Raw genomic sequence first — 53,424 nt, 5'->3', positions numbered from 1 at the left:
TACCTTAGCAACGGGGACCAGAGCTTCTTCGACCAGTTCCAGCAATATTTCTATGTCGGCGGCCTTGTGGTCAGCCTTGCCGGGTCGTTCTTCGCGGCCGCGTCGGCCCGCTGGAACCGGCGTCGGTCGGAGGCGGATTGGCGGCCGATCAAGCGGCTGGTCGAGATTGCCGACGCGGCGCCGCGCGCCGACGGGACAGAGATCGCCGCATTGGAGAGCGAGTTCCACCAGCTCGTCTCGGCCGTGCTGGGCCGGTCGCCCGGGGGCGGCGACACCGACCGGATGTCGGCCTTTTCGACGGCCCTGGCGCATGCGCGGCACGCCCTCGACCAGCGACGGGCAAGCCTCGAGCCGGATACGGGATCCCGGCCTGCGCCAACGCTCGTCGTATCGCAGCGGACGCCCCCCGCCTCAGCTGGCCCGGTGCTTCCACCCTAGTCCTGATCCGGCAGGGCTGAGGGCACCCCGACCATTGCCTGTCCTCGTTAAGGTCCCGTTCGATCAAGCACGAGATCGGCCCGTGTGGAGAGTGCCTCTCCTCACGCCCACGAGGTGACGCATGCGCGCGGCAGGGTACGACTTGGGGAACAGTGCCATGATCGCCCATCTGAGCACCCTACCCTCGCAGGTTCATATCAGCCTCAGGCCGCGAACCGGGACTGGGACGCAGTCTGCGGATCGGCGCCATCCCGGAAGGTCCCGCCGGGCTTCAGCATGATCGCCTGCAACCTCGCGTGGCCGAGCACGCGACCGAGCTCGCGGTAAGCGAAATAGGGAACCAGGGCCACCAGCATGATCCAGGCGAGCGAGACCAGGCCGAGCGGGCCACCAGCGATCTCCGGGAGGACCTGCCCCACCGCCTTCCCATGCCATGCCCCCTCCAGCACCGCCTCCAGTACATAGGCCGCGACCAGGACGACGGTGAATGCCAGCGCGCGATAGAGGATCACCATGACGAGCCGTCCCGCCTCCAAGCGGCGCCCGATGAACCTGGAGCCCACGCCTGCCGCCTCGGCGATCAGCATGATCTTGGCAAACACGAGGGCGTTGATCAGGCCGAGCGCGTAGAAGTGGTAGCCCGGGTAGCGCGGGACATCCTGGTCGATGCGGGCGTAGATGTTGAGGCTGAAGAGGATCAACGTCCCCAAGATGACGATGAGGTAGAGGGCAAACCAGAGATAACGCTCGGCCTCATCGATGGCGCGCCGAGCCAATGAATGCCCGGGCCGCCCCGCGATGGGGCCGCTGGGGTCCGTCGGCGGTGCTGTCAGGGACTCAGTTCGCTCCGGCAAGGGGCTCATGGGCTACCTCCTGAGTTAGGATGGGAGCAAGCGCAGCGGGGGGGGGGGCGCTGTCGTGGATCTCGTTTCTCGGCTTCTGGATCTCCGGCTGCCGGCGGCGCGGCCCGGGACCGTCACTCCGGCCGCTTGTGCGAGGCTTCGGCTCTCACTCGGCTGGACAGCGCTGATAGCTCTGGAGACTTTTGAAGTCCGGACCCAGCGAGACCACGTTGTTCTCCCTCGAAACGAGGATCAGGTTCGCTATCGACGGCTGCGGCTGTTCGCCGGTCGAGCATCGCATGTGAGCGGAGTAGATTGGGCCGGCTCGTCCTGCGGTTTCGTCGACCCAGTCTATCGTGCATCGCGAGTCGGCGCGGGTGTAAGCCGACGCGGTGATCGAGAGGGCCGGTTGATCATTTTTGATACACGATTGGTCGGCCAGGACCCACTGGCCCCAAAACGTCTCCGGGACAGCCTTGTGACGCTTGATGTCCGCGGATGCAGTGTGAGGAACGACTAGGAGTGGGACGACCGCAGCAATGCCGATGAAGCGCATGCATGCCTCCTGTCTCTCTTCAATGCGTTCAGGACCATCAGCGCCTGCGCTGGGCACCGGGCCCAAACCGGGAACGGGCGAGTGTTAGGAGAGCCTTCGTCGGACAGGTTGGGAGGAGCGTAGATCGTGCGACACCGCCGTTCGCTGGGACTATCGGCTCACGCTGCTGTTCCGCTTGGCGAGCCAAGTGACGCGAGCTTGGATCTGCCAGCAATCCCCATTGGATATGTGCCGGCCAACCGCCGCTTGATCGCTGGAGACACCGACGGCCCGAACGAGACAATGGCCGGCCATCACGCGCCATTGCTGACGTTCAAGCATGACCGTTGGCGAGCCCCATGCGTGCTCGTCCCGCATCGCTGAGGCCACCTCTTTGTAACCCGGGACGTGTCGTGGGAGCGGCGGCATCCGGTGCTCGAGGGGGCGAAGCGTCAGGGACGGATTTGCCAACACCGACCAGCCCTTTGCCGAACGCTCGAATTGCGCCCTGCGCGGCGCTCCAGTCACCGTGGCCTGTGTGCAGAAACCCAACTGCGAAATAGCAGATGTCCGGAATATGCGCCGGACCGAACATTCAGCACGCGCATTCCGAAGGTCCGGAGCGGGTCAGCTCCGGTCATTGCAGGCGCAGGCGCAGAGGGTTGCTTCCCACCCCTTGCAGCCTCTTCATAGCCAAGCTGATTGGGTTTTGGCCGTGATGCGCCCCGCGCCCAGTACCTGCAAGCCCACCCAGCCCCGCCGCGGCGGGCTTCTTCGTTTCAGCCCTTCTCATCCGGCACGTCCCGCCCGACCACCTTGTGGTGCGCCGGCAGCGGGCCGGACGCCCTCATGCCCCACCCGGTCTCGGCGTGGATCTGAGCAGAGTGGGCGAGCATGTCCCGGCGGACCTCCGGTCGGCGCGCCCCGCAGCGGGAGCAGCGCAGGCGGAAGGCGAAGCGATCCGAGGACAGATCATCCGGGAATCGATCCGTCGCGATGACGGCGCGGTGCCCGCAGCCGATGCGCCGGCAGTAGACCTCGACCGTGGTGATGCCCTCGGCGCGCAACTCGGCCGTAGTGGAGGGCGGACCGCTCTCGTCGCCTCGGCCGCGGCGCATCGGCTACCCGCCCGCGACCATCTCCGCGAAGTCCTCCGGCACCTCGCCGAAGCGCCCGAGGATCACGACGCTCTCCAGCTCGCCGGTCTCGTTGTCGGCCCGGATCTGGAGAGCCGCTGCGCCCGGCTTGCGGGTCGCAATCGCCTCGGCCCGCTTGAGCGCGCCGCTCCCGGTTGGCGCCACATCGCGGGTACCCGGCACGAGGCGCTTCTTCCGGAGTTCGAACGTTTGGATCAGGTAGGTGGTCGCGATCGCCATGGCTTGCCTCGGTACTGCTCCCTCTAGGCAGCGTGCATGTTCTGATTTTGTCCTATCATCGGTGCCCGAGCGAGTCTTGCCCGGATTGAGCGGAGCCGAAGCCGATGCCCAAGCACCGATGCCGCTCCTCAGACCGTGTGCGTGCGATCACAAAGGCGAGGCACGAGCCTGGGCGCTGTCTTACGACGGGCAGTTCGAGGTGGTGAGCCCAAGGCGCTGCTGTTCTCGAAGTAGGATGTCACAGTTATCTTAGCCTTAGTGGGGTGCTTGTTCGCGAGGCGGCCCCTCGGTAAGCCAATTCACGACTGATTCCTGAATGCCTACCTGTGACACATCAAATCCGTCGAAGCGGATGTCCCACGGGTACCGACCCCGGCTGTCCGGGAGCACTACCTGCAGCACACCAACATGACGGCGGTAGTAATCACGGGCCTGAAATACAACGGTATTGTTGGCCTTGCTCTTTGGAAGCTGTCGCAGCATGCAGACATGACCGCCGGCAACCGTCCGAAAGCCATCGATTGGGTTGATAGGTCTTTTTCCACTCTTGTGGTCCTTCAGCAGATGTTCGAGCATATGCCGGGCTAATTTGCGAGTCTGGCCGACTATAAGCAGTTCGGGAAGGCCGAGCTCGGTAAACCCAACCGTATACCGAAAAGATGTGTCCATGATCGGATCGCGCGAAGAGTGATGCGTATTGATCATGATGAAGCCGGACTGCTCGATCGTGTCTTTGATGAACGATCTGAACTTGAGGTTCTTGCGGGCGCACGCCGAAGTGGCGAGCCGCTGATAAAAAAGGGTGCGCGCTTCAGCTTCGGCCAGGATCTTTTCCTCGACGGCTCGGACGGCCTTGATGGCCTGGGCTGTCGCCTTGGCGGCCTTGGTCTGCTCGTCCGCAATTCTGCATGCGTCTTCGAGGAAAGAGGCCGCAAGGCGGGCCTGTTCGGCCTGCTGCTCAACTGCTCGCGCGTGCGCCCGCCGCTGGAAGTAGTCGCGGATCCGCTTGGCAATGTTGAAGCTCGCACTGGGGGTGAGCGCGCCGATCACGGAGGTCTCGGTGACGGGCATCGTGTGCTCCCCACAATTCCGCCCGGCCGCCCAAATGCTCCGGCCAGAGCGCTATTTCTAGCACTCCGACCGCCGCAAGCGGCTCACATTTGGTGGGCGTGGTCGAGGTGAACGTTCGAGTCCATCATGTCGTTCAGCGTTGCCGTCGAAGGATAACTCCCCGGACTATCGTACCCGGCCTTGCGCCGCTTCTTAGGTCAGGTTCTGTCAACAAGCACAAACTGAAAATGTTGAAGATCTGTCGCAAGCTGAGCATACTCATGCTCTGAGGCATCGGGCACCTGCGAACCGCTACGCTGGCCTAGCCTCGGGGGCATTCTGCCGTGCGAACACCTCTCAGGCGTAGGGGTTCGCGAGGATCACGGCCGCAATGTCGATCGCAACGCCTTCCGCGGTCAGCCGCATGCCGGGCGTCGGGTCGGCGAGATAGGCCAAAACGGCTGCCTCCACCTGTTCGCCCGTGACGTGCTTGAGCTTGTACAGCTCGCCCATGTTGGGGTGTCGGGCATGCCGAAGACCTCGCTGGCCCTGCTGCTACGTGTGGACGCAGGTCGCGACTACTGGCTGCCCTCCGCCACTAAGCTGATGAACTTGTGACCGCCTACCAGCATTGTACGAGCTGGAGGGCTGCAAGATGCAGTTCCATGCAGACGTAGACTGCACGCCCCAAAAAGCGCGGATCCTCCTCGGGCTGCCGGATCTCCTACCTCTTCAGGCCACCTTCATGGCGCGAATGCAGGAGCGCATCTTAGAGAACCCTTCAAAAAAGATGCATCGCTACTTTTTTGAAGGGTTCATGAAGCCGTGGATGCCTGCGTCGGTGAAGCCAGCAGAGCAGAAACGCGACACCACACCGCGAGATGGGATAGAACCCGCGGTGCTCGCGCCGGATCGGCACGGATCACGAGGGCCGGCGCTGCCGTTTGCGAGGCTTGGGGTCGTCAGACGCGATCGCTGCACGGCAGGCCGAGCTCAGATTCCTCCTCTTGCTCATGAGGCACGTCTTCACCCGGCCAGCATCCGGGATGTACTCGCTGCAAAGGTTCATCGCGTCCGGTGTGCAAGCTTGTTGCTGCTCTGGCGTGCCTTGCGAGAGCGCCGGGGAGGAGAGCGCGAGGAGGGAGAACCCCAAGCAGGCAACGATCGTCTTGATGTTCATGGCGCCCCTTCGCTCGCAAAGCCTTCGCCGGCTCAGCAGAGGATACGAAGCTTGAGCCTGAAAGCTATGCCGTTCGTGCGAGCGCAGGGAGTTGGCACCAGGCTGCGACCGCAGCGCCACACCTGGTTGCATCCCACGCTCGCCGGGAGCCCCGCGGCGCCTCTGGTCGCTGAAGATCACAACAGACTAGCCGCGCCTCCGCCACGGCCCTCTGGAGGCCGTTCTACTCGGCCTCGACGGGCGCTCCGCCCGGAGCAGCTCGGAATGCTGCCGAGGACTGTCTGGACGCACCATAACGCATCCCATACTCCCGCTCATGCGCATGGGCCGGCCTCACGCGTGCAGGGTCGACCAGCAAAGGTTAAAGCGCCGCGCCGCCAAGCGTGGTTGCCTGACGCTGGTCTGAACAAGTCCACTTCAGCCCGCCCGGCCCCGCCGCAGCGGGCTTTTCGTTTCAGCCCTCCTCATCCGGCCACGGCGCGTCCCGTCCGATCACCTGGTAGTGCGCTGGCAGCGGACCAGCCGCCCCCATATCCCAGCCTTGGCGGGCGTTGATCCGCGCGTAGACCCCCAGCGTGTCGCGGATCACCTGGATGTCCCGCGAGCCGCAGGCGGAGCAGCGCAAGCGCAGCACGATGTCGGGGAAGGGTAGGTGTTGGGCAATGTGCCGCGGTCGTGCCTGTCCTCCGCGAGGCGGGCCGTCATGCAGGACAGGCCCGCCCCTCATACATGAATGTGAAGGGGCGTGGGCCGGGCGCGAAGCCGGTCCGGAGATCCGTGGTCCGGAAGCCTGTCCTGCGGATGAGATCCCCTATGGGGCGGTTGAGATGACATCCGCCGGCGAGCGGCTTCCAGGCGGGCGTGAGCCAGTCCTGCCAACGAGCCACCCACGGATCCGGCGCCTTGCCGTGTTCCACGAACAGAAGCTCTCCACCGGGTTTGAGCACGCGGCGCATCTCCGCGAGCGCCGCCCCGACATCCGGGATCGAGCATAGGGTCCATGTGGTCACGACGGAGTTCACGCTGCCGGCGTCCAGCGGGATGACCTCGGCCGATCCCTGGAGGAAGCACACGGTCCGTTGGGTCGCGCGGGCCCGCTGCCTCGCCTTGTCGATGAGCGCCTGTGAGGGCTCGATGCCGAGGATCTCCGTCACACTGGGGCCGTAGAACGGCAGGTTGTGCCCCGACCCGATGCCGATCTCCAGCACGCGCCCTTGGGCCGCCCTGACGACGCGGCGCCGGTATTCGAGGAGGTCCTCGTTCGCCATGGCCCGGTCGACGAGCCAGGGAACCACGTGATCACCGTAGAAGCCCATGCGTCATGCTCCCGGCAAAGACGCGACGCCGATCGCGCCGTCCACAGGACAGGCGTGCGGCCGTCGTGCTGCAGAGGTCCTAGTGGCAGAAATCTGACGCTTGGTACCCACAACCAGGGACAGCCTCAAGCCATGACGGGCGGCAGCCAACCACCTCGACCGGCTATTTGGCGAGTGCCGCTGCGGAAGGAGCAGCCGCTCGCCCGGTCAGGAGCCAGCGCATGACAAGCATCCCCGCGAGCGCGCCGGCGAGCTGTGCCAGGATGAAGGGGAGGATGTGGTTCGGTGCGATCCCCGCGAAGGTGTCCGTGAGGGCGCGGGCGATCGTCACCGCCGGATTCGCGAAGGACGTCGAGGCCGTAAACCAGTAGGCGGCGGTGATGTAGAGGCCGACCGCGACGGGGACGGCCTCGATCCGGAAGCGCACCACGGACAGGATCGTCACCAGCAGACCGAACGTGGCGACGAACTCCGCGAACCACTGCGCCGGCCCCGTGCGCAGCTTTGCCGCGAGCTGGAAGAGCGGCAGATCGAACATGGCATGCGCCGCGAGCGTGCCGAGACAGCCCCCGAGGACCTGCGCCGGCACGTAGATTCCGACATCGCGCCAGGAAAGGGCGCGCGTCAGGCCCATCACGAGCGAGACCGCCGGGTTGAAATGCGCGCCCGAGATCGGGCCGAGCGCCAGGACCAGCACGACCAGGATGGCCCCGGTCGGGATCGTGTTGCCGAGGAGCGCGATCGCAACGTTCCCGCCGGCCAGGCGCTCGGCCATGATGCCGGAGCCCACGACCGTAGCGACGAGAAACCCGGTGCCGAGGGCTTCGGCGGCAACCCGCTGACTGATCGAGTAGGATGTCGTCATGCAGTGGCAACCCGCCGGCCGTACTCGTCGACGACGCGCTCGCCGTCTTCCTTGACGAACTCGCCCTGCTGTGGGGGGAGGAGGTCGAGCACCGCCTCGGAGGGTCGGCACAGGCGCACGCCCTTCGGGCTCACGACCAGCGGTCGGTTCAGCAGGATCGGGTGCGCCTCGATCGCGTCGAGCAGCTGCTCGTCTATCAGCGTCGGATCGCCCAGGCCGAGCTCGGCATAGGGCGTGCCCTTCTCGCGCAGCACGTCGCGCACGCAGAGGCCCGCGCGAGCCAGCAGCTGCTGGAGCAACGCCCGCGTCGGCGGGGTCTTCAGGTACTCGATGACATGCGGCTCGATGGCGGCGTTGCGGATCATCGCGAGGGTGTTCCGCGAGGTGCCGCAGGCCGGGTTGTGGTAGATGATCACGTCCATCACGCGACCTCCGGCCGGAGCGCGGTGGCGCCCTCCTGCTGGCCGATCTCGCGCAGGCGGCTCGCGATCGCCAACCGGTCCAGGCTCTCGATCGGCATGGCGAGCAGGAGCCTGATGCGGTTGCGCAGGTAATGCAGCGCCGTGACGAAGGCCCGCTCGCGCTCGATCTCGCTGCCCTCGACCCGCGACGGATCCTCGATGCCCCGGTGCGCAGTGATCGGCCGGCCCGGCCAGACCGGGCAGGCTTCGCCAGCGGCCTCGTCGCAGACGGTGATGATCATGTCCATCACGGGCGCGCCGGGCTGGGCGAACACGTCCCAGGGTTTCGAGGCGAGGCCGGCGGTGGGAATGCCCTCGGCCTCAAGCACCTTGAGGGTCATCGGGTTGGGGCCGGGACCGCCCTCGCTGCCGGCTGAGAATGCCCGGAAGCAGCCGCCGCCGAGGTGGTTCAGCAGCGCCTCGGCCAGGATCGAGCGAGCCGAGTTGTGCGTGCAGAGGAACAGCACGTTGTAGACGCGATCAGGCATGGGCGGTGTCTCCTTCAGAGGGGCAGCAGGCCGCGAGCGCCGTGACGGCCGGGGTGCAGACCTCCGGGTGGCCGCCGCAGCAATCCTTCATCAGGAACTGGATCAGGCCGGACAGCGCCGGGTAATCGGCGCTGTAGATGACCGAGCGGCCTTCGCGCCGCGATCCGACCAAGCCAGCGTGAGCCAACTCCTTGAGGTGGAACGACACGTTGGAGAACGGCACGCCGACGACGGCAGCCAGGGCACCGGCTGCCATTCCGTCAGGTCCCGCCGTCACGAGGTGGCGCACGAGACGCAGCCGGTGCTCCTGCGAGAGCGCCGCGAAGGCGGCGAGGGCTTGCCGTTCGTCCATTTTCGATCCAACATTTCGATTATCGTTGAAGCGTAGATGAACGAGGATCCGTGGACAAGCCCCATCAGCCCTTCGCCGACGGCACTCCGAACCTGAGCGAGCCCCACTTCGAGGTGCCAACGCCGGCGCACCTGGAATCGCGCGAGCACCTCACGCACGCGCCCCGCTTCCTGATCCTCTACGGCTCTCTGCGTGAGCGCTCGTTCAGCCGTTTTCTGGCCTATGAGGCGGCCCGGCTCCTGGAGCGCATGAGCGGCGAGGTCCGGATCTATCACGCGCACGGGCTGCCCCTGCCGGACGACGCAACTGCCGACCACCCGAAGGTTCAGGAGCTGCGGAACCTGTCACTCTGGTCGGAGGGTCAGGTCTGGGTCAGCCCCGAGCGCCATGGCAACCTGACCGGCGTGATGAAGAGCCAGATCGACTGGCTGCCGCTCAGCGAGGGCAGCTTGCGCCCGACCCAGATGAACTCGGGGCCGGCGGGCTCTTAGACTCCAGTAAATGGGTGCACCCTCAACTGGCGCGTTGAGCGACACTGTTCCAGTAGTTGCTCACCTGCTCTTCTCGCTCGGGACCAGGCCAGACTCGGTCTTCGCTGTAAAAGGCCGGCGCGCCTTGGACCTGACTTTCCGTGATGTCGGTATGGTAGCCCTCAAGCTCTCTGTCATAAGTCAACATCCCCCACGGGATCGTGAGATGATGGACGCCCAGGCCCATAAAGCCCCCGAACGTCACATCCACATAGAGGACACGCCCGCTCACCTTCTCGATCAACAGCCGCTGGATCGTGCCAATCTGGTGATTGTCCCGGTTGAACACGGCCGTCCCTTCGACGCGATCACTCTCGATAATGGGCTTCAACGAACCGGACTGATCGACGGGACCCCACAGGTAATAGCCACTCTCCAAGATGCCGCCGGCCACCACCGCTCGGCTCACGTCTTGAGTCCACTCCTCATCGGGGCCGATCTGCAGGATGCGGGTCCACGGACCATGTTGGGCGGGCAGTCCCTCGCCTGTGGGATCATAGGTGTACCCGCGTAAGTCAGGGGAGCTTGCAGCTTGGAAGACGTAATACGTTCTCATGAACGCCTCCCTCTCGAACGTTCCTGTGTTCTTGAACTGGATCGTGGTTGGGCCTGTCGGACGATCTCCCGCACTATCTTCCAGGCGCACGGAACCCGATGTCCGGCGCTCCAAGAGCCTGATCTGCCCCCTCGACCGTCAACACCTGCGCCACCTTCTTGCCCCGCTCCAGCGGGGTTTGGTTTTTGACGGCAGAGCGAGCCCAGTCGAGCGACATAGAACCATTGCTGCGAGCCTGCGTTCCTCCGCTGGATGCGGGTCGCAACAGTATAGATGAGATTGGCGGAGAGAAGATCCCTCTCTATGCCGGCGTGTCCCCTCTCTACGCTTGCCGGTGCCGCTCGCGGCGCACAGCATCGTTTTGCGCCCTGAAGCGACCAGGGTGGCAGGCACCGGCCGCGCCCGTGTTCTCCCAAGGTCGCGGTGCTGCGGTCGGTGGCCCCGCCTCCGGGCCGCTTGTTCCCATAATTCGCCTTATGTGAGTCGGTTGCAACAGGTTGCTCTTAAGAACGGGATGCGGAGAACCCCAGCCAAGCGAGGAGAGCGAAAGCGGCAAACGCAATCCAGTTCGGCCAAACCGGGATGGACATCGGACCCCATGCCGTAACCACTGTGACCGGCCAACCGAGAACAGCCCGCATCAACTGGAGAACTGCAGCGACCGCAAAAATCACCGCTGCTAGGCGTGTATAGCTTCGCATCGTCATGGCGATCCTCCAACGCCCTAACCCGCCCGCAGGCCCCGGGTGCGATAGCAAACAGATGGGTCACTTCGGACGGGGCACGTTCTGACTTGTGATCTGATTTATGATCGCGGCGCTTAGCCGCGGCCGCCGGTGACGAGGACGCGCGTCATTTGGCGTGGACCGCTTCGTGGACCGAATGGGCGTCAGATCCGGTCCTCATCCGGTCCATTGAGAAGGAGAAAATCCTGTAAAAACAATGCTCAGCGACTTGCGCACCACGTTCGGGACGTCGGGGTCGCAGGTTCAAATCCTGCCACTCCGACCAAATTTCCCGAGACTTTTCAAAGCAGAGCGTGGGACGGCCCGGCCGAAGGCGGCATCGGGACGCTTATCGGGACTCCAACGCTGATTTTGTGCCTCGCAGCACGGGGTGAGATGGTAGGTTCAACCCATGCCCGACACCCCGACCATCGGCGAGCTGTTCAAACTCAGAGGCGTCGGGTCGGACAGGCCCGCATCGCGCGCAGCGTTCCGGACTCCGGCCCATAATTGTCGGACCGAATATGCGCGGGCACGCCACGCAGGGTGAACAGGTCCGAGAGCACGTCGATCACGTCTGCCGCCTTGAGCGGGCCGCGCGCCCTAGATCAGAGCGGAACCGGAAACCGGATCCCCGATCAGCCGAACTGCGTTTCAGAAGACGCCACGTCACACGCGGTCTGAATGCGGGATCCGTCGGCGTTGCCGGGACGCAATAGCGTAGGAGCGTCGGGGGGATGGACACCTTGGCGTACGCACTACCGGAGTGAGAGGGCGGCTGCCGCAGGCCGGACGGGAGGCGCATCGAGCACGGAGTTCAGCAAACATGCCGACGGCCCTGACCGACGAAACCATCGAGATTGTGAAAGCGACTGTGCCGGCTCTGGAGGCGCACGGCCGAGCCATCACTGACCGGATGTACGAGCGGCTGTTTCGCACGCCCGAGATCCGCAATCTGTTCAACCAGTCGCATCACGGCGAAACCGGATCCCAGTCGAAGGCTCTGGCCGCCGCAATCATCGCCTATGCTCGCAACATCGAGAACCTGGGCGTACTCGCCTCGCGCGTGGAGCGCATCACCCAGAAGCACGTCGGTCTGCAGATCCTGCCGCGCCATTATCCCTTCGTCGCCGACGCACTGCTGGGCGCCATCAAGGACGTGCTCGGCGATGCGGCAACGGACCAGATCCTTGCCGCCTGGGGCGAGGCCTACTGGTTCCTGGCCGACCTGCTGATAGCGCGGGAGGCCGACCTTTATGCTCAAGTTGCCGCCGCGCCAGGCGGCTGGAACGGCTGGCGGGATTTCGCCGTGGCGAGCACGAAACAGGAAAGCGAGATCATCCGCTCCTTCGTCTTGGCGCCCGTGGATGGCGGACCCGTGCTGCGGCACCGACCAGGACAGTATCTGACGTTCACCCTGGATGTACCCGGTGCCGGCGAAATCAAGCGCAACTACTCGATCTCCTCTGGCCCTGAAGACCGCACCTACCGGATCACCGTCAAGCGAGAGGCGTGGCCCGGGGTTCCTCCTGGGCTTGCCTCCAACTGGCTGCATGACCAGGCAGGGGTTGGGACCGTGCTGAAGGTGGCGCCTCCATCGGGCGAGTTCTTCCTGGATGAGGCCAGCACGGGCCCTGTCGTGCTGCTCAGTGGTGGGGTTGGGCTCACCCCCATGGTCAGCATGCTGGAGGCGATCCTGCGCGCCGGCAGTGGACGACCGACCTGGTACGTGCACGGTGCGGAGAATGGTCGCGTCCATGCCATGCGCGACCATGTGCGGACGCTCGCAACGGGAGCGCAGGGCATTACCGTGCGGACCTTCTACAACAAGCCGGAGAGCGCGGATGTGCAGGGCCGCGACTATGACGAGCAGGGGTTCATCACGGCGGACTGGCTGGCACAGAACACTCCCTTGAAGGAGGCGGTCTTTTACCTGTGCGGGCCACGGCCGTTCTTACGGGCGCTGGTGGGCAGTTTGGCGCGAACAGGCGTGCCACTCGGGCGGATCCGCTACGAGTTCTTCGGCCCGGCAGACGAACTGTTGGCCGCCTGAGATCAAGAGGATGCAGAGAGCGCCTCGGGATGTCGAGGAGGAGCGCCAGCTGGAGGCCTTCACGACCGAAGCGAATGGGGTGTTTGCTCCGGTGCATCCAAGGCCATGCCGGTGCTGCTCACGACCAAGGAGGAATGGCGCACCTGGCTCCAGGCGCCGGCCTATGCATTTGGGATATCGGGCATGCCGGCGATGAAGGTCGCGCGCTTGCCTGCAAGCAGCGGGCCGGGTAGGCCCACGCCGCCGGCTCGTTCATTCACGCACGTCAATTCGAGAACCGCCCCTGCCGATCGATCAACGCCGATCGATTGCGCCCTCGCCCTGGTGCCGCGCCGTCCGGTAGACGAGGACCAGCGCTCCCTCCGGTGAACCGGCCCTCGTCCCTGTGCGAGAAGTCTCGCCCGGCGGCGCGGGGGACGTGCGGGCGAGATCCCCGCGCCTGCCGATCGCCATGCTACTCCCAACTCCTCAATGCCCGCTACCGCGTGTCCTGCTGCCTCTGGCGGGCGTCAGGTTGCATCGGATCGCGCGGATGATCTTGCGGGCGGCGGTCACCTCATCGCGCAGCAGCTCCTCCGCCGACCGGCGGAGCTCGGCCGCCTGATGGCTCCAGTCCGCGATCATCTCCTCGACTTGCCGCTGAACCTGGTCGAACGTCGGATGCTTCATGGCCTGTTGGTGCCAATCGTGGAAGCAAGGCTGGCGAGTCGACGTCCAGTCGCTCGTCTGGTTCCATCTCCCCAGCACGCGGGCCTCCTCGATGGAGGAGAACCACAGGAAGGAGCGGCCGTGAGGCGCGCGCGGGATGAAGGACGCTGCGCGCTTCGGCCGAGCTTCGCAACGACGGCAGCATCGATCTGCTCGCCGGTAATGAGGCAGCGCCGGAAAAGCTCGCCGATCGCGAGTTGGTCACAGCCATGGTCCCCCACACCAGCACGCTTCAACACCGTCCCGGCCCGCTCTTTCAGACGGTCCAGACGGTGAGCTCCATCCGAGAAGGCGTGTTCGTGATGCATGGGTAGAGGCCGGCCGGGCGAGAGGCTGGCAAGGCCCCGGGTCCAGGCCAGGACGATGGGCGACAGGAAGGACGGAGCGAGACAAGCGGCTGTCATATGCGCCTGCTACGGCTGCGAGCTGGCAAAGGTTTCAGAACAGAGGCAGGCGATGACCGAGCTGGAGAAGGGGAAGCCGGCAGCAGCAGTGACCGAGGCCGAGACGGCCTTCTTCCAGTTCGCCAATGCTCTCTTCACCGGGGCGGTGTCAGCAGGCAGCCTCCAGGGGCAAGCCTATCTTTCCCCCAAGCCCTGGCAGATCCTGGACCTGAGCTTCCCCCGCCCGGTCGTCCGGATGACCTTCTTCTCGGAGCGGCGGGCCCGCGCCACCTGCGAGACCATGAACGCCAAGGCCCGCCGGGAGCGGTTCAAGGTGGTGTGGATGGGCGCCTGAGGCCTTCCGGAACCATCGCGGGCTGCCGCGCGAAAAGCCTGCGCTTTCGGACATTCCCTTCAACACTGGCCGGGCTTCCCCTTCCCGAGCCGGTGTCACTTTGCTCGCAGCTGTGAACGAGAACGCCCGACAAAGGGTGAGGACCTTGCCGGGTGTTCGTCTCAGACCTCTTGAGGTGAAGGCCCTCGCCCCATTTGAGCATCTCGGCCGCCGCACACGGCGCCCCGCTCCCCTTCACAGTGAGAGGGTGCAATCTGTGGTCAGCCGCTGACATCCACCACGACCGGGCGCGGGCCGCTGCGTGCGGCCGCTCCCGGTCCTGGGACGCTCAGACCACGCCATAGGGTAGGCCGTAGTAGTCGTAGAGGCTCTGGCTGTAGGCGCGGTCGAAGGTCGGCTCCTCGCCCGTCCGATAGCTCGGCGCCCCTTCCAGCTTACGCTTGTCGAGGTCGACCACGTAGCCGCCCTGGCTCGGATCGTAGGTCAGCGCCTTCCAGGGCAGCGGGTGGTAGCTCCCGCCCATCCCGAGAAAGTCGCCAAAGCTCATCACTGCATACTCGACCTGACCCGAGCGCTTATTGACCATGAAGTTGTAGACCTTGCCCAGGTGCTCACCTTGCCGGTTGTAGACAGTCGTGCCCTCGACCTTGTTGGAGGCGATAAGCTCGCTCGTCTCGTCCGTGGCGACGCTGCTGCCCATGCTTGTCGTGTCTGCCATGGTTGTCTCCTCTCGGTAGCATGGTGATATGCAAGTCAACGCGCGAGAGTGTCCACGGTCCCGGTTTGTGCTGGCCAGCCTTCACGAAATGAGCGCATGCAACATGCGGACGGATCGGCCAGCAAAGGTCAAAGCGCCGCGCTGGCAGGCGTGGTTGCCTGACACTCGTCTGAACAAGTCCGCCTCAGCCCGCCCGGTCCTGCCGCGGCGGGCTTTCTTCATCTGCCTCGGGCGATTTGCGCCCGAGGCAAGCCGAGATGGGCTTGCTCACCTGCCGAACAGCATGAGGGCCGGCACCGTCCACTCGACGGTGACCGCGACAACATCGAGAGCCGGCAGCCCAGAGCGCTTCCCGCCGAAATGGACGCCGGTTCGGCGTCAGGGAGCGGCTCTCATGCGCTTGGTCTATCCTCCCGTGAATGTAATAAGAAAGACTGCAAGCGCACCGCCAATAATCGCCATTCCTAACAGGATCATACTGCTAAGCTGATCGGCGGTGTTTATGGTTCGTGGCGATCCAGCCATAACGCCTACCTCCTTGAAGAGAAATTTTGAACGACTTCTTCAGTTCCGAGACTTGGAGTACTGATAGCAACCTTTGCCGCATGGTGCCGACTGGTCCCGCGCCCTCGTTCGAGTTTCGCAAGCCGCGCCGGCCGGTGCTGTCCTGTGCCAGCAGCCTTTGAGGGGTCCGCTGGCCTCTGGACGGCAGCAGTATTCGCTTGAGCCGTGCCCGACCACGCTGGGTCGGATCACGGCTCTAAGATCTTGATTAAATTGGTTGGTAGCGGAAAGGCCTCAGCGCGAAGCTCCGCCGCCATCAAATCCGTGCGCGTGATCGAAAGCGTCACCGCCTTGCTCCCGATCTCTCTCGGCAAGGAGCGAATCACACCTCAACGACCCTGTCAGCCTCCAGAGAGGCACGACTTCTGGCGGCTGGTATGACATGAGGTATGCCTTGCCGTTTCGGCGGCCGCAGCTCAGGTCCCGTGACGGTGCCCGACGCAAAGGTGATGCAAGGTTAGCCCTCGAGCCGTGGCGGTGTGGCCGCTGGCAGGTGCGGTTCAAAACGCGAGTTGCACCTTCATCGATGCCGTGCGGTCGCCAGCGAGCTCGAAGGCTTCGACAGCGCGTTCGAACGGCAGAGTCGCGCTGACGAGCGGCATCAGATCGACCTGGCCGCGGCTCATCAGATCGACGGCGAGCTGAAATTCGGCGTCGAAGCGAAAGGTGCCGTGCAGCTTCAGCTCCTTGGTGACGATGATGTTGACGGGGAGCGTCATCGGCCCGCCGAGCCCGACCTGTACCACCACGCCGCCCGGGCGGATCGCATCGAGGGCTCCGGCCAGCGCCCGCTCGTTGCCCGACGCTTCGAACAGGACGTCGAAGCGACCCTTGTCGGAAGCATAGGGGGCGAGCGCCTCTGGCGTCGCGGCGATGTCGATGGCATGCGTGGCGCCGAGTTGCTGCGCGAGTGACAGCGGAGCCTGTGCGACGTCCGTCACGACGATTTCCCTGGCTCCGCCGAGCCGCGCGACGATGATGCAGAGCGCCCCGATCGGGCCGCAGCCGGTCACGAGCACGCGCTTGCCGAGCAGCGGACCGGCTTGGCGCGCGGCGTGAAGGCAGACCGCCAAAGGCTCGGCCATCGCGGCTTCCGCCATGCTGACGTTCTCGCCGACCGGCACGGCCTGCTCCGCCCGGATCGTAAGACTCTGCCGGAAGCCACCCTGCGCGTGGGGAAAGTGCATCGCGGAGCCGATGAACTGCATGTGCAGGCATTGATGCCGCAGGCCCTCGTGGCAGTAGCGGCAGGCGTTGCAGGGCTGGCTCGGGTTGACCGCGACGCGCAGGCCGGGAACCAGATGCGAGACGCCCGCGCCGATCTCCTCGACCGTGCCGGCGATCTCGTGGCCGAGCGCCATGGGCTGCCGGATCCGTACCGCGCCGAAGCCGCCGTGATGGTAGTAGTGCAGATCCGAGCCGCAGATGCCGCCGGCGGCGATGCGAATGCGGACCTGGCCCGGCCCCGGCGGCACGACCGCGATCTCCTCGATGCGCAGATCGTGCGGCGCGTGCAGGATGACGCCCTTCATCGGAACGGTCCCGACGCTCACGCGGCCAGCGCCAGGCTGGCGACGAGCCGCACGCCCGTGCTCCGCGAGAACAGCACGGCCTCCGAGAGGTCGAGCCCGACCGTGACGGCGTCTCCGGGCTTGAGGTCGCTGTAACCGGAGGCCGTGACCATGATCTCCCCGGGGACCGCCCCTTCCTCGTCATGGGCGGTCCTGACTTGCGACAGCTTGACCGCAACGACCGATTCGGCACCGACATGCTCGACGAGGCTGACGGTGCCGGCGAGCCCGCCAGCCCCGCCCGGCGCACCGAGCGCCAGCGCATTGGCCCGGATACCCAGCAACACGGTGTCCCGACCGGCGGTGCGGCCTGCCGCCGCCAGAGCTGCCGGCAGAGGCAGGCTCGTCCCGCCGAGCCGGATCGTGCCGTTCTCGACGCGCCCTTCGATCAGGTTCATCGGTGGCGTTCCGATGAAACGCGCGACATAGGTGTTGGCGGGCGAGGTATAGATCTCCCGCGGCGTTCCGAACTGCTGGATGACGCCGTCGCGCATCAGGGCGATGCGGGTGCCCATCGTCATGGCCTCGACCTGGTCGTGTGTCACGTAGACGAAAGTGCCGCCGACGCGGTTATGCAGGCGTGTGATCTCGCCGCGCATCGCGGTACGAAGCTTGGCGTCGAGATTGGAGAGCGGCTCGTCCATCAGGAAGACTTCGGGCTTTCGCACCATGGCGCGCCCGAGCGCGACGCGCTGGCGCTGTCCGCCCGAGAGCGTACGCGGATAGCGGTCCAGCATCTCCGTGAGCGAGAGCACCTTCGCCGTCTTCTCGACGAGTTCCGCCACCTTCGGCGAGCGTTCGATCCGGCGCTTGGCGAGGCCGCCGATGATCGGCAGGTGGAACCACCATTTGAACTGCCGCATGATCAGCGGGAAGGCGATATTCCGTCTGACCGTCATATGCGGATAGAGCGCATAGGATTGGAAGACGAAGGCCATGTCGCGCGCGCTCGGCGGAAGCTGGTCGACGCGCCGCCCGCCGAGATGGATCTCGCCGCTGGTGACGCTCTCGAGGCCGGCGAGCATCCTGAGCAGAGTGGACTTGCCGCAGCCGGAAGGACCGAGCAGCACGAGGAATTCGCCGTCCTCGACCTCCAGATCGATGTCGGCGATCGCAACTTTCGCACCGAAATGCTTGGCGACGTGGTTGAGCATGATCGAAGCCATGTCGGTTCCGCTTTCTCAGCCCTTGACGCTGCCGGCCGTCATGCCGGCCACGACATAGCGCTGGACCATGAGGTAGAAGAGGACGGCCGGGAGCGTGTACATCACGCCGATGGCCATGACGGTGTGGATGGGTGTCGAGAGCTCGCCGATGAAGCTGGCGAGGCCCACCGAGGCCGTGCGCAGGTCCTGGCTGGAGACCAGGGTTCGCGCGAAGACGTACTCGTTCCAGCCGTGGAAAAACGCGATCACGGAGGCTGCCGCGAGCGTCGGCGCGACGACCGGCACCACGATCGACAGGACGATGTCCAGCCGCGAGCAGCCGTCAACACGCGCCGCTTCCTCGACTTCCAGAGGCACACCGTCGATCGCGCCCTTCAAGATCCAGGTGATGACCGGGACGGTGAAGGCCGTGTTGGTGAGGATCAGGCCGCCCAGGCTGTCGAGCAGGGCGAGATTGGCGAAGATGGCGTAGAGAGGCACCACCAGCATCGCCTCGGGCAGCATCTGCGTCGCGAAGAGCAGGAAGCCGATCCCGTCCTTGCCGCGGAAACGGAAGCGCGAGAGCGCATAGGCCGGCAGGATGGCGAGACCGATCGACAGCACCATCGTGCCGACCGCGACGATCGCGCTGTTGGTGAGCCAGGTGACGACCCCGGTGCCCCGCAGCGTGTCGGCGTAGTTGAAGGCCTGGCTCGGATCGGGGAGCATCTGCGGCGTGTCGGCGAAGAGGTTCGCCGAGGAGGTCAGCGAGGTGACGATCATCCAGTAGATCGGGAAGATCGACGCCCCGAGCAGCGCCAGCACCAGGACGATGCGGATCGTATGCGAGTTGGAACTGCGCATCAGCGACGGCCCTCCGCTTTTTCGGCCCGCTGCGTCGCCCAGAAGTAGACGAGCGTCACCACGAGCGCGACCGAAAGTCCGACCATGCCGATCGCGGCCGCCTCGCCGAGTTCGCGCGAAACGAAGGCGCGCGTGTAGAGGTCGATGACCAGCGTCTTGGTCGCGCCGATCGGCCCTCCCTGCGTCATCACCCAGATCAGATCGAAACGGCGCAGCGACCAGATCGTCACGAACAGGGCGAGCAGCGCCACGGTCGGACGGATGGTCGGCCACACGGCGACCTTGAAGATGTTGAGCCGGTCGGCCCCGTCGATCTGTGCCGCTTCGCGCACCTCTTCGGAGACGCCCTGCAGCGCGGCCAGCAGCACGACGGAGGAGAAGGGGAAGATCTGCCAGATCGTCGTGAAGAGGATGGCCGGCAGGGCGAGCCTTGGATTGTCGAGCCAGCTTTCGTAGCCGACCTCGAGATCAACGAGCTTCAGGACGTAGTTGAAGATGCCGTATTGGGCGTTCAGCATCCAGGCGAAGATCGTCGCGACTGCGATGGGGGGCGCCGCCCAGGGAACCGTCACGAGGGCACGCGCCAAGCCGCGGCCGCGGAACGGCCGGTCGAGCAGCAGGGCCGCGCCAAGACCGAGCGAAATCGCCATCACCACGCAGACCACCGTGTAGATTGCGGTGACGCCGATGACACGCCAGAAGTCCGGGCGCGCCATCAGCTCTTCGTAGTTGCGCAGCCCCACGAAGGTGGATTGCTCGGGCGTGAGCAGGGAGGTCTGCGTGAAGCTGAGCATCAGCTCGCGCAGCAGCGGGTAGCCTTGGAACAACAGCAGGTAGACAACCACTGGCGCAACGAACCAGTATGGAGTCCACGGACTGCCGTCGAGCCGAGCAACCGCTTTGGGTTGCTCGGAAAGGCCCGAGGACAGCGACGGCGGCTGCCGCATGATCGCGTCCGCCATGGCACTACCGCCGCAGGATCCGGCTGAGCGCCTGGGCCTGCGCGTCGTCCATCACCTTCTTGGGCGACTCGCCGCCGATCAGGCAGCGCAGCACGTTCTCGCAGACGACCTGCTGGAAATCGAGGGTCTTGCTTTCCAGCGAGCGCACCAGGAAGGGCTGGCCGTAGGGCGTGTTCTGGTCGAAGGCGGCGACCCACGGATATTTCTTCAATTCCTCTTCGGCGCGTGGGATCTGCGTGGCGACATTGGAGGCGCCGAGCAGAAGTTGCAGCTCCGCCTGCGGCTCCGGCTGGAGCATCCACTCGATGAAGGCCGCGGCGGCGGCGCGCTTTTTCGAGTTGGCGTTGACGGCCAGCATTGTCAGCACGATGCCCTGCTGCTTGTGCGGGAAGGGCGAGGGCGCGGCGTTGAACTTGAAGTCTGGGGCCTGTGCCGAAAAGATGCCGCCGACACCGCCGTTGTCGACGTTCATCGCGATCTTGCCTTCCCAGAACATGCGCCGGTAGGTCGCCGCGTCGGCGCCTTTCGGGATCACGCCGAGATCGTAGACGCGCTTGTACTGGGTGATCGCCTCGACCACTTCCGGGCTGTTCAAGAGCGGCTCGCCATTGGCGCCCCATTGTCCGCCGAAGCCGTAGACATAATTCGACAGGTCGAACCAGAAGCCGGCCCGCTCCGGCATGGTGGCGCGGAAGGCGTAGCCGAACTTGCCACGGCCGGTCGCTCCCTTGGCCGCCGTCAGGAATTCATCGAAGGTCTTGGGCGGCACGCCGTCTTTCAGCAGGGCGGGATTATAGAGCAGGGCGTAGTTGGCGGTCTCGAAGGTGATGCCGATGCGCTTGCCGTCGATCTTCACGAATTTGTCGGCGGCCTGGAACTTGTACTTGGACAGATCGAGAAGGTCGTCGACCGGGAAGAGCCGGCCGGCCGGGACAGCAGCGAAGAAGTCGGTCTGGTCGAAGCGGATCAGGTCGGGCCCACCGCCGCCGCCCATCTGGGTGAAGACCGTGTCGGCGAGCTTGGAGAACGGAATCGCCACCGGCTCGATGACATAGCGGTCCTGGCTCTTGTTGAACTTGTCGATCCAGGCGCGGGTCCGGTCGCCGCGGCCGGCCTCGGCGAATAGTCCAGCGGCGAATGTCAGCGTCTCTTTCGTCTGGGCGAAGCTGCGGGTGACATTGAGCACGGTCGCGCCGGCGGCGGCCTGCAGCAGGGTGCGTCTCGAGAGTCCGGTCATGGCGTTCCTCTGATGGCGCCCTTTGAGCCGTGCCCGACCCGGTCGGGTCGGCTCACGGCTCTCAGGTCTTGCTTTGACGCGCTCCCTGACGCCGAACCGATATCCACTTCGGCGGGGAGCGCTCGAGAGCCGTTCCCGACCTGATTGCATCCGGTCGACGGCTCTCAAGCTTTGATGTGACGCGCTCCCTGACGCCGAACCGGCATCCACTTCGGCGGGGAACGCTCTGGCGGGCAAAGCGCCCGGTCTTCCGGGGCGCCCGTGGCTGACGCGATGCCGCGAGGTGTTTCACCTGGCAGCAGCAGATCTGTTCTCGTCTCGCTCCCGCTCGAGGGCGTCGATCAGGACGTTGCCCCAGCGAATGTCGTCCTGGATCGCATGGCGAGCCGCCTTGGCGTCGCGCCGGCGGAGCGCGTCCAGGACGTCGTGGTGGAGATGCTGGTCCGCGGCGAGCTGGCGCTTGGGGATATGCACGTGGAACATCCGAAGGAACGGCCCCATGAGCACCCAGGCGTTCTCGACGATGCCTTCGAGGATCGGCAGCTCGGCCACCCGCAGCAGGGCGAAATGGAAGTCCCGGTTGCGGACGCAGGCCTCGGCCGGATCGACAGCCGCCGCTGCAAGGAAGCGCTCGTGGATCGCGGTCAGCTCGGCGAGCTGTTTCTCGGTGATGATCTGGGCCGCACGTTCCGCCGCCGCGCCCTCCAGTTCAATGCGGATAAGCTGGACCTCCCGCAGCCGTGCCGGGTCGAGAGGCGGGACGTGTACGGCCGTCGCCGCGCGCATTTCCAGAACCCGCTCGCTCACGAGGCGGAAGATCGCCTCCCGCACCGGGGTGATGCTGGTGCCGAACTGCTCGGCCAGGCGGGAGATCGTCAACCGCTCACCGGGCTCGAACTGTCCGTCCATCAGGGCGCGACGCATCTGCGAATAGATGCGGGCGGAGAGGTTTTCCTTGCTGACCTGCGTGATGGGTAGCCTGGTCTCAGCCATCGTTGTCCTCCTCGGGGACTTCGACCAGCTCTATCAGGATGCCGTGGGGGTCGCGCATGAACAGCCCGCGCAACCCCTTGGCGATACCTTCGGTGATTTCGCTGATCTCGCCCTGAAGCGAGCCGCCGGCGTCGAGGATCTGCTGGCGCAGTTCCGGCAGCCGGGTCACGCGCAGGCAGACATGCGCCGTGCCGGGCTGGTTGGCGGCGGGCCTGATCGGCGCTCCCTCCGGCGAAACGAACTCGATGAACTCGATATGCGCGCCATGGCCGTAGAGATGGACGAGCCGCATATGCGCACCCGGCACGCCGATGAACCGGGCAAGCCAAGGGGCGCTGCGCTCGCCGATCGGCTCCGCGCGGAAGCCGAGCACCTCGCTCCAGAAGGCGACCGAGCGCTCGATATCGGGTGTGATGAAGCCGGTGTGTCCGAATGTGATCGAACGGGGCCGATCGGAGTTTGCCGAGGCGGTACGGGACGCGCTCATGCTCATTCTCCCACACGCTCGCTGCGCAGCGCGAAGTCGCGGGCCTTGTCCCAGTCGAAGGCGATCGCCGCGCCCGGCGTCTCGGACACCAGGAGATCGCCGCCCTCGATCCGCGCTTCTTCGGCAAACAGCCGGTCGACCGGGTCGGCCCCGACCTCCGGCAGGATCATCTCGACACAGCGGGCGGCCGGGAAGGCCGCTGCGAGCTGGCCATGCAGCGCCGGGAACACATGAGGGATGACCTCGCGATCCATGATCGTTGCCAGATGCAGCGCCTCGATCGCGCCGGTGACCCCGCCGCTGACGGAGGCGTCCACGCGCAGGATGCGGGCGGCCTCGGCGAGGTCGCGGAAGCCGTAACGGTCGATCACGTCCTCGCCGACGGCGAGGGGGACGCGGAGCTGCGTCTGCAGCTCGGCGATGGTGCGCCATTGCTGCGGCAGGAACGGATCCTCGATGAAGATGGCGCCGAGTTCTTCCGCCCGCCGGCAGGTCGGCATGGCGTCGGCGATCGTCGTCCAGGACCAGTGCGCATCGATTCCGAAGGCGACCTCATCGGGCAGCGCCTTGCGGACGGCATCGAGCAAGGCGGCATCGGCCGCGAGATCGCTGCCGTCGATCATGACCTTGACCGTGCGGAAGCCGCGGCCCGCGAGATCGCGGCACTGCTCAGCCACCGCCGGCGCCGAGGCGCCGTAGCCGACCACCGGCATCACCGGTACGCGTCTGCGCGCGCCGCCGAGCAGGGCCCAGAGCGGCAGGCCCTTGTTGCGTGCGAGCGCGTCCCACATCGCGATGTCGAGCAGGCTGATCCCGCGCATCAGCACGGCCCGGGCCGGCGGCGTCGCGGCCTCCGCCGCCCGGCGCGCCGCGGCACGCATGGCGGGCGAGCGTCCGACATAGAAGGGTGCGACCCGTGTCACGAGATCGAGCAGCGGCATGCCGCGCTCGAAGCCGATTGCATGGCCGGTTCCGCCATCGGCCAGGAGCAGGCGCACCAGCACATAATCGCGGTGCGTCATGTGCACCTTGCCGAGCTGGAGCGGGCTCGGGAAGGGAATGCGGCAATGCATGGCCTCGACGGCGGTGACGGCCGGCAGGGCTGCCGCGTCCGGGACATCGGAGAGGGCAGGGGGCCGGGTCATGCCGCAAGCCCCAGATCGGTGACTTCGGGCTGGAACAGCGTCGCCGACATGCCGCCGTCAACCATCAGCACATGGCCGGAGACGAATCCTGCGGCGGCCGAGGCGAGGAAGACGGCCGGGCCGGCGAGTTCGTCGGGCGAGGCCCAGCGCCCGAGCGGCGTGCGGTCGACGACCTGCTTGTGGAAGCGGCCGTCGGCCAGCGTCGCCTTGTTGATCTGCGTCTCGATATAGCCCGGCCCGATCGCGTTGACGGTGATGCCGTAAGGGCCGAGCTCGGCCGCCAGCGCGCGCGTGATGCCGACGACGCCGTGCTTGGCGGCGACATAGGAGATCACGCCCGGTCGCGAGGAAATGCCCATCAGCGACGCGGTGTTGATGATGCGGCCGTAGCCCGCCTTGCGCATATGCCGCGTCGCCTCGCGGGCGAGCGCGTAGAGCGAGGTCAGGTTGATCGCGATGACCTTGTCCCAGTCGGCGATCTCATGGGTTTCGACCGGCTTGCGGATCAGGATGCCGGCATTGTTCATCAGGATGTCGAGCTTGCCGTGCCGAGCGACGATCGCCTCGATCGCTGCGGCGCCGGCCGGATGGTCGGTGACGTCGAAGGGCTGCGGCTCGGCCTTCAGCCCCTCGGCGCGCAGGCGCTCGCAGGCGGCTTCGGCGGCGGTCGGATCGACGTCGTTGATCACGACCGTCGCGCCCGCCTGCGCGAAGCCGTGCGCGATCGAAGAGCCGATGCCGCGCCCCGCACCGGTGACGAGCGCGACGCGCCCGTCGAGCGAAAAATCCGCGATGGCGCGAGCGGTGACGGGCGCGCTCATTCGGCGGCATCCTTCGTGGGCGAAGCCATCGCTTCCACGGCCTCGATCGCCGCAACGAGATCCTGCGCCGAGACGGGGCGGGCGAAGTGCTTCATGTGGGGGGCCTGGGCGGTGAGTTCCGCGATGGTCGCGATCTCCGCAGGCCCGCCGTTGAAGCCGAGATCGGCAAGGGAAAGCGGCAGCTCGACCTCGGTGAAGAAGCCGCGGATGTCCTCGACGAAGGCGGCGTCGCGGCCTTCGAGCACAAGCTGGACAAGCAGGCCGTAGGCGACCTGATGGCCATGCAGCGCCGAGGCTGGTCCCGGCACGGCCGAGAGCCCGCGCGTCATCGCGTGGCACACCGAGAGTCCACCGCTCTCGAAGGCGAGGCCGCTCATCAGCACGCTCGCCTCGACGAGCCGTTCCAGCGCCTGGTCGGGCTCGCCACGTTCGACCGCTGCCAGAGCGGCGACCGAGTCGGCGCGGACCGTGTCGTAGCAGGCGCGCGCCAGTGCGAGCGCCGTCTGCGGCGAGCGCCCGCCGAAGGCGTTGCTGCCCTGGACCCCGACGCATTGCTCGACCTCGAAGCGTTTGACGATCGCGTCGCCGATGCCGGCGGAGAGCAGGATGGCCGGCGCCTTGGCGATGATCGCGGTGTCGACCAGCACGAGGTCGGGGTTGGCTTTGAGCCTCTCGACGCCGACGAGCTTATGGTGCTCGTCGTAGACCACGATGATGTGGCTGGTCGGAGAGTCGTTCGAGGCCACCGTCGGTATGGTGGCGAGCTTTGCTCCGATCTTGCCGGAGAGGAACTTGGCGGCGTCGATGGTCTTGCCGCCGCCAGCCGCGATCACGACCTCGGACGGGGTCCTCGTGCACAAGGACGCCATGCGCTCGACCTCGGCATGCGTGATCTCGCCGCCGAAGGTGATCGTGGACAGGGTGACCCCGGCGGTCCGGCAACTTTCCGCGGCGGGAGCGGAAACGAGCCCGAGGACGTGCGCATCCGCGATCAGGACGGCGGTCTTGCCGATGCGGGCGATCTCCTCGCCCAGACGGGCGATTGCGCCGGGTCCCTGCAGGTAGCGCCGCGGCGAGCCGAAGATGATCATGATCGCAAGTCTCGTTGGTTGGAGGATTTTTCAGGCGATGCGGAGCGATGGGCGGAGCGCTGCCGCGGCCGAGCCCTCGTCGAGCAGGAAGTCGACGAAGAGATCGATCTGGGCGGCGAGCATGTGCACGCCCTGATGGATTCGTGCGCCACGCGCCTCGGCGCCGCGCAATAGTGGCGTCATGGCCGGTTTCATGACGATATCGGCGACCATGCAGCCGGGTTCGATCGTGGAAGTGTCGACCGGGCTCGCTGGATCGCCGTCGAGGCCGACCGAGGTACTGTTGACCACGAGATCGAAACCGCGCGCATTCGCCGGCCCGGTGCCGATCGGCCGACCGGGATTGAGCGCGCGAAGCCTCGCGGCGAGCGCTTCGCCCCGGTCGATATTGCGATTGGCGATGACGAGTTCCGACACCCCCGCGGTGAGAAGGGCCTGGGCGAGCGCGGTCGCGGCGCCACCGGCGCCGAGCAGCAAGGTGCGTTTCCCGAGCGGCTCGTAACCATGCGCGCAGAGCCCTGCGACGAATCCCTCGCCGTCGTAGAGGCGACCGGTCATGCGGCCCTCCGCGTCGCGCCGGATGACATTGGCGACGTTGAGATCGGCGGCGGCCCCTTCCAGAGCGTCGCAATGGCTCGCCGCACTCTCCTTGTGGGGAATGGTGACGATGGCGCCTGCGAGGCTGCGCGCCGTCTTCAGCCCAGCCCAGGCCGCGCCGAGGTCGGCCGGTGCAACTTCCCAGGGAACCAGCACGGCATTGATCCTCCGCTCGAGGCAGCGCGCATTGAACAGCGTCGGCGTGAGCAGATGCGCGGATGGGTAAGCCAGGTGGACGATGACGCGGCTGCGCCCGTCGATTTCCATGACCACCTCCCCGGTTTTGTAGCTGCGCGCTGTCGCGAGCCGCCTCATCAGCCTTGCGATCATATATGATGCATGATACGAGACTGCCGTCAACCGGCGAATTGCGAGGCAGGGCGCGCGGCCGCTTTCACCGCAAGCCATTGTCTTCCTGAAAGAAAGTCTTCGAAGCCGCGAGCGGTCGCGACGTCCGGGGACGCTTTGCCGGGTCACCAGACCGAGGAATACCCAGGATGCCAGCGATACCCGCCCCGCAAGGACGCGCCGGAAACGACTATGCTCCGTCCCCCGCCGAAATCGTGCGGTTGCGGGAGAAGGCTCGCTTCGTCCGGCTGGAGACGATTCGCCTGATCGAGATCGCCAAGGTCGGCCACTATTCGTCGGTGTTCTCGGCCGCCGAAATCTTTTCCGCTCTCTACTACGACGTCATGAAGTTGAAGCAGGACGACTCGGCCTGGCCGGATCGCGACCGCTTCCTGATGGGCAAGGGCCACGCAGCGGTCGGCCTTTTTCCGATTCTCGCGGATCTCGGCTATCTGCCGACCGAGGTGCTGAACGGCTACACCCGCCTCGGCAATCCGCTCGGCGACCACCCCGACATGCGGAAGGTGCCGGGAATCGACTTCTCGTCCGGCTCGATCGGGCACGCTTTGTCGGCTGGGGCCGGCATGGCTTGGGGTGGGCGTGCGGCAGGACGGGACTTCAACGTCTTCGTCATGCTCGGCGACGGCGAGATGCAGGAGGGACAGGTCTGGGAGGCGGCACTCTTTTCGGCCCACCACAAGCTCTCGAAGCTGATCGCCATCGTCGATCGCAACGGCTTCCAACTCGACGGGGCGGTCGACGAGGTGATGGGTGTGGAGCCGCTCGACGAGAAATGGCGCTCCTTCGGCTGGGAAACCCATCTCGTCGACGGCCATGACCTGATGGCGCTGACGGCGCTGCTGCGCCGGCTCAGGGCGGACGACACGCGCAAGACTCCCGTTTGCGTCATTGCCAGGACGCTGAAGGGCAAGGGCGTGACCTATATGGAGACCGAGCCCGGCTGGCATCTCGGCTATCTCGCTCCAGAAGACGCTGAACGCGCCATCGCCGAAATCAAGAGCCGGGAGATCTGAACATGAACGCTCACCAATTCGCCGCCGGCCCGCAATCGGCCAATTCATGGCAGTATCGCGCGCTCAATGCCAGCAATCCCGGCCTCGACTTCCTGTCGGACGCGCTCATTGAACTGGTCGCGGAGGGCCATCCCGTGCTGGCGGGCTCGGCGGATCTGCAATACTCCAATGGTCTCAACAAGTTCGCCTCGAAGTATCCGGACCGCTATGTGCAGTTCGGCATTTCGGAGCAGAACATGGTGACCGCGGCTGCGGGGCTCGCCACGACGGGACACATGCCCTTTGTCGCCACTTTTGCCTCGTTCCTCGGTCTGCTCTGCTGCGAGCAGATTCGCATGGACGTCGCCTATTGTGCCCAGCCGGTCCGGCTCGTCGGCCATCACACCGGTATTTCCCTCGGCTTCTACGGGACCTCGCACCATGCCACCGAGGATATCGCGACAATGCGGGCTATCGCCGATCTCACCGTGATCTCGCCGGCCGATGGTCCGCAGCTCGCCGCCGCGATCAAGGCTTCCGCGAATTGGCCGCAGCCGATCTATTTCCGCATCAGCCGAGGCCGCGAGCCGGACGTCTATGAGCGCGGGACACCCTTCGCCATCGGCAAGGCGATCGAGCACATGCAGGGTGAGGAACTGACCATCATCGCCTGCGGCCTGCCGGTGCATCCGGCCCTGGAAGCAGCGCGCAAGCTCAATGCCGAGGGTCGCTCGGTCGGCGTCATCGACATGGCGACGGTCAAGCCGCTCGACCGGGAGGCTGTTCTGCGTGCAGCCGGCCTCAGCCGGATCCTGATGACGGCCGAGGAGCACAACGTGCTCGGCGGCCTGGGCTCGGCCGTCGCCGAGGTGCTCGCCGACGAGGGCTGCGGTGTGAAGCTCCTGCGCCACGGCATCTACGACGAGTACAGCCTGATCGCTCCGCCGACCCATCTGTACGCGCATTACAAGCTCGACGCCGCCGGTATCGAGGAGATCGCCCGCACCGCGCTGGCAAAGATCTGAGGGAACGCCTCGCACGGACCGCAACCGGCGAGGCGCTCCCTTCGATTGCCGCGGCGACGATGGAAGGCGCATAATACCAACGGGCCTTGAAAAGGACCGTTGGTTCCGTTCTCGAATTTTCGCCAAGCCTTTGGCTTGGTGTCGGAAATTCGAGGCAGGTCAACGGCCCGATGCGTCGGCATCTTGGGCCGTTGGTATCAGTTCGCCACCGGCCTTGGCCGACCCTGACGGTTGAAACCGGCCGAACGAGCACTTCCTTTCGTGGCAGCCAACCCCGCTCCTCATGCTGAGGTGGCCGGCGGAGCCGGCCCTCGAAGCACGCCTGACCGCTGGTCCGAGGTTTTGGTGGCTGGGAGCACCGGTCCGGGGTGCTTCGAGGCTCCTTCGGAGCACCTCAGCATGAGGAGCGGGGCGGCTGCCACGCAGGTCGGTTTCTATTTAGCCTTCAAACCCAAGAGTAGAATCACACCCCACGCCCGCCGCCAACCCGGGTGAGTCCCGCTCAACGAGAGTTGGTATGAAAGGATCGCGAAATCCAGCCTGATCTGGCCTGAGCGCTACAGCCCGAGCGTCACTTCGGCCCAGCGCAGCACCACATCGCTATTGAGGAATTCGATAACGGCCCGCTCTTGCCTCGCCGGCTGGTCGACTCCCATGGCCGCCGTTGCGACGATCATGTCGCAACGTTCGTGGAACGCCATCGCGAGTGCCGACTTCGCCGTCGCGCCGCGGCCGCCGAGGGCATAGCTGCGGCTGCGCCCCTTCATCCAGCGCACCTCGATGAATCGGCCCGGACCAAGCGAGGTTCGCTCGGCCGCGATAAGATCGACGTCGCCAACGCGATCGACGTCGTCGTCATCGATCGTTGTTACGCATCCGCAGAAGCCGATCTTCGCCCGAAGATAGAGGACTACCTCCGTGCCGCAGTGATCAGCCCGGCAGCGGAAGGCCTTGCCTTTCCCCCAGGGATCCACTGGGAAAGGCCACGCCGTCTCAGTCCAGACCGGCTTCGAGGCCACAAGGGCCGTGTGTGGGGCCGGCGCGTGATTGACGAACAAGCTGGCCGCCCCCAGCGCTCCCCCCGTAGCCAAAACAGCCGCTGCAACGATAAGTGCGATCCGTCTCATTGGCTGTTGCGCAACCACGCCTAGTTCATCGCGACGAAGTTGCGCGCCGCAGCGACTTCAGGCCGTTCGGAGGTCGAGCCCGTCGTGAGCGCAAGCAGCTTCTCGTAGTTCGCCTTCGCGGTCACCTTGTCGCCGAGCCTCTCGGCGGCTTGCGCAGCGCCGAGGAAGCCGCGGAAGCGGTTCGGCTCCCTTGCCTGAGTGGTCTCGAAGGCAGCGAGCGCGTCCTTGGCCATCCCGCGCTCAAGCAGCATCTCGCCGTAGAGCTCCCGCGCCGGTGCGAGCGGCCCGGGCGTGATCACGTGCTTGTTGGTCTTGTCCTCGGCATCCGCCGCGGCGCTCATGGCCTTCAGCGCCTCGTCGTGCCTGCCTTCCGCGTGGAGCACCCAGGCGGCCGCGAGCTGCCGCTGGATGTCGACGATCTCCGACCAATAGACGTCCTTCGTCTCGCGCAACGTGTCGCGCAGCTCGGCGAGCTTGGCGATATCGGGTGCGGCGGCCTCGGGCTGGCCCGAGCGCGCGGCACCGAGCGCACGGGCGAAATGCGTCATCGCCGTCGCGTAAGCGAACGGGCTTGGTCGCACGGTGAGCTGCGAGGCTGCGTGCCAGTCGCCCCGCTCGATCGCATAGCGCGCGGGCGAGGCCGCGAGCGCGTAATGGGCGGCGAGCACGGTGGCCTTGAAATCGGTCTCGCGCACCATGTCTTCCACGACGGCGCGCGCCTCGTTGTCCTGGCCGAGCTGCAGGTGGGCATAGACCATGTAGTCCTGCGCGTGCAGGTAATTGCCGACCGATTTCTCCGCTCGCGCCGCCTTCAATGAGGCGGTGTTCGAGTCGATTGATTCCTTCCAGTAGCCGACGCGGGTGTAGATGTGCGACGGCATGTGCTGAGCGTGCGGCGCGGCCGGCGCGATCTGCGCATATCGATGCGCCGCGTCGAGCCCTTTCGCGGCGAGCTCCGGATAATCGTAGAGATGGATGAGATAATGCGTTACGCCCGGATGCTGCGGCAGGCGCTTTGAGAGCGGCTCGAGGATCGCGGCGCCCTTTAGCTGCTGGGTATAGGTCTTGTCGTTGAGGTCGGCCGAGGTGTTGAGCGTGATGGCGTAGGCGATCTGCGCTTCGTCATCGTCCGGATACTTCGCCGCCATCTTCTCCTGCGCATCGCGGAAGAGCCGGATGCGCTGCCTGTGGCTGAGCTTGTCGTAGTCGGTATACATCAGCGCCAGCGCATCAATATAATCGCGCTCGCGCTCGGTCTTCGGGTTCAGCGCCTTGGCTCGCTCGATGGCGGCTAGCCCCGGCGCGAGGTTGGCCTGCGGGATCGGGTTGTGCGGGTTGTCGAGGTAGGTCAGCGCGATGCCCCACTCGGCCATGGCGCAGGTGGGGTCGGCCTTGAGCGCCTCTTCGAAGACCTCCTTGGCGGCCAGATACCAGTAGGAATGCTGGTAGCGCATGCCTCGGTCGAAGCGGCGCTGCGCCACCTCGTTGCACGAAGTCTTGAAGTGGACGCTTCCGAGCTGCTGATTGACGTCACCTTGCGCAACGAGCGGCTGCGCGGAGGAAAGAGCAATTACGGCGACGCTGGCGGTTGCCGCGAGCAAGGACGTGCGCATGGGGCCACCCTCCTGTCGGCTACGGCGTAACCTCCTCCGGGCACCTTGGCACTATACGCGCTTGCAGCGTCTCCGCAAACGTCCTGAGGCTGCAGGCACGGCGCACCCGCAGTATTCCGATCAGACGTTCTGCCCTAAGTTCAGCTTGAACTATACCCCGGCGTGACTGCACCGGCGACATAGCTCGCGACCGCACAGGCGGACACCTGTGAGTACGGCGATTTCGTCGGACCCGATCACCCCGGTCCCCGCATAGTGAGGTCGTCACGTCGGCTCACCGGCGGCGGCGCTGGTCCGACGCCGAGACTGCCGGAAGTGGATGTTCCGAACGTCGGCTCAGGGGTCACGAGCCGGCATTTCCGCGGCTTCCGCTGCGGTCGTGTGGTCCGCAATTGCGCCTCAAGCTGGAAGGCCGATTGGCTCATTCGGCGCGTTTAGACCGGCAGAGAAGCCTGCTCGCCTCAGGCTCGATTCATCACACGTCTCCGGGAGCGAACAGCTCAGCGGGACTAGCCCCGGTAGGGCAGCGCCTCAGCCAGCAAAGGCAGCCGCCGGCTGCCGGCGGCTGGGGTTAGTACAGGTGGCAGCCGGAGAAGGGCGGGCGCCGGTCGGCCGGCACCCGCACGAGCGCCCCTCCGCGATGTGGGCCTGCCCCGATCCTCGAGCAGATACGCCAGCCCGGACGCGGCCAGCGCCGCCTTCCGGGCCTGGGAACCGCTGTTGGGAACAGCAGCATGCAGCGAACAATGCCGCAGGGACAAGGTGACCAGGTGTATGAGGCGCGCCCGGTTTCTTACGATCGGGTTCGTTCATCGCTTTCCGAGCGCATCAGAAAATTTGTGCATTTATTCAACGCCGAGATTGGAGAACATCAAAACTTTTCGCTCCAGATCGAACGTCGTGTGTTTGCTGAGCTTAAACAGCTCCAGTAGTGACCTCAAATCATCGGCGGCAGGTTCCATGATGTATTCTTCCACGCCATTATCAAGAATGAGCTGAACAGTAAATAAGCCCTCTTGTCCGCGCTGCTGCTCCTGCCATGATGCTTGGATGTTGGTAACCTGTCGGACCTGGAATCCCCGTCCGGATTGGCCTGTCTGAGGCTGAGCAGTGTTGGCCATGATCTAGCTCCGCGAGCTTGAGCGGGAACGGCAGTGATTGCAGTTCCTGCTGACTCAAGAACGCACCAGCATGACCCCGGTTCTGAATTGTGCGCTGACGCATCAGCGCATGCACCGGTCGAAATGCGATCCGACTGCGACTGTGCACGTCCAGAGCGCCGGTGTCACTGCCTGACACCGAGCCTCCAAGGTTGAACTGGCGACTACACTCGTTGAGACAACGCTCTTGATCAGGTGGGAGTGCTTCCGATGATCTCTGATACCGAGAAGTGTGAACACTGAATCGCCTCGTTTCTGGCCGAGAGAGCTTCGGTCAGCTTGCACATTCTGATTTTGTTCTATCATTGGTGCTCGAACGAGTCTCGCGTGGATGGAACGGAGCCGATGCCGATGGCCAGTGCGGATGCCACCCTGCAGATCGTCTGGGTGTTTGGTCACAAGGGCAAGGCACGAGCCTGGGCGCTGCCCTACGATGGGCAGTTCGGGGGGGTCGAAGGCGATGCGATCGAAGCGGCCTACGATTCGGCCCGAGCGCAGGCCTGGACGGCCGGGTGATGGACCGGAACCGGTTCGCCTACAGCCTCACGCCCGACCAGGTGCGGGCGCTCGCCGGGTGCTTCCGGCTGCTGGACTGCCGGGGCAGCCGTCAGCCGCTCGACGAGCCGCTGAAGCCGCTCAACGGCATCGAGCTCACCGAGACGCAGATGCGGGTTCAGTTCCGCGATGTGCTGGATGAGCTGCGCCTTGACCATGCGATGGGGATGAGGGCGCAAGCCTGACAGTGGCAAGCCCTACACAGGTCTGGAGCTTCGGCAGCTATACACATTTTCACGCATGTGAGGCTGGATACCCTCACATCGTCCAAGTTTGTGTGACCTGGATCACGGAATGCGGGAATGATCGCTGCCAGTCTGGCTTCGCCTCAGTAGAGGCAAACAAAGAGGTAGGGCAATGATCAATCTCTTGAAAAGCGTTGCGACCACCGACGCTGGTGAGACTGTGCAAGCTGTCCCGTCACACCGAGACGATCTTGATCTCAATGATCTCGATCAGGTAGCGGCCGGATTGGCGAAGTATTACGAAATGGGTGGTCACTGGTATATTGTCGGTCATGACAAGCACGGAAAAGCGACTGGAGTGGTGAGAATCGACTAAAATCAGTTGCTGAATGTGACAGGGCCTGCAGTCAAGGTTGTGCAGGCCTCATGGATGCCGGCGCGCCGGTGCGCCATCGGTCGGAACTGGGTAGCTCAGGCTGCCGCACTGCTGAAGCGGGTCCACGCGGTCCCCCATCCGGCAGGCCCCTATGCCAATTCTCAAGCGGGCGCTCGGTTGAGGTGGGACCAGGGTGCCCGCTGTCAGTCTGCGCTTCTATGGTCTGTGATCTGTATCACACAATCGCAGCCGGCGTGGCTAAGCATTGAACGGCATGTGAAGTGCGGATGCGCTCTGTGATCCTGTCTTTCGCGTTGTGTGATGCGGATCACAGAACTGTGCTTAGACCGATCTCATGGTGTTGCGGCCCGCGCCCGGTCGTAGACAGCTTGCCGTCTTGCCAAATTCGTCAGACCTGTCGCTGGTATTTGCAGGAGGGGTCTACTGCCTGCATGCGGTGTCCCCAAGTTGCTACCGACAAAGCGAATACGACAAACGATGAGGTACGCATTGCTGTTGGTACCTGACAACCTCGGTGCTGTGAACAGCTGAAGATTCGCAACGAGGCATATCCTGACCGAGAGGGACCGCAGCCGAAGCGGGCGGCCTCTCGATCTCGACGGCCGAGCTGGACCTCTTCACGATAGTCACGCCCGCAGGGAGAGATGCTGGCTATCTATGGTTCTCGTAAGCAAGCCTGCTCTGGTTCGATCTGTGGCATCATCGTTGCCCAGTGCCGTCCAGGATTGCGATAGCTTCCGCAGGCACCTTCTGCTTCCAGGCGCTAATCGGCGCCGCAGCTCCTTCCTTGAGCACGGCGAGGAGCGACGGAGCCGCTGGCTCGGCGATTGCAACCCCGTTCTCCCGCATCCTGGCGTAATTCTCGGCCGTCCGGTTCGCAAGAAGCTCGAACTGGCTTCTCTCTGTTTCCGCGGCCGCGGCCATGACCGCCTGCTGCTGATCGCTCGGCAGGGACTCAAAGACATCGGTGCGAACGAAAGCCAACGAGATCGGGATGGCGTAGTTGATGGACGTGAAGTAGCGCAGATAATCCCACAGCTTGCGCCCGGCTCCGCCGTCTCCGGAGGTCAGAATCCCGTCCAGCTCTCGATTCTTCACCTTCGCGATCGCTTCGTTGAACGGCAGGTACTCCGCCATTGCGCCGGCAGCCCTCATGACTTCGGCCGAGTTGTAGTCGTAGCTTCGGACGGACATGGTCCGCAGGTCGTCGGGACCCGCGAGAGGCCGGGCCGTCCAGATGCCGGTCGAGGGCCAGATCGTCATGTATAGAAGCTTCAGACCGCGTGCGGCGAGTGCCTTCTCGTAGAGCGGCCGCGCCCGCGAATTCACAGCTTTCGCGGATTCGATGGACTGAACGACGAACGGTAGAGACGCCAGCCCGAAGATCGGATCGATGGCTTCGAGCGGTCCGGCAAAGGCGTCGCCACCCGATATTCGGCCGTCCTGCGCTGCGCGAATCATCTCGCCTGAACTGATCTTCAGCTCGTTGTCGAGGGCATTTGCTGTTTGGACGAAGCCGTTCGTTCGATCGGAAACGAGACGCGCGAACGTGGTTAGACCAACTCCCGAGATATTGCTGGCCGGGTACTCAGTCGCCATGACCCACCTGACTTGCGCGTCGGCCGGATAGGCAATGATCGCAGAAAGGAGCCATGCGAGGGCAAAGGCCAGTAGCCTTTTCGGGGCTTGCGACGGGAGATGCGGTGGAGTCGGCCGACGTGGCACTGGCATTGGCATTGGCATTGGGGTGAGCCTCTGTCCTGCTCCATTGGCAAAACGCATGCCTGAAATGACAAGAGTGAGACGAAAGCTGAACTCGGTTGGAGCGTAACCTGGCTGCTGTCAGCCCAGCAGCGTTGGAAGCGGGACAACCTCTATGCCGGCTGCGTGCAAAGCAGAGCGAACGGCTTGCATGACTGGAACGGCAGTCGGCTCGTCCCCGTGAACGCAGAAGGTGTGTATCTGGGCGGGTATCCTCTTTCCCGAGCTCGAAATAATTGCCTTCTCCTCGATAAAGCGAAGCACCTGGTTGGCGGCTTGCTGCGGGTCATGGATCACCGCATCCGGCCTCTCGCGTGATCTCATCCGACCGTCATCGTCGTACACGCGATCGACATAGGACTCATAGGCAACCTTGAGGCCGAGCCGTTCGGCGGCCTTCGCCATCTCAGACCCGACATTCGCAACATAGATGAGTTCGGGGTCGGCGGTCTTGATGCCGCGCCCGATCGCCATGGCATAATCTTCATCGATATGTGCCATGTTGTTAAGCGCCCCATGCGGCTTGACATGAGTGACCGAAGCGCCCTGTCCCCGCGCGAGTGCTTGCAAGGCGCCGATCTGGTAGGTGACGAAGTATTCCAGATCGAGCGGACGCATCCGGATCTGCCGGCGGCCGAAGCCCCAAATGTCGTTGAAGCCCGGATGAGCCCCGATCGACACGCCATTCGCGATGGCGGCCCGGATCGTCTCGACCATAATTCCCGGGTCCCCAGCATGCATCCCGCAGGCGACGTTGGCAGAGCCGATCATAGGCATGAGCGCTTCGTCGTGTCCGACCTTGAATCGTCCGAAGCTCTCGCCGATGTCGGCATTGATGTTGATCCTCATGTCGGCCTCCGTCCCACAAGGTTGCTACAGAACTTACGGTCGCTCTCGACCGACAGATCACGTGGCTTGCCCAACTGTCGCCGGATCGAGCCCGGTGAGTTCGTGATAGCGGTCGGGATCGGTCGCCCCTTCCGTGTTGATCAAGAGCACGCGCGCATCGGACCCAAGGCGGATGATCTCGCGCGACGTCTCGTCGGCCCGGGCGCGGACGAGCCCGGCAAGCCCTACCCCTCCGCTCTCACCCGCGACGATTGGCTGGTCACCATCCGATGGTCGCGCCAGCTGGATCATGGCCGCGACCGCGTCCTCTTCCTCGACGGTCATGAAAGCGTCGGCCGTACGGGACAGCACGCGCCAGGCGATCAAGGATGGCTGGTAGCATTCGAGCATCGCCATGATCGTCGGCTCGCCATGCGCGATCTTGACCGGCTGGCCAGCGCGGGCGCTTTCGAACAGGCAGGCCGCACGCGAAGGATCGACCACGACAAAGAACGGGCGCTGCGTGCCGAAGACGACCGAAAAATGTCCTGCAACCGCCGCGGCGATGCCGCCGACGCCGGCCTGGACGAAGACATGCGTCGGCGGTTCCGGCAATTCGCGCAACGCCTCGCGCAGCAGCGCGGTGTAGCCCTGCATGACGAGCCCCGGAATGCGCTCGTAGCCCGGCCATGACGTGTCCGAGACGATGATCCAGCCGTTCTCGTTCGCCACGCGCGCGGCTTCGGCGACGGAATCGTCGTAATTGCCGGCGACCCGGACCATCTTGGCACCGTAACGGGCGATGGCCTCGACACGCTCCGCGCTGACGCCCGCATGGACGAAGATGACGCAATTCGCGCCGACGAGCTCAGCGCCCTGCGCCACGGAGCGTCCGTGGTTGCCGTCGGTCGCGCAGGCGACGGTCAGGCCCGCCGCCACGGCGCGGACCTCCGGCGAGCGGAACTCCGAGATGTCGATGGTGCGGCCGTGGCGGCGGGATGCCTCCTCGACGACGAGGCGGATGACTGCATAGGAACCGCCGAGCGCCTTGAAGCTGCCCAGGCCAAGGCGATGGCCTTCGTCCTTGATAGAGATAGCGGCCACGCCGAGGGCGCGGGCCAAACCGGGGAGGGTGACGAGCGGAGTCGGCTTGTGTCCCTCGCGGTATGCGAGGAACCGCTCCACCTCGCTCGCGGCCGCGACGCCGAGCGTTGCGGCATCGGCCGCGTCCAGCGGCTTGCCGTGATCCGGGTGTTCGTTGGCGATCAGCATGGGGGCTGCCCCAAGACAGGCACGATTCAGCGTACGCATCAACGATATTGCGCCAACAGCGAGGAATGTGCTCCATTTCCAGGTGTCAAATGCAACTTTGGCTCGTTCCCGGGGCTTTTTGATGCGCCAACGGTCCACCGCTGCGCCCTATGACCTCGACCGGCTCGATCGCGCCATTCTTCAGATCTTGCAGCGCGATAATAAGACCTCGCAGCGCAAGATCGCCGAAGCCGTGAACCTTTCGCCCGCAGCCGTGCAGCGACGCATCAAGAGAATGGAGGAAACAGCGGTCATCCGGGCAAATATCGCTGTCGTCGATCCCGTCAAGGTCGGGCAAGCCATCACCCTTATCGTCGACGTCGAAATGGAGAGCGAGCGTGCGGAAATGCTGGAATCCGCCAAGCGCTCCTTTGCCTCGGACCCGGGCGTGCAGCAATGCTACTATGTCACCGGAGAGGCGGATTTCGTCCTGATCGTGACCGTGCCGACGATGACCGATTATGAAGCGCTGACGCAGCGGCTGTTCTTCGAGAACAATAATGTCAAACGGTTTCGCACCTTTGTCGCAATGAATCGCGTAAAGGTTGGGCTCACCGTGCCGATTTCGTGACCCCGGCTGCCGATTGCGCTCGTTCAATCCCCGTCATTTGCGTGGCCTCAGATCGAAACTCTCTTGCGCAAAGTCGCAAGGCGCAGCATCGCCGGGCTCTGGGACGTCATCTGCCGGCTCGTCGATGAGTTCACGACAACCGAAACTGCCAACTTCTTCGCAGGCTTGTCAGCAGGTCGGCCAACCGCTGAGTTGGCCTGAGCTGAACCGCTGGCTGATTCCTGCAAACTCGTCACCCCACATTAAGAACTCACACTGCGAGCGCTTTGCTGCTGCAAAAATGGTTTTGCAGGTGCGAAGAGGAATTCTGGCTCTTGCCCGATTGTTTGAAGTTCAAGCGAACGAACCGGCCGCTCGTGCGTTAATTTCATCCTCGTTTTAGGAGGAGAGCTAATGCCTTCTGATCTGGAGCGTGCACGCCGGAAGTGGGAGCAGCACAGCGAAATGATGCGACAGCTTGAGAGCATGGAACCGCAGCAGGGCGAGGCTCGGCGGCAGCAAGAGGCCATTCTGCATACGGCTCGCCTTCGCGGACACATCGCTCGGGGCCGGGTTATTGCCTTGGAGAAAAGCTGTCACGCCCATAAGGCTTGCGAAGGTGCGCCCACGAACAATCGTCAACAACGTTAGATGTAGAGGATTGGCTCAGACGTGGTGTTCGGCAGAGTGCAGCCGCAGTCGGCGCAGACCTGCGCCTGCGCCGGCCTCGCGCAGTACGTCGGGGCGAGCGCCAGGAAGACCGCGATTCCGAGCAGCGCCAGGAGCATGCCGAGGATGCGGCCTCGATACTGCGGGCGACCGTCGCCCATCATCGCAGCCTGTGCGGGTACCGGATCCGTGTTGTCCCAGCCTCGCCGCGGCAAGGAATGAGCCGGATCTCTCCGGCTACGATCCGCCCCATGTGCAATCTCTACAGCCTCTCCCGCTCGCCCGACGAGATCCGCCGCAGCTTCGGGGTCGTGCGCGACGAGACCGGCAACCTGCCGCCGCTGCCCGGCATTTTCCCCGACCAGATGGCAGCGGTGGTCCGGATGGCGGACGGCGCGCGCGAGCTGACGATGATGCGCTGGGGCTTCCCGCCCCCGCCGAAGCTCGGCACCCAGCCGGTCACCAACATCCGCAACGTGACCTCGCCCTACTGGCGGCCGTGGCTCAAGCCGGGGTTCCGCTGCCTCGTGCCGGCCTCCTCCTTCAGCGAGTACGCCGACACCAAGCCGCGCAAGACGCCGGTCTGGTTCGCGCTCTCGCAGGAGCGGCCGCTGTTCGCGTTTGCGGGGATCTGGCGGCCCTGGACGGGCCTGCGCGGGCCGAAGCGGGATGAGCCGGTCGCGGAGGAGCATCGGCTGTATGCCTTTCTCACGACCGAGGCGAACGGGGTGGTCGGCCCGGTGCATCCCAAGGCCATGCCGGTGCTGCTCACGAGCGAGGAGGAGTGGCGCACCTGGCTCGAGGCGCCGGCCGATGAGGCCTTGCAGCTGCAGCGTCCCCTGCCGGACGACCGGATGATGGAGGTGGCGCGCGGCGAGCGGTGGGACGGGGCGGGCTGATGGTTCCCTACGCAGGCCGCGCCAGCAGGATCGCGGTTCTCACGGCCATACGGCGCGCACGAGCACTAATGGTATAGTCCTCAAGTACCCACTTGTCCCATCCAAATTGTTTCACTGTGGCAGCAACATCGACTATGATGCTGTCCGCGATCGTGTAGAGGCCTACCTTGGGATTGGCAAGGTACGCTGTAACAGCAGCGTCGATCTGCTCGCTGGTGACGAGTTGGCACTGGAGAAGTTCGCGAATAGTGGAGTGGTCAGCCATTATTGCCACGTGGGTGCCGGGCTCATAAGGGAATTGCAGCAGGCCGGGCACCCGTGTCCAGCACCCGGCCTGCTGGTGACGTTGCAAGTGCTTGCAGATCAAGGAGCAACGCCACACTTTACCTGTCGCGCAGACCCTTCTGGCCGTCTCTCACTAAAGTTGAGCGTGGCGGGAAAGGGCGGGTCGCGTGCTCGTCGATGGCGGGATCTCGTTTCCGGCCTCGTCGCAGGCGCGGCGGGGAGTGCGGCACGGCATATCAATGGCCTCTGTCCAAGGCTGCACGCCCGTTACAGGTGATGCGCAAGTCACGTGTCCCCGCGCGGTGATCCGGCCGTCCCCCGAGCTACCACGCTGGAAGCGAGCACGACGACGTCGTAAGGACCACTGACCCGGGCGTGACCGACCTGCAGCGGTCGTGCATGAGAACGGAGCATCCGAAAGGTCGTTCGATGACGGTTCTGAAAGGACTCTCCGCCTTTCCCATCACGCCGTCCGATGCCGATGGCCAAGTCGATGTTGCGGCCTTGCGCCGGCTGCTCGCCCGCCTGGTTGCGGCGGGGGTCGATTCCATCGGCCTCCTCGGCAGCACGGGGTCCTACCCCTATCTGTCGCGCGCCGAGCGCTGCCGCGCCCTCGAAGCGGCCGTCGATGAGGTGGGAGAAGAAATCCCAATCTTGGTCGGGGTCGGCGCACTCCGCACCGACGAGGCGGTGCGGCTCGCCCAGGATGCTCGGGCCGTGGGAGCTGCGGCCGGGTTGTTGGCCCCCGTCTCCTACACGCCGCTGACGGACGACGAGGTGTTCGAGCACTTCGCCACGGTCGCGCGCGAGAGCCGCCTGCCCCTGTGCATCTACGATAATCCCAGCACCACGCACTTCACGTTCAACCCGGTGCTGGTGGGCCGCATCAGTCACCTTCCCGGCGTGGTGGCGGTGAAGAGCCCGGCCCCAGCCCCGCAGTCGATCGCGGGCCACCTCGGCGCGTTGCGCGCGGTCGTGCCGGACGGCTTCTCGCTCGGCTACAGCGGAGACTGGAACTCGGTCGAAGCCCTGCTGGCGGGCGCAGATGCATGGTACTGCGTTGCGGCTGGACTGTTTCCGGAGACCTGCATGGCCATCGTGGAGGCAGTTCAGGGCCAGCGAGCCGACGAGGCCCGGCGGCTGAACGCCAATCTCCAGCCGCTCTGGGACCTGTTCAAGGAGTTCTCCAGTCTGCGGGTCATGTACGCCGCCGCCGACGTGCTCGGCATCTGCTCCGCGCAGCCACCGCGGCCGATTCTGCCCCTCCTCGAGCCGGCCCGGCGGAAGGTTGCAGAGACGCTGATCAGCATGAGCTTGCGCTGATGCACGTCGCGCACAGCGTGCTCAAAGCTCTGCGAGGACACCCAACCGCCAGACTGCGAGAGGTTCACCGGCAGCGCTCGCTCACGTGGGTTCACGCGGGCCTCGCCAGCAGGATCGCGGTCCTCAACGGCATCCAAAAACAACCGGTTCTTCGAGCGAGGTCCGCGCTGACCTTTGGCGCTGCCGGGAAGCAGATCCTTCACCCGCTCCCACTGATCATCCCGTAGACCGTCAACAGCGCCGCTCATGATCGATCTCCCGACCCGGCGCCATACCAGCAGTCCAGTCTTTGCTGACTTCATTAGTTTGTCACCACACCCTAGCTCATTTATGGTTTGCTCTGAGTTTCGTTGCGTTCAAGGGGCGCGTCGCAAACTCGAAGGTAGGCCGCGGAAGGGGCTGCGCGGCCCCCGCGTTACGCCTTGTTTGCCATGGGAAGCCCGAAGAAGCAGGCGAGGAGCCGGTTCTGCTCGCGCACGTTCCTCGCGCCCGGACAGTCTAGGGCGGCCGTCACCCATAGGGCGGCGTCTCCCGGCCGATCTTGTCGCAGGTGCGGCGTGGGTTGCGGCGTCCAATACCAACCGCCCTTATGCGTAATCGATGCGAGCCCGGTCACGCAGTCCGATCGTCGTGATGGTGTCAGGCAGCGTGAAAAGCTTGGTCCAGGGTTCGCATTCTGGGTGGCTGTGCGAGCCGGCGAAGCTCCCCAGCCGTGAGGTCCGTCCTCCTCTCACCGCTGCTGGCATGGAGCGGGTCCTCCCTGCGCCAAGGAGGCGCCTCCGTGCCCATCACGGAGCCGCCACGAGTCGGACTTAAAGACCGTTGGTATCAACAGCACGGAACTGCTACTGACCTCGCGTCTCGCGCAGCATGGGATCGACAAACAAGGATAGGCTCGTCGCGCAGATTATTCCCGGCCGGGCGGTACGGTCATGTCTGCGGCTGTGGATCCTCGGCGAAGCGCTGATCTCTAGCTTGCAACGAATATCATTGAAGCACAGACGAAGGAGGGAGAATGCGCAGGATCGTCGCGGGCAAGCTGCATGGCATCTATGTGACCGATGCCAACCTGAACTATCACGGTTCGATTACCCTTGATCCCGATCATTGTGAGGAGGCGGGCATTCTGCCGATGGAGTTTGTCGAAATCTGGAATAAGAACTCTGGCGCCCGTATTTCCACCTATGTTATTCTTGGAGAACGCGGCTCGCGCTGTTGCATCCTTAATGGGGCTGCGGCTCGAACCTGTCAGCCCGGAGACCAGATCATCATTTGCAACTCGATATATATCAGAGAGTCGGAGCTGCCTGACATCAGGCCACGTGTACTGACGTTTGACAGCGACAATCGCGTGCTCGATCGTCTGGAATACATCGTCAAATTTGATGATTTCGGCCGGTATCGCTTTGCCATCGAGCGAGCGCGAAGCCTCAATCATGCATCAATCGCTGGAGAGCCGAAAACCGTTGCATGACGTGAACTCCGGCCCTGCTCGTCATGGAGGCGGCGTGGGTTGCGGCGAGGCATGCGCCTCACTGCTTACATTCAACGGTTCGTGGCGACCGGGAGCGCTCATGGCAGTGCGCTCCCGGTCGCCGGTCACCCGCTCGCTGGATGGGGGCCTGCTGGTGAGCGACGCGGGCACCACAGCATAAGAGAGCACAAGAGTCTGTACGCGAAGTGAGTTCGGGCGGTAGGGGCTGCTCCGATCCGGAAAGGGACGTGGCTGAGGCGCGGGCTCACCATATCGGGCCGATGTCGCGCACCAGCCCTTCGAACGCCGCCGATCTGCTCCCCCCGTCTGCCCGACATATTCCCCGGCTCGGGTCGTGCCGCCGCCTGGGCCAGCGCCCGGCTCTCGACTGACGGCTGGCCCTCTGCGCAATGCCCAAGATCGCGGCGGGCCGCCCGGACGTCGTGCTTGCCTTCCCGGGCGGCTGCGGGGCAGCGGATGGCATCTGCAGGGCCGAAGCGGCGGCATCCCGATCAGGAGGGTCGGGTGAGCGTCGCGCCAGAATCTGAGACCCGCTGGCTCATGTGCCTCACAATGACATAATCCGGCTTTGCAGATTTCCGTGTCCCTTTCGGGGTGGTGGCCAATCTAGCACCAATGAACTCTAGATGCCTGCCGCCGCTTCGGCTGTATGATGCAGCGCTTGTCTCTGTCCGAGGTGCAGATGCAGCCCCAAGTTGGATTCACGGTCGAGGTCGGCCCCAACGCAAACCCGATCATGAAAGTGCATGCGGGTGGTCGCGTGATTCCAATCGATCTCACGGCGGCGCAATCTGGCGAACTGGGGCGGGCTCTTCTTGCGGTGAGCGCGGTCTGCAGTAGCGCCACTCCGTATCCCGAAGGCACGCAAATCACCAGCTGCCATTTTCCGGTCGAGGCATGGGCAACTGGTCGATCGGAGGGCAAGGATCTGCCAGTTTTAGTCGTGCGGGTAAGAGGGGGCACGCAGCTCGTGCTCCAATTCTCTCCCGAGATGGCGAAAGAGTGTGCTGCAAGCCTCATGGAAGCCGCTGCACAACTCGCGTCGAGCGCTCCCTCACCGTAGTCGTCTGAGGTTTGGCGCTGGCACACAGCGCCATGGCGGAGCAATCCTCGGTGGGGTAGCGTCCCGCCACGTCCGACTCACCCACCACCCTCGAAGAGAGCCATGGGGCCTCGCCGGCCTGTCGTCGGGCCGGCCGCCCAGCCCGGGGTCCGAGCCCGAGGCGTGGGTCGAGATGCTCGCGAGGTGCCCCAGCACCATCCGCACTGCGCGCTCGCGCCCCTCAGGGGAGAAGGGGCGGGTATGCTTCGTCATGGCTCCATCCTCGCAAGGGTGGAAGCCTCCGAAAAACCCGGGGCGGTTAAGCCGGTCCGGGCAAGGGCCCGGCCGGCGCTCTTATCCACCGCCTCGAGAGAGGCGGCTTGCTACTCGTCCGTGAACGCCGCGTTCCGGATCCCGGTCCGCCGCTCGATAGAGCCGGTCGTGATCTCCGTCTCGGGACGCAGCACCTTCTCCCGGCTGGTCACCGTCTCCGGTCGCAGCACCGTCCGGTTGCTCACTACAGTGCGTGGGCGGACCACTCGATGATTCTCAACAACGGTCCGCGGGCGAAGCTCCGTCCGATTCTCCGTCACGGTCCGCCGCTGCATGACCGTCTCGTTCTCCACCACGGTGCGCGGACGAAGCACCGTCTTGGCCTCCGTGATGGTGCGCGGCCGCTCCATTTCCTGGGTTTCCGTCACGGTCTGCGGACGCATGACCGTCTGCATCTCGGTGACGGTGCGCGGCCGCTCAACCTCCTGGGTCTCGGTGACGATGCGCGGCCGCTGAACCGTCCGCATCTCGGTGATCGTCTGCGGACGCATGACCGTCCGGGTCTCCGTGACCGTCCGAGGCCGCTCCACGAGCTGCGTCGTCTGCACCGTCTCGGGGCGGTAGGCAATGTAAGGCCGCATCACGACCTGCGACGTGGTCACCGGCACCCGCTCGGTGATCGTGCGGGTGACCGGCACCTGCTCGGGCCGCAACTCGGTCCGCGACACCGGCACCTGCTGGGTTTCCATCACCGTGCGCGTGACAGGAACCTGCTGACGTTCGACGACGGTGCGGGAGACCGGCACCTGCTCCGGTCGCATGACCGTGCGGGTCACTGGCACCTGCTGGCGCTCAACGACCGTCCGTGTCACCGGCACCTGCTCGGGCTGCATCACCGTCCGGGCGCGCTGCACGGTCACGGGCGTCTCGACCGTGCGCGTCTCAGGGATGGTGACGGGCTGCAGCTCGGTCCGAGCGACGGGAACATCGACTTCCTCCGGAACCGTCGAAGCGGTCTGGACCGTTTCGGGCCGCAGGACGGTTCGTTTGCGCTCCACTGTCCGCGGCCGTAGCACCGTCCGGGAGCGTTGGAATGTTTCCCGCTCTACGGCCGCATCGTCGCGTGCATCCTCCTGACAGGCTGGGCTGGATGCAGCAAATCCATCGCAATCGTCCGGAGCAATCTGAGCTTGAGCATGCCCAGTTGCCAGCGCAGAGCCTAAGACAAAGGCGGCAACAGAAGTCATCATTGTGTGCTTAAGCAAAGTTTTCCTCCTCTTCTGATGAAAGAGCGCGTCATGACTGGTTCCTCTAGAACGAAACTCGCAGAATGTGGTTCCAAAGGCCGAGTTCGGACCATGTAGCGAGACAATGCGCCTGTTTGTTCGTCATCTACATTGATGGAGAGACGGATGTCTGGGTGGGAAAGGCTTGGCTATCCCGCACACGCTGGGCAGAAACTCTTCCATGTCCGGGAATGTCACTCCTAACCCAGTCCGCCAACGTGGGTTCCACGTAGGAATGGGTAGCGGCATGAAAGACCCCGGCTCGGGAGAGAAAGCCTGGTCGGGGTTGAGGAGAGACAGGTCCGATGCGGCTCGATCAACGGTCTGTGCGGAGCAGACGGTGGTGATGCCGAAACGGCAGAATACGCAGCCCTCACGACGGCGACGGCATCCCGGTGCTATGACGCCCCCGTCGACGAAGAGAGGGGATGAGGACCGTGCGTCGTGCTGTCGTGGTGGGCGGGCTCGTTGGCCTGACTGTGATCGCTGCTGGAACGGCGCGTGGAGCGCTGGGTCAACAACGATGATCTCGCCCCGTGTGTGCCCGAGGGGCACACCTGCGTGATGCCCTACCCGACCAACATCTTCTATGGCGTCCCTGGCAAGCTGGTCGGCCGGCCCTTCCCGAAAGGCGGACAGATCGCCTGCAACAACCAGAACTTCGGCGATCCGGCCCCGGGCCAGAAGAAGGTCTGCTACTACGCGCGGCGCGCGAAGCGCTGAGCTCGCGCGCGGGACGGGGTCGGGCCGCCCGGCTGGCTGGCCTGGTAGAAGCGTGGAACGCTCAGCCCGGATTCTCCGTTTCGAACGGCCGCTGCCCGAAACGGGCAGTTCAAGTGTCAGAAGGGAGACTGCATGACACGCCTGCTTTCCGCTGCCACGGCCCTGGCCCTGCTCAGCACGGCTGCCTTGGCGCAGACCACGGTCACCACCACGGATACGACGGGCACGATTGAACTCGCGCCGGCGCAGCGCACGGTGATCAAGAAGTATGTCACCGAGCACCGTGTGGCGCCTGCGCGGATCAAGGAGCGCGTGACGGTTGGCTCGACAGTGCCGGCGGATGTGGAGTTCCACACGCTGCCTGACACGATCGTCACCGAGAACCCGCGCCTGAAGGGCTACAGCTACTTCTCGACGGGCGAGGACACCTACATCGTCGACCCGCGCACCCGGCGCGTGATCACCACCATCGACTGAGCCGAGCAGGCCGCCAAGGCATCGGCGGCCTCGCCTCTCGCGGTCACTGGCGCCATCCTCGTCCGAGGCGCCAGGCCCGTATGCGGTATCGAGTCATCCTGGTCATTGTTGCCGCCGGGCCATCGGATTGGCTGTCGTTCACGGAAGGACAGTCGGTCAGGCGCAGCTTGACCAGGCCCGTGCCGTTGATGCTCGGGACCGGGACGGGCTCGGAAATCCGGCAGCCCCCTCGGTTACGCGATCGCGGGCGGCCTTCGCGTGCCGCAAGTGCTCACATTGTTCACGATCCCGGTCGTTCATCTCTCCATGGATCGGCTCAGCCGTGCGCTCGCGCCATGGCGGAAGCGAGCGTCAGAACTGAACGCAATGTGTTCGCCGACGGCGGACAACTCGGGCATCGTCTGCGATGAACCGGCATCCGCTTCGTCGGATAACGCTCTGGAGCCTCCCCGCCGGAGTGGAGGCCGGTTCGCCGCCAGGGAGCGCATGCCATCAAAAGCCTGGAGCCGTGCCCAATCCGGCCGGATCGGGCACGGCTCCAGGTGATGGGCCCATGGATGGGCTCATGCGCCTCGACAACTTGACTGTAGCGGGATCTGGAACTTCATCCGGTCTTTGTAGTTCTAGGCCCGCATGACACCGCAGTAGGAGGAGATCATGCGGCAACACCTTGCTTGGGCAGTGATCGGAGCAGCCTTGGCTTCGGCTCCTGCGCTGGCGCAAACCAGCACTGCTCCTGATAAGGGGCAGTTCATCACCCAGGAGCAGCCGGGACAGTGGCGCGCGACGAAGCTGAAGGGGCTGAACGTCTACAACCAGAACAATGAAAAGGTCGGCGACATCAACGACATGCTGGTTGATGAATCCGGCCGCATACAGGCCGTAGTGGTCGGCGTCGGTGGTTTCCTCGGCCTGGGCGAGCACGACGTTGCGGTTCCCTTTACCGCAATCAAGTTCTCGAACGAGGCTCGCAGTACAGTAAGCGCGGACAGGACGGTCACCACCCCTGCTGACACGACGGGATCGACAACCGTCATTCCGCCCAGCGATCGTGCGAGCCGCGCCACCCCCGATCATGCTGTCCTTAACATGACCAAAGATGAGCTGAAAGCTGCACCCGAGTTCAAGTACTCGAGGAAGTGAAATCTCGACCCGCTCTGACTCGTGTCATTGTGGCCTGCTTCGATCTTGGATTGGAGCGGGCCATGGTTGCACCCTTTGCTGCAGCGCTCCGCACCGAGCCGGCCTCCGCTTCGGCGGAGGGCATTCCAGAGCGGAATCCGGTCACGGCGGACCAGATGTCGCTCTCGGTGCCGGAGCTTGCCGAATCGTCTCCAACGAAACGGGATCCGCTTCATCGGAGACGATGCTCTCCCAGCAGGGTGGCGGGCGGAGCCGCGCCACCCTGCTTGGATTCCTTCGATTCCGCATCGTTTGCCGAACCGTGGGACACTTCGGCGAATGATGCTGAGAGCAGAATCCGTTCACGGTGGACCGGCGTCTGCCTGAGCCTTTGAGCTTGCCGCATTGTCTGCGACGAACCGGATCCACGTCGTCGGACAATGCTCTAGATGCGCCCTAACACTACGAGGATGATGACGATGACGAGGATCAGTCCGACCACGCCGCCGGGCGCGTAACCCCAGCTCGCATTGTAGGGCAGTCCAAGCGGCAAGGCGCCGAGTAGCGCCAGGATCAAGATGATGATGAGGATCGTGCCGAGACTCATGGTCGCTCTCCTGCCGAGCGTTCAATCCCGTCAGGAACTTTCCTCGGGCGATTGAGTTCCGCGAACGCGGCGGCACATTCTTGTGCCGACCACGTCGAGCGGCATGTCGTCTCGGAACCTGCGATCAGGGCCACGGCATCGATGTCGCCCGCGATGCGCGAGGATGGTCGACCCCCGCACCTCGCCTACAATGAATGGCGTACCCTGCGCGGGAGAAATCGATGGCCGGAGACCGTGTCGTTGCAGCGGGCCTGATCCTCGCCGTGCTCACATCATCGGCGTGCCTCGCTCAATCGGCTGTGCGTTCAACCGCTGCGAGTGACATGAACTTTGCCTATATGCCGCCCAAGCTTGCGGTGGCCGGGCCTCCGTCTCAGGCGGGCGTCAAGAGACCGGAACCTACCAAAGGGCGGCTTCCGGACCTGCAGCTCGGCATGAGAGGTGGGAAGATCGTGCGGGACATCTGCATCGGCTGCAACCCATGAGCTATGGCAGCGGCAGATTGCGAGTGGCGGTCTCGCGGCCGTCCTGACGGGTGATCGATCGGCGGTGTCTCGGCTGGTTCCATGGCCCCCGCAACGGTCGGGTCTCGGAACCGGAAGCCGACCGGTGATACGCATTGCGCGGTGTTTCACGGCCGCGCCTCGAACGGGGATGTCCAGGCGAGGCAATCGATCGGGCTGCGCTCCGCCGCTCCAGAGCATTATCCGACGAAGTGGATGCCGGTTCGTCGCAGACAATGCGGCACAATCAAAAAGCCAGAGCGGCATCCGTTCCAACGTGAGCGGATGCCGCTCTGGCGCCTCAAGATCGCCCCGTTCTGGGTGGCACTTGCGCTCCGGGAACGACACGGTCTGGGCCGGAGCCAGGGGCGCGATGCGGGACACCGACGGGCGGCAGGCCCGGTTCACGATCTGTCGCATGAGAGCGTTCTGCGCCGAAGTGGATGCCGGTTGGGCGCAAGAGAGCGCGACACGGCACGGCCCCGGCGCGCCGGTGAGCGGCAGGCCCCCCGCCCTGATGGGCCGATCGCGAGCGGGCCGGCGCTGACAACACCCGATGCGCCGCGGCATCATTCATATCGGCACGCCGAGAACCGGCACCTCCTCCCTGCAGACGCTGCTGTTCGGGCATCGCGACAGGTTGCGGGAGGCGGGCATCCTGTATCCGGAGCTGACGCCGCGCTCTGCACCGCTTCCGCATCTGAGCCATCAGCATCTCGGGGAGACCCTGAACGGACGTCGGCCGCGGTACGAGCGACGGGAACTGCTCGCCCGCCTCGATCAAGCGTTGGCGACAAGTGCAGCCGATGTGGTTCTGCTCTCCTATGAGAGCCTCTGCCTGCTGCCGCCGTGGCATCGAGCGCCGGACCTTCTCTGCGGCGTTCTCGAACGCCATGGCTTCAGGCCCGAGATCCTGATGACGGTCCGCCCGCAGGCGGCCTATGTGCAATCCCAGTACACGTGGCGGATCCAGTTCCTTCAGGAGGCCCGCCCTTTCGCGGCAGCGTTCAAGACAGAGCTCCACCTGCCGCGGTTCGACTACCTGCGATGCCTTGAGAACTGGGCGCGCGCGACGGGGTGGCGTGTGCATGTCGTGCCTGTCCGGGATCGGCGGTCGAAGGCGTCGCTGGTTGAGCGGATCGCCACCGAGCTGGGCTTGGCCGACCGTCTGGTTCCGCTTCTGGCGCCGGCAGATTTGGCCTACCGCACGAACCAGAGCCTCGGCCCCGTGGCGACCGAGGTGTCGCGTCGCCTGCGGGCGAGCGGCGCCGCATGCACGCAGACGCTCGCTCGGGACGTCACCATGCGTATCGACGCCCTCTCTCGCGAACGTGGCCTGGACGCCGAGCCGTTCCAAGCTCTCGATCCTGCGATGGTGGACCGGGCATCGGATGCTTACCGTCGCACGAACAACATCCTGGCACGGCGGGTCTGGGGGACGGACTGGATCGATCGCGTCGATGATCTGCGTTGCTCTGCAATCAATGAAATTGTGAGTTTGGAATCCATATCTTCATGGGAGCCGCAGATCGATGACATATTGCGCATGGTGTCAGATGAGTTCGGAGCGCGGATTTTCCATGGAATGTCAGCCATAAATAAATTGTCGAAACTCGTGGCAGCAGGAGTTTTGCGGTTTTCTAGAAAGATATAGCCGATTGAAGTTCCGGTTGCCTGTGATGCTGCTGGTTCTGCGTTACCCGCGGCGGCATGGGGCGGAGCGGTCCGCTACCGGCGCACCACAAGATCGTCGGGTGCGACCTGCCGTGACCGGATGAGGAGGCTCAGATCAGGTAGAGCGTATGCGTTCCATGAAATACTTTCGGGCAGTTTTCTTTCCAAACGAGATCATGCGCCTCTTCGACGGAGATGCGGCGCTCCAGCGCGATCTGCTCGACCGTTTTCCACTGCTTGTCCAATTTGCGCTCCATGTATCTCCTCACCTAACGATCGCATCGGCCGGGTGTTCCTGACGCGGCGCCGTGCCCGGGCGGGCGCTCTCGCGCCGGGACCCTGGTGAACCACCTCGCAGCCTGGGCCGGGGTTGGCCGGCGGCAGCCTTCGACGAGACGCGCTGCTTTGTCGGGAAGGCGCGATGCCCTGCTCGTGCCGATCGTCCCGAGAGGCATTGAACCCGCGGGCGGCCCCGACAGTTGTCGAGACCACGTTTACGGATCCGGCTCGCGCGAGGACATGACCCGCCCCTGGCAGCTGGCGTTCGGGCTCCTGCTCACCGCGCTCGCCGGCTACGTCGATGCGCTGGGTTTCATTCGGCTCAGCGGGCTCTACACCTCCTTCATGAGCGGCAACACGACCCAGCTCGCGGTCTCGCTTGGCCAGGGAACGGTCGCTCGCTCCACCATGCCGGCGCTTCTGGTCATCATGTTCCTGGCTGGCTCCATCCTCGGCAGTGGCCTGTCCATGGTGACCCCCATGCGCTGGGCAACCCCGGTGGTGCTGACCTACGAAGCCCTCCTCATCGTTGGTGCGCTCGCTTTCGGCCTTGCGACGCCCGATCTCGGTCTCGCCTCCTTGTTCATGGCGCTCGCCATGGGATCCCAGAATGCCGTGCTTGGCTCGGTGGAGGGATTTCGCGCCGGCACCACCTTCGTCACGGGCGCGCTGCACAGCCTGGGACAGAATATTGCGGCTGCGCTGACCGGGAGGGGGGCGGTCTTCGCCTGGATCGGCGATGCGGCCGTGTGGGCCGCTCTCTTGATGGGGGCATTCTGCGGGGCAGTGGCTTACGATGCCCTGAACCTCTACGCGTTGATCCTTCCGGCCGGCCTTGCGGGTCTTCTCGCCGGTGCTGCCGCGCTGTTCACTGTCGCGCGCTCGCCGCAACCGCCGGCAGCATCATCTGCTCAGTGATGCTCACGGCCAGCCATTCCTCTCCACCGCCATGCCCGGCCCGGTCGGATCACGGCTCTCAGGTCTTGCAGTCACGCGCTCCCTTGCGCCGAACCGGCCTCCACTTCGGCGGGGAGTGCTCTCGCCGAAGCAGCAGGTCATGGCGCCCACAGGGCCTGCCCAGCACGGTCGGCCAGGCTTGCCGACGGAGGATCTGATGCGGCGCATGACCGAAGCGCTAGCGCCTGATGCAGCGCACAATGCAAAACCTGATCCGCGCCCATGGAACCAGATGACAGGAAGCTCTTTATCTTCATGTCACACCGAACTGGCAAATCTCTGGATAGCTTGGCCGGGTGACAACCATGGATTGTCAGGGGAAAACACCTGATCCATGGCATGGTAAGCTTGACATCAATAGTGGAAAGGCAAAATCTGCGTACGATACACTGCTCTTTGAAATCTCGGGAAATACGATGGCGCCCGGCAAGGCTCTGATCCTGTGCCGGGCGCGCTGCTGCGATGCACCTGGATTGCGGCAACGAGGGCGAAGCTGCGGATCGCGAGACATCCCGGCGATGCGGGACGCTCTGGAGATCTGCGCCGGAAAGGACGCAGGCAGACTGGCTGGGGCACGGGGCCGGCCCGACGACAAGGTCGTGGGGCAGCAGTCCGAGCCGTGACCGGATGAGCAGCCCTGAATCGGCGAAGGCCGCTCATGTAGAGCGGACTAATCCTTTCGGCATATACCAATCGACATCATCGGCCGAACGGCCTAGGTTGGCGGCGAAGCATGATAGGCGGAGGGCCCCGGCACGATGCTGCGAACGATCGTCACCCAACCGGTCCGTGGACGGGCACAGGTCGCGGGGCGGAGAGTCGCGCCACCGACGCTCCCGCTCGCAGGTCTGCTGGCGATCGGGGCGATGGGCGTCCTGCTCTATGGCGGTCCGATCGTGCTCGCGTGGATGGGCGAGCCCCCCGCCATGATGACATGGCTGGTCGGTCGGTGAGCGCATCACCAAGACGACAGGCTGCCCTGGGAGCGGCCTTCACGCCCGCGCGACAACGCGGGTCGTTGACGGTTCGCGATCGATCGCCCATCGAGTGCGAGAGGTATCGCGATACCGCGCCCGGCTGTCCGGCACGGTGTAGCGTCGCCTCCAAATGGAGGCTTGGATGAGCGAGATCGAAGAGCTTCGGGCGAGGGTGGATGTGCTTGAACAGGAGACGGCGGCCTACTCGGCCCTGTTCGGTGCGCTCGGGCGCCTGCTGGGTCCGCAATTCCTGGAGACCGCCGCAGACATTACTCAGCTCACCGGGGCTCATCCCGCAGCGCGCGGCCTGGTCAGCAAGCGAATGACGGAAGCCTTGCGGATCATCGACGACCTCCGGCTGATTGCAGAGACCAAGCCATAGAGGACCGTATCGTTGAGCGGGGGCGGCATCCTCGGTCTCATCGTGACGGTATGCTGGCACCACATGAGCCGGCTGCGAGGCTGATAGGGTCCGGCATGCGCGCCGCTCCCATCCTGATCCTCGCATTGAGCGTCCAACCCGCTTGGGCCGACTGCACCGGCGCCACGGAT

Annotated in this window: 61 protein-coding genes and 2 pseudogenes (2 of these 63 only partly in view); 24 read left to right on the top strand and 39 right to left on the bottom strand. The window is 64.8% G+C overall.

What is annotated here, in order from left to right:
- On the top strand, positions 1-438 hold the final stretch of the coding sequence (locus tag MNOD_RS26910; protein WP_244424573.1) for a TAXI family TRAP transporter solute-binding subunit. 942 nt of this gene lie to the left of the window's left edge; only the last 438 of its 1,380 coding nucleotides appear in the window; the start codon falls outside the window, past its left edge; it ends in the stop codon at positions 436-438.
- 203 nt (positions 439-641) lie between these two features.
- Here MNOD_RS26910 and MNOD_RS26905 read toward each other — a convergent pair whose 3' ends face one another.
- From MNOD_RS26905 to MNOD_RS47155, 6 genes are all read right to left on the bottom strand, one after another.
- Positions 642-1,301, bottom strand: coding sequence for a hypothetical protein (locus tag MNOD_RS26905; protein WP_012631367.1), 660 nt, complete (start codon positions 1,299-1,301; stop codon positions 642-644).
- A gap of 145 nt (positions 1,302-1,446) precedes the next feature.
- Entirely contained in the window at positions 1,447-1,836 is a 390-nt protein-coding gene (locus MNOD_RS26900; protein WP_015932131.1) for a hypothetical protein, read from the bottom strand.
- Positions 1,837-2,594: 758 nt separating this feature from the next.
- Positions 2,595-2,933: a hypothetical protein gene (locus tag MNOD_RS26895; RefSeq protein ID WP_015932130.1), complete on the bottom strand. Its 339-nt coding sequence runs from the start codon at positions 2,931-2,933 to the stop codon at positions 2,595-2,597.
- Between the two features lie 3 nt (positions 2,934-2,936).
- Positions 2,937-3,191 (bottom strand): hypothetical protein, encoded by a 255-nt coding sequence (locus MNOD_RS26890; RefSeq protein ID WP_015932129.1) that lies wholly within the window; start codon positions 3,189-3,191, stop codon positions 2,937-2,939.
- Positions 3,192-3,446: 255 nt separating this feature from the next.
- Positions 3,447-4,262 (bottom strand): DUF4262 domain-containing protein, encoded by an 816-nt coding sequence (locus tag MNOD_RS26885; RefSeq protein ID WP_015932128.1) that lies wholly within the window; start codon positions 4,260-4,262, stop codon positions 3,447-3,449.
- A gap of 336 nt (positions 4,263-4,598) precedes the next feature.
- Positions 4,599-4,754 carry a hypothetical protein gene (locus MNOD_RS47155; protein ID WP_015932127.1) on the bottom strand — a complete coding sequence of 52 codons (156 nt, stop codon included), beginning with the start codon at positions 4,752-4,754 and terminating at the stop codon, positions 4,599-4,601.
- A 142-nt stretch (positions 4,755-4,896) separates the two neighbouring features.
- On the opposite strand from MNOD_RS47155, the pseudogene MNOD_RS50735 reads away from it, so the two are divergent.
- Positions 4,897-4,962, top strand: a pseudogene (locus MNOD_RS50735) (DUF6489 family protein); the annotation flags it as partial.
- Between the two features lie 201 nt (positions 4,963-5,163).
- Here the strand turns inward: MNOD_RS50735 and MNOD_RS44010 are convergent.
- The 7 genes from MNOD_RS44010 to MNOD_RS26850 form a co-directional block, all read right to left on the bottom strand.
- Positions 5,164-5,421, bottom strand: coding sequence for a hypothetical protein (locus MNOD_RS44010; RefSeq protein ID WP_083786566.1), 258 nt, complete (start codon positions 5,419-5,421; stop codon positions 5,164-5,166).
- A 454-nt stretch (positions 5,422-5,875) separates the two neighbouring features.
- Positions 5,876-6,010, bottom strand: coding sequence for a hypothetical protein (locus tag MNOD_RS50090; protein ID WP_280113429.1), 135 nt, complete (start codon positions 6,008-6,010; stop codon positions 5,876-5,878).
- A 112-nt stretch (positions 6,011-6,122) separates the two neighbouring features.
- Positions 6,123-6,737: a class I SAM-dependent methyltransferase gene (locus MNOD_RS26870; protein ID WP_015932124.1), complete on the bottom strand. Its 615-nt coding sequence runs from the start codon at positions 6,735-6,737 to the stop codon at positions 6,123-6,125.
- Positions 6,738-6,900: 163 nt separating this feature from the next.
- Entirely contained in the window at positions 6,901-7,602 is a 702-nt protein-coding gene (locus tag MNOD_RS26865; protein WP_015932123.1) for an aquaporin, read from the bottom strand.
- Entirely contained in the window at positions 7,599-8,024 is a 426-nt protein-coding gene (arsC, locus tag MNOD_RS26860; RefSeq protein WP_015932122.1) for an arsenate reductase (glutaredoxin), read from the bottom strand. The genes MNOD_RS26865 and arsC overlap by 4 nt, the downstream gene beginning before the upstream one ends.
- Entirely contained in the window at positions 8,024-8,551 is a 528-nt protein-coding gene (locus MNOD_RS26855) for an arsenate reductase ArsC (protein WP_015932121.1), read from the bottom strand. Before MNOD_RS26855 ends, arsC begins: the two co-directional genes overlap by 1 nt.
- Entirely contained in the window at positions 8,544-8,903 is a 360-nt protein-coding gene (locus MNOD_RS26850; protein WP_015932120.1) for an ArsR/SmtB family transcription factor, read from the bottom strand. Before MNOD_RS26850 ends, MNOD_RS26855 begins: the two co-directional genes overlap by 8 nt.
- A gap of 50 nt (positions 8,904-8,953) precedes the next feature.
- Here MNOD_RS26850 and MNOD_RS26845 point away from each other — a divergent pair.
- Positions 8,954-9,367, top strand: a pseudogene (locus MNOD_RS26845) (NAD(P)H-dependent oxidoreductase); the annotation flags it as partial.
- Positions 9,368-9,416: 49 nt separating this feature from the next.
- Here the strand turns inward: MNOD_RS26845 and MNOD_RS26840 are convergent.
- Positions 9,417-9,989, bottom strand: a complete 573-nt coding sequence (locus tag MNOD_RS26840) for a PRC-barrel domain-containing protein (RefSeq protein ID WP_015932118.1) — start codon at positions 9,987-9,989, stop codon at positions 9,417-9,419.
- A 1,174-nt stretch (positions 9,990-11,163) separates the two neighbouring features.
- Complete coding sequence (locus tag MNOD_RS50085) at positions 11,164-11,289, bottom strand: hypothetical protein (protein ID WP_280113428.1); 126 nt, start codon at positions 11,287-11,289, stop codon at positions 11,164-11,166.
- 251 nt (positions 11,290-11,540) lie between these two features.
- Here MNOD_RS50085 and hmpA point away from each other — a divergent pair, with 251 nt between their 5' ends.
- Positions 11,541-12,767, top strand: a complete 1,227-nt coding sequence (gene hmpA, locus MNOD_RS26835; RefSeq protein ID WP_015932116.1) for an NO-inducible flavohemoprotein — start codon at positions 11,541-11,543, stop codon at positions 12,765-12,767.
- Positions 12,768-13,235: 468 nt separating this feature from the next.
- Here the strand turns inward: hmpA and MNOD_RS26830 are convergent, their stop codons facing one another.
- Positions 13,236-13,436: a hypothetical protein gene (locus tag MNOD_RS26830; RefSeq protein ID WP_015932115.1), complete on the bottom strand. Its 201-nt coding sequence runs from the start codon at positions 13,434-13,436 to the stop codon at positions 13,236-13,238.
- A 495-nt stretch (positions 13,437-13,931) separates the two neighbouring features.
- Between MNOD_RS26830 and MNOD_RS26825 the strand changes: the two genes are divergently transcribed.
- Positions 13,932-14,213, top strand: coding sequence for a hypothetical protein (locus MNOD_RS26825; protein ID WP_015932114.1), 282 nt, complete (start codon positions 13,932-13,934; stop codon positions 14,211-14,213).
- 328 nt (positions 14,214-14,541) lie between these two features.
- On the opposite strand, the gene MNOD_RS26820 is transcribed toward MNOD_RS26825, so the two are convergent.
- From MNOD_RS26820 to MNOD_RS26765, 12 genes are all read right to left on the bottom strand, one after another.
- Complete coding sequence (locus MNOD_RS26820) at positions 14,542-14,931, bottom strand: PRC-barrel domain-containing protein (protein WP_015932113.1); 390 nt, start codon at positions 14,929-14,931, stop codon at positions 14,542-14,544.
- A gap of 1,064 nt (positions 14,932-15,995) precedes the next feature.
- Positions 15,996-17,027: an L-idonate 5-dehydrogenase gene (locus MNOD_RS26815; protein WP_015932112.1), complete on the bottom strand. Its 1,032-nt coding sequence runs from the start codon at positions 17,025-17,027 to the stop codon at positions 15,996-15,998.
- Between the two features lie 17 nt (positions 17,028-17,044).
- Positions 17,045-18,232 carry an ABC transporter ATP-binding protein gene (locus MNOD_RS26810; RefSeq protein WP_015932111.1) on the bottom strand — a complete coding sequence of 396 codons (1,188 nt, stop codon included), beginning with the start codon at positions 18,230-18,232 and terminating at the stop codon, positions 17,045-17,047.
- Positions 18,233-18,247: 15 nt separating this feature from the next.
- A complete protein-coding gene (locus MNOD_RS26805; protein ID WP_015932110.1) occupies positions 18,248-19,075 on the bottom strand; it encodes a carbohydrate ABC transporter permease in 828 nt (275 codons plus the stop codon).
- Positions 19,075-20,037, bottom strand: coding sequence for a carbohydrate ABC transporter permease (locus tag MNOD_RS26800; RefSeq protein ID WP_244424572.1), 963 nt, complete (start codon positions 20,035-20,037; stop codon positions 19,075-19,077). The genes MNOD_RS26805 and MNOD_RS26800 overlap by 1 nt, the downstream gene beginning before the upstream one ends.
- Positions 20,038-20,041: 4 nt before the next feature.
- Positions 20,042-21,274: an ABC transporter substrate-binding protein gene (locus MNOD_RS26795; protein ID WP_015932108.1), complete on the bottom strand. Its 1,233-nt coding sequence runs from the start codon at positions 21,272-21,274 to the stop codon at positions 20,042-20,044.
- 288 nt (positions 21,275-21,562) lie between these two features.
- On the bottom strand, positions 21,563-22,267 hold the full coding sequence (locus MNOD_RS26790; RefSeq protein ID WP_015932107.1) for a GntR family transcriptional regulator: 705 nt from the start codon (positions 22,265-22,267) through the stop codon (positions 21,563-21,565).
- Positions 22,260-22,760, bottom strand: coding sequence for a VOC family protein (locus MNOD_RS41770; RefSeq protein ID WP_083786564.1), 501 nt, complete (start codon positions 22,758-22,760; stop codon positions 22,260-22,262). The genes MNOD_RS26790 and MNOD_RS41770 overlap by 8 nt, the downstream gene beginning before the upstream one ends.
- Complete coding sequence (locus MNOD_RS26780) at positions 22,757-23,899, bottom strand: mandelate racemase/muconate lactonizing enzyme family protein (RefSeq protein ID WP_015932105.1); 1,143 nt, start codon at positions 23,897-23,899, stop codon at positions 22,757-22,759. Before MNOD_RS26780 ends, MNOD_RS41770 begins: the two co-directional genes overlap by 4 nt.
- Positions 23,896-24,720 (bottom strand): SDR family NAD(P)-dependent oxidoreductase, encoded by an 825-nt coding sequence (locus MNOD_RS26775; protein ID WP_015932104.1) that lies wholly within the window; start codon positions 24,718-24,720, stop codon positions 23,896-23,898. The genes MNOD_RS26780 and MNOD_RS26775 overlap by 4 nt, the downstream gene beginning before the upstream one ends.
- Positions 24,717-25,811, bottom strand: a complete 1,095-nt coding sequence (locus tag MNOD_RS26770; protein ID WP_015932103.1) for a glycerol dehydrogenase — start codon at positions 25,809-25,811, stop codon at positions 24,717-24,719. Before MNOD_RS26770 ends, MNOD_RS26775 begins: the two co-directional genes overlap by 4 nt.
- Before the next feature lie 30 nt (positions 25,812-25,841).
- Positions 25,842-26,723, bottom strand: coding sequence for a shikimate dehydrogenase family protein (locus tag MNOD_RS26765; protein ID WP_015932102.1), 882 nt, complete (start codon positions 26,721-26,723; stop codon positions 25,842-25,844).
- A gap of 182 nt (positions 26,724-26,905) precedes the next feature.
- Here MNOD_RS26765 and MNOD_RS26760 point away from each other — a divergent pair, with 182 nt between their 5' ends.
- A complete protein-coding gene (locus MNOD_RS26760; protein WP_015932101.1) occupies positions 26,906-27,790 on the top strand; it encodes a transketolase in 885 nt (294 codons plus the stop codon).
- Between the two features lie 2 nt (positions 27,791-27,792).
- On the top strand, positions 27,793-28,794 hold the full coding sequence (locus MNOD_RS26755; protein WP_015932100.1) for a transketolase family protein: 1,002 nt from the start codon (positions 27,793-27,795) through the stop codon (positions 28,792-28,794).
- Positions 28,795-29,351: 557 nt separating this feature from the next.
- Here the strand turns inward: MNOD_RS26755 and MNOD_RS26750 are convergent.
- The 3 genes from MNOD_RS26750 to MNOD_RS26740 all read right to left on the bottom strand — a co-directional run bounded on the left by MNOD_RS26750 (position 29,352) and on the right by MNOD_RS26740 (position 32,655).
- Complete coding sequence (locus MNOD_RS26750; RefSeq protein ID WP_244424571.1) at positions 29,352-29,852, bottom strand: hypothetical protein; 501 nt, start codon at positions 29,850-29,852, stop codon at positions 29,352-29,354.
- A gap of 89 nt (positions 29,853-29,941) precedes the next feature.
- Positions 29,942-31,534: a tetratricopeptide repeat protein gene (locus tag MNOD_RS26745; protein WP_015932098.1), complete on the bottom strand. Its 1,593-nt coding sequence runs from the start codon at positions 31,532-31,534 to the stop codon at positions 29,942-29,944.
- An 845-nt stretch (positions 31,535-32,379) separates the two neighbouring features.
- Positions 32,380-32,655 (bottom strand): hypothetical protein, encoded by a 276-nt coding sequence (locus MNOD_RS26740; protein ID WP_015932097.1) that lies wholly within the window; start codon positions 32,653-32,655, stop codon positions 32,380-32,382.
- Positions 32,656-33,045: 390 nt separating this feature from the next.
- Here MNOD_RS26740 and MNOD_RS48285 point away from each other — a divergent pair, with 390 nt between their 5' ends.
- From MNOD_RS48285 to MNOD_RS48620, 3 genes are all read left to right on the top strand, one after another.
- The gene (locus MNOD_RS48285) at positions 33,046-33,210 is read left to right on the top strand and encodes a hypothetical protein (protein WP_015932096.1); all 165 of its coding nucleotides are present in this window, start codon (positions 33,046-33,048) and stop codon (positions 33,208-33,210) included.
- A complete protein-coding gene (locus MNOD_RS48280) occupies positions 33,210-33,434 on the top strand; it encodes a hypothetical protein (RefSeq protein WP_015932095.1) in 225 nt (74 codons plus the stop codon). Before MNOD_RS48285 ends, MNOD_RS48280 begins: the two co-directional genes overlap by 1 nt.
- 172 nt (positions 33,435-33,606) lie before the next feature.
- Complete coding sequence (locus MNOD_RS48620; protein ID WP_015932094.1) at positions 33,607-33,810, top strand: hypothetical protein; 204 nt, start codon at positions 33,607-33,609, stop codon at positions 33,808-33,810.
- A 720-nt stretch (positions 33,811-34,530) separates the two neighbouring features.
- On the opposite strand, the gene MNOD_RS26730 is transcribed toward MNOD_RS48620, so the two are convergent.
- The 3 genes from MNOD_RS26730 to MNOD_RS26720 form a co-directional block, all read right to left on the bottom strand.
- On the bottom strand, positions 34,531-35,430 hold the full coding sequence (locus MNOD_RS26730) for a TRAP transporter substrate-binding protein (RefSeq protein WP_244424570.1): 900 nt from the start codon (positions 35,428-35,430) through the stop codon (positions 34,531-34,533).
- A 243-nt stretch (positions 35,431-35,673) separates the two neighbouring features.
- Positions 35,674-36,441: a LamB/YcsF family protein gene (locus MNOD_RS26725; RefSeq protein ID WP_015932092.1), complete on the bottom strand. Its 768-nt coding sequence runs from the start codon at positions 36,439-36,441 to the stop codon at positions 35,674-35,676.
- 57 nt (positions 36,442-36,498) lie between these two features.
- The gene (locus tag MNOD_RS26720) at positions 36,499-37,692 is read right to left on the bottom strand and encodes a diaminopropionate ammonia-lyase (RefSeq protein ID WP_015932091.1); all 1,194 of its coding nucleotides are present in this window, start codon (positions 37,690-37,692) and stop codon (positions 36,499-36,501) included.
- A 121-nt stretch (positions 37,693-37,813) separates the two neighbouring features.
- Here MNOD_RS26720 and MNOD_RS26715 point away from each other — a divergent pair, with 121 nt between their 5' ends.
- Entirely contained in the window at positions 37,814-38,302 is a 489-nt protein-coding gene (locus tag MNOD_RS26715) for an Lrp/AsnC family transcriptional regulator (RefSeq protein WP_015932090.1), read from the top strand.
- A 626-nt stretch (positions 38,303-38,928) separates the two neighbouring features.
- Here the strand turns inward: MNOD_RS26715 and MNOD_RS26710 are convergent.
- Positions 38,929-39,114, bottom strand: a complete 186-nt coding sequence (locus MNOD_RS26710; protein ID WP_015932088.1) for a hypothetical protein — start codon at positions 39,112-39,114, stop codon at positions 38,929-38,931.
- An 87-nt stretch (positions 39,115-39,201) separates the two neighbouring features.
- Between MNOD_RS26710 and MNOD_RS26705 the strand changes: the two genes are divergently transcribed.
- The gene (locus MNOD_RS26705) at positions 39,202-39,849 is read left to right on the top strand and encodes an SOS response-associated peptidase (RefSeq protein ID WP_015932087.1); all 648 of its coding nucleotides are present in this window, start codon (positions 39,202-39,204) and stop codon (positions 39,847-39,849) included.
- 7 nt (positions 39,850-39,856) lie between these two features.
- Here the strand turns inward: MNOD_RS26705 and MNOD_RS26700 are convergent, their stop codons facing one another.
- Complete coding sequence (locus MNOD_RS26700) at positions 39,857-40,165, bottom strand: hypothetical protein (protein WP_015932086.1); 309 nt, start codon at positions 40,163-40,165, stop codon at positions 39,857-39,859.
- Between the two features lie 398 nt (positions 40,166-40,563).
- On the opposite strand from MNOD_RS26700, the gene MNOD_RS26695 reads away from it, so the two are divergent.
- The 3 genes from MNOD_RS26695 to MNOD_RS43985 all read left to right on the top strand — a co-directional run bounded on the left by MNOD_RS26695 (position 40,564) and on the right by MNOD_RS43985 (position 44,015).
- Positions 40,564-41,457, top strand: a complete 894-nt coding sequence (locus MNOD_RS26695; RefSeq protein WP_015932085.1) for a dihydrodipicolinate synthase family protein — start codon at positions 40,564-40,566, stop codon at positions 41,455-41,457.
- Between the two features lie 1,015 nt (positions 41,458-42,472).
- Positions 42,473-42,931: an aspartate 1-decarboxylase gene (gene panD / locus MNOD_RS43990; protein ID WP_015932083.1), complete on the top strand. Its 459-nt coding sequence runs from the start codon at positions 42,473-42,475 to the stop codon at positions 42,929-42,931.
- Positions 42,932-43,613: 682 nt separating this feature from the next.
- On the top strand, positions 43,614-44,015 hold the full coding sequence (locus MNOD_RS43985; protein WP_244424569.1) for a hypothetical protein: 402 nt from the start codon (positions 43,614-43,616) through the stop codon (positions 44,013-44,015).
- A gap of 362 nt (positions 44,016-44,377) precedes the next feature.
- Here the strand turns inward: MNOD_RS43985 and MNOD_RS26685 are convergent, their stop codons facing one another.
- Positions 44,378-45,325: a hypothetical protein gene (locus MNOD_RS26685; RefSeq protein ID WP_043749489.1), complete on the bottom strand. Its 948-nt coding sequence runs from the start codon at positions 45,323-45,325 to the stop codon at positions 44,378-44,380.
- A gap of 729 nt (positions 45,326-46,054) precedes the next feature.
- Between MNOD_RS26685 and MNOD_RS26680 the strand changes: the two genes are divergently transcribed.
- From MNOD_RS26680 to MNOD_RS26670, 3 genes are all read left to right on the top strand, one after another.
- The gene (locus MNOD_RS26680; RefSeq protein WP_015932081.1) at positions 46,055-46,276 is read left to right on the top strand and encodes a hypothetical protein; all 222 of its coding nucleotides are present in this window, start codon (positions 46,055-46,057) and stop codon (positions 46,274-46,276) included.
- A 132-nt stretch (positions 46,277-46,408) separates the two neighbouring features.
- Positions 46,409-46,753 carry a DUF1236 domain-containing protein gene (locus tag MNOD_RS26675; protein ID WP_015932080.1) on the top strand — a complete coding sequence of 115 codons (345 nt, stop codon included), beginning with the start codon at positions 46,409-46,411 and terminating at the stop codon, positions 46,751-46,753.
- 657 nt (positions 46,754-47,410) lie between these two features.
- Positions 47,411-47,896, top strand: coding sequence for a PRC-barrel domain-containing protein (locus tag MNOD_RS26670; RefSeq protein ID WP_015932079.1), 486 nt, complete (start codon positions 47,411-47,413; stop codon positions 47,894-47,896).
- Positions 47,897-48,320: 424 nt separating this feature from the next.
- Here MNOD_RS26670 and MNOD_RS43980 read toward each other — a convergent pair whose 3' ends face one another.
- Positions 48,321-48,482 (bottom strand): DUF3309 family protein, encoded by a 162-nt coding sequence (locus tag MNOD_RS43980; RefSeq protein ID WP_015932078.1) that lies wholly within the window; start codon positions 48,480-48,482, stop codon positions 48,321-48,323.
- Between the two features lie 1,059 nt (positions 48,483-49,541).
- Here MNOD_RS43980 and MNOD_RS26665 point away from each other — a divergent pair.
- The gene (locus MNOD_RS26665) at positions 49,542-50,639 is read left to right on the top strand and encodes a hypothetical protein (RefSeq protein ID WP_015932076.1); all 1,098 of its coding nucleotides are present in this window, start codon (positions 49,542-49,544) and stop codon (positions 50,637-50,639) included.
- A gap of 130 nt (positions 50,640-50,769) precedes the next feature.
- Here MNOD_RS26665 and MNOD_RS47150 read toward each other — a convergent pair whose 3' ends face one another.
- Positions 50,770-50,916, bottom strand: coding sequence for a hypothetical protein (locus MNOD_RS47150; RefSeq protein WP_015932075.1), 147 nt, complete (start codon positions 50,914-50,916; stop codon positions 50,770-50,772).
- Between the two features lie 262 nt (positions 50,917-51,178).
- Here MNOD_RS47150 and MNOD_RS26660 point away from each other — a divergent pair, with 262 nt between their 5' ends.
- From MNOD_RS26660 to MNOD_RS26645, 5 genes are all read left to right on the top strand, one after another.
- Positions 51,179-51,856, top strand: coding sequence for a YoaK family protein (locus MNOD_RS26660; protein WP_015932074.1), 678 nt, complete (start codon positions 51,179-51,181; stop codon positions 51,854-51,856).
- A 196-nt stretch (positions 51,857-52,052) separates the two neighbouring features.
- Entirely contained in the window at positions 52,053-52,226 is a 174-nt protein-coding gene (locus MNOD_RS47145) for a hypothetical protein (RefSeq protein ID WP_157091563.1), read from the top strand.
- Between the two features lie 427 nt (positions 52,227-52,653).
- Positions 52,654-52,848, top strand: coding sequence for a hypothetical protein (locus MNOD_RS26655; protein ID WP_015932073.1), 195 nt, complete (start codon positions 52,654-52,656; stop codon positions 52,846-52,848).
- 166 nt (positions 52,849-53,014) lie between these two features.
- Positions 53,015-53,254 carry a hypothetical protein gene (locus MNOD_RS26650; protein ID WP_015932072.1) on the top strand — a complete coding sequence of 80 codons (240 nt, stop codon included), beginning with the start codon at positions 53,015-53,017 and terminating at the stop codon, positions 53,252-53,254.
- 95 nt (positions 53,255-53,349) lie between these two features.
- Positions 53,350-53,424, top strand: the 5' end (the start) of a protein-coding gene (locus tag MNOD_RS26645) for a hypothetical protein (RefSeq protein ID WP_015932071.1). The gene runs 168 nt beyond the window's last position; the window shows 75 of its 243 coding nt (coding positions 1-75); it begins with the start codon at positions 53,350-53,352; its stop codon lies beyond the right edge, outside the window.

The sequence above is a fragment of the Methylobacterium nodulans ORS 2060 genome (assembly GCF_000022085.1).
In the GTDB taxonomy this organism is placed as follows: Bacteria; Pseudomonadota; Alphaproteobacteria; order Rhizobiales; family Beijerinckiaceae; genus Methylobacterium; species Methylobacterium nodulans.
This window is presented reverse-complemented; position numbering and strand designations above follow the sequence as displayed.

Excerpts from the sequence above, each read along its gene's own strand:
- MNOD_RS26865 (WP_015932123.1), bottom strand. The coding sequence starts at position 7,602 with ATGACGACATCCTACTCGATCAGTCAGCGGGTTGCCGCCGAAGCCCTC.
- MNOD_RS26805 (WP_015932110.1), bottom strand. The coding sequence starts at position 19,075 with ATGCGCAGTTCCAACTCGCATACGATCCGCATCGTCCTGGTGCTGGCG.
- MNOD_RS26815 (WP_015932112.1), bottom strand. The coding sequence starts at position 17,027 with ATGAAGGGCGTCATCCTGCACGCGCCGCACGATCTGCGCATCGAGGAG.
- MNOD_RS26655 (WP_015932073.1), top strand. The coding sequence starts at position 52,654 with ATGCTGCGAACGATCGTCACCCAACCGGTCCGTGGACGGGCACAGGTC.
- hmpA (WP_015932116.1), top strand. The coding sequence starts at position 11,541 with ATGCCGACGGCCCTGACCGACGAAACCATCGAGATTGTGAAAGCGACT.
- panD (WP_015932083.1), top strand. The coding sequence starts at position 42,473 with ATGCGCAGGATCGTCGCGGGCAAGCTGCATGGCATCTATGTGACCGAT.
- MNOD_RS26850 (WP_015932120.1), bottom strand. The coding sequence starts at position 8,903 with ATGGACGAACGGCAAGCCCTCGCCGCCTTCGCGGCGCTCTCGCAGGAG.
- MNOD_RS26830 (WP_015932115.1), bottom strand. The coding sequence starts at position 13,436 with ATGAAGCATCCGACGTTCGACCAGGTTCAGCGGCAAGTCGAGGAGATG.
- MNOD_RS26675 (WP_015932080.1), top strand. The coding sequence starts at position 46,409 with ATGACACGCCTGCTTTCCGCTGCCACGGCCCTGGCCCTGCTCAGCACG.
- MNOD_RS26905 (WP_012631367.1), bottom strand. The coding sequence starts at position 1,301 with ATGAGCCCCTTGCCGGAGCGAACTGAGTCCCTGACAGCACCGCCGACG.
- MNOD_RS26665 (WP_015932076.1), top strand. The coding sequence starts at position 49,542 with ATGCGCCGCGGCATCATTCATATCGGCACGCCGAGAACCGGCACCTCC.
- MNOD_RS26760 (WP_015932101.1), top strand. The coding sequence starts at position 26,906 with ATGCCAGCGATACCCGCCCCGCAAGGACGCGCCGGAAACGACTATGCT.
- MNOD_RS26885 (WP_015932128.1), bottom strand. The coding sequence starts at position 4,262 with ATGCCCGTCACCGAGACCTCCGTGATCGGCGCGCTCACCCCCAGTGCG.
- MNOD_RS26740 (WP_015932097.1), bottom strand. The coding sequence starts at position 32,655 with ATGGCCAACACTGCTCAGCCTCAGACAGGCCAATCCGGACGGGGATTC.
- MNOD_RS26650 (WP_015932072.1), top strand. The coding sequence starts at position 53,015 with ATGAGCGAGATCGAAGAGCTTCGGGCGAGGGTGGATGTGCTTGAACAG.
- MNOD_RS26810 (WP_015932111.1), bottom strand. The coding sequence starts at position 18,232 with ATGGCTTCGATCATGCTCAACCACGTCGCCAAGCATTTCGGTGCGAAA.
- MNOD_RS26775 (WP_015932104.1), bottom strand. The coding sequence starts at position 24,720 with ATGAGCGCGCCCGTCACCGCTCGCGCCATCGCGGATTTTTCGCTCGAC.
- MNOD_RS26820 (WP_015932113.1), bottom strand. The coding sequence starts at position 14,931 with ATGGCAGACACGACAAGCATGGGCAGCAGCGTCGCCACGGACGAGACG.
- MNOD_RS26770 (WP_015932103.1), bottom strand. The coding sequence starts at position 25,811 with ATGATCATCTTCGGCTCGCCGCGGCGCTACCTGCAGGGACCCGGCGCA.
- MNOD_RS26720 (WP_015932091.1), bottom strand. The coding sequence starts at position 37,692 with ATGCTGATCGCCAACGAACACCCGGATCACGGCAAGCCGCTGGACGCG.
- MNOD_RS26715 (WP_015932090.1), top strand. The coding sequence starts at position 37,814 with ATGCGCCAACGGTCCACCGCTGCGCCCTATGACCTCGACCGGCTCGAT.
- MNOD_RS43980 (WP_015932078.1), bottom strand. The coding sequence starts at position 48,482 with ATGAGTCTCGGCACGATCCTCATCATCATCTTGATCCTGGCGCTACTC.
- MNOD_RS48285 (WP_015932096.1), top strand. The coding sequence starts at position 33,046 with ATGGCCAGTGCGGATGCCACCCTGCAGATCGTCTGGGTGTTTGGTCAC.
- MNOD_RS26660 (WP_015932074.1), top strand. The coding sequence starts at position 51,179 with ATGACCCGCCCCTGGCAGCTGGCGTTCGGGCTCCTGCTCACCGCGCTC.
- arsC (WP_015932122.1), bottom strand. The coding sequence starts at position 8,024 with ATGGACGTGATCATCTACCACAACCCGGCCTGCGGCACCTCGCGGAAC.
- MNOD_RS26790 (WP_015932107.1), bottom strand. The coding sequence starts at position 22,267 with ATGGCTGAGACCAGGCTACCCATCACGCAGGTCAGCAAGGAAAACCTC.
- MNOD_RS47155 (WP_015932127.1), bottom strand. The coding sequence starts at position 4,754 with ATGGGCGAGCTGTACAAGCTCAAGCACGTCACGGGCGAACAGGTGGAG.
- MNOD_RS48280 (WP_015932095.1), top strand. The coding sequence starts at position 33,210 with ATGGACCGGAACCGGTTCGCCTACAGCCTCACGCCCGACCAGGTGCGG.
- MNOD_RS47150 (WP_015932075.1), bottom strand. The coding sequence starts at position 50,916 with ATGGAGCGCAAATTGGACAAGCAGTGGAAAACGGTCGAGCAGATCGCG.
- MNOD_RS26710 (WP_015932088.1), bottom strand. The coding sequence starts at position 39,114 with ATGATGGGCGACGGTCGCCCGCAGTATCGAGGCCGCATCCTCGGCATG.
- MNOD_RS41770 (WP_083786564.1), bottom strand. The coding sequence starts at position 22,760 with ATGAGCATGAGCGCGTCCCGTACCGCCTCGGCAAACTCCGATCGGCCC.
- MNOD_RS26695 (WP_015932085.1), top strand. The coding sequence starts at position 40,564 with ATGACGGTTCTGAAAGGACTCTCCGCCTTTCCCATCACGCCGTCCGAT.
- MNOD_RS26765 (WP_015932102.1), bottom strand. The coding sequence starts at position 26,723 with ATGAGGCGGCTCGCGACAGCGCGCAGCTACAAAACCGGGGAGGTGGTC.
- MNOD_RS26780 (WP_015932105.1), bottom strand. The coding sequence starts at position 23,899 with ATGACCCGGCCCCCTGCCCTCTCCGATGTCCCGGACGCGGCAGCCCTG.
- MNOD_RS44010 (WP_083786566.1), bottom strand. The coding sequence starts at position 5,421 with ATGAACATCAAGACGATCGTTGCCTGCTTGGGGTTCTCCCTCCTCGCG.
- MNOD_RS26670 (WP_015932079.1), top strand. The coding sequence starts at position 47,411 with ATGCGGCAACACCTTGCTTGGGCAGTGATCGGAGCAGCCTTGGCTTCG.
- MNOD_RS26800 (WP_244424572.1), bottom strand. The coding sequence starts at position 20,037 with ATGGCGGACGCGATCATGCGGCAGCCGCCGTCGCTGTCCTCGGGCCTT.
- MNOD_RS26705 (WP_015932087.1), top strand. The coding sequence starts at position 39,202 with ATGTGCAATCTCTACAGCCTCTCCCGCTCGCCCGACGAGATCCGCCGC.
- MNOD_RS26900 (WP_015932131.1), bottom strand. The coding sequence starts at position 1,836 with ATGCGCTTCATCGGCATTGCTGCGGTCGTCCCACTCCTAGTCGTTCCT.
- MNOD_RS26870 (WP_015932124.1), bottom strand. The coding sequence starts at position 6,737 with ATGGGCTTCTACGGTGATCACGTGGTTCCCTGGCTCGTCGACCGGGCC.
- MNOD_RS26730 (WP_244424570.1), bottom strand. The coding sequence starts at position 35,430 with ATGGCGACTGAGTACCCGGCCAGCAATATCTCGGGAGTTGGTCTAACC.
- MNOD_RS26890 (WP_015932129.1), bottom strand. The coding sequence starts at position 3,191 with ATGGCGATCGCGACCACCTACCTGATCCAAACGTTCGAACTCCGGAAG.
- MNOD_RS47145 (WP_157091563.1), top strand. The coding sequence starts at position 52,053 with ATGCGGCGCATGACCGAAGCGCTAGCGCCTGATGCAGCGCACAATGCA.
- MNOD_RS26755 (WP_015932100.1), top strand. The coding sequence starts at position 27,793 with ATGAACGCTCACCAATTCGCCGCCGGCCCGCAATCGGCCAATTCATGG.
- MNOD_RS26895 (WP_015932130.1), bottom strand. The coding sequence starts at position 2,933 with ATGCGCCGCGGCCGAGGCGACGAGAGCGGTCCGCCCTCCACTACGGCC.
- MNOD_RS26745 (WP_015932098.1), bottom strand. The coding sequence starts at position 31,534 with ATGCGCACGTCCTTGCTCGCGGCAACCGCCAGCGTCGCCGTAATTGCT.
- MNOD_RS26855 (WP_015932121.1), bottom strand. The coding sequence starts at position 8,551 with ATGCCTGATCGCGTCTACAACGTGCTGTTCCTCTGCACGCACAACTCG.
- MNOD_RS26795 (WP_015932108.1), bottom strand. The coding sequence starts at position 21,274 with ATGACCGGACTCTCGAGACGCACCCTGCTGCAGGCCGCCGCCGGCGCG.
- MNOD_RS48620 (WP_015932094.1), top strand. The coding sequence starts at position 33,607 with ATGATCAATCTCTTGAAAAGCGTTGCGACCACCGACGCTGGTGAGACT.
- MNOD_RS26725 (WP_015932092.1), bottom strand. The coding sequence starts at position 36,441 with ATGAGGATCAACATCAATGCCGACATCGGCGAGAGCTTCGGACGATTC.
- MNOD_RS26840 (WP_015932118.1), bottom strand. The coding sequence starts at position 9,989 with ATGAGAACGTATTACGTCTTCCAAGCTGCAAGCTCCCCTGACTTACGC.
- MNOD_RS26825 (WP_015932114.1), top strand. The coding sequence starts at position 13,932 with ATGACCGAGCTGGAGAAGGGGAAGCCGGCAGCAGCAGTGACCGAGGCC.